47 protein-coding genes, 1 pseudogene and 1 other annotated feature (1 of these 49 running past the window's edge) are annotated in these 57,671 nt (G+C 62.7%); of the genes and pseudogenes, 28 read left to right on the top strand and 20 right to left on the bottom strand.

Annotation, left to right across the window (positions count from 1 at the left end; translation table 11 throughout):
- Positions 1-779, top strand: partial view of an IS481 family transposase gene (locus L8G49_RS17860; protein WP_242187088.1) — the 3' portion only. 187 nt of this gene lie to the left of the window's left edge; 779 of the gene's 966 nt are visible here — the last part of the coding sequence; its start codon lies off the left edge, out of view; its stop codon occupies positions 777-779.
- Between the two features lie 304 nt (positions 780-1,083).
- A complete protein-coding gene (locus tag L8G49_RS17855) occupies positions 1,084-2,043 on the top strand; it encodes a class I fructose-bisphosphate aldolase (protein ID WP_242187087.1) in 960 nt (319 codons plus the stop codon).
- Positions 2,044-2,105: 62 nt separating this feature from the next.
- On the opposite strand, the gene L8G49_RS17850 is transcribed toward L8G49_RS17855, so the two are convergent.
- The 3 genes from L8G49_RS17850 to msrA (L8G49_RS17840) form a co-directional block, all read right to left on the bottom strand.
- Positions 2,106-3,038 carry an AraC family transcriptional regulator gene (locus L8G49_RS17850; RefSeq protein WP_242187086.1) on the bottom strand — a complete coding sequence of 311 codons (933 nt, stop codon included), beginning with the start codon at positions 3,036-3,038 and terminating at the stop codon, positions 2,106-2,108.
- 146 nt (positions 3,039-3,184) lie between these two features.
- Positions 3,185-4,858 carry a cation:proton antiporter gene (locus L8G49_RS17845; RefSeq protein WP_242187085.1) on the bottom strand — a complete coding sequence of 558 codons (1,674 nt, stop codon included), beginning with the start codon at positions 4,856-4,858 and terminating at the stop codon, positions 3,185-3,187.
- Positions 4,859-4,924: 66 nt separating this feature from the next.
- Positions 4,925-5,446, bottom strand: a complete 522-nt coding sequence (gene msrA, locus L8G49_RS17840) for a peptide-methionine (S)-S-oxide reductase MsrA (protein ID WP_242187243.1) — start codon at positions 5,444-5,446, stop codon at positions 4,925-4,927.
- Between the two features lie 521 nt (positions 5,447-5,967).
- Between msrA (L8G49_RS17840) and gnd the strand changes: the two genes are divergently transcribed.
- The 13 genes from gnd to L8G49_RS21125 all read left to right on the top strand — a co-directional run bounded on the left by gnd (position 5,968) and on the right by L8G49_RS21125 (position 25,838).
- Positions 5,968-6,945, top strand: a complete 978-nt coding sequence (gene gnd / locus L8G49_RS17835; RefSeq protein ID WP_242187084.1) for a phosphogluconate dehydrogenase (NAD(+)-dependent, decarboxylating) — start codon at positions 5,968-5,970, stop codon at positions 6,943-6,945.
- A 148-nt stretch (positions 6,946-7,093) separates the two neighbouring features.
- The gene (locus L8G49_RS17830; RefSeq protein WP_242187082.1) at positions 7,094-7,777 is read left to right on the top strand and encodes a DUF1223 domain-containing protein; all 684 of its coding nucleotides are present in this window, start codon (positions 7,094-7,096) and stop codon (positions 7,775-7,777) included.
- 114 nt (positions 7,778-7,891) lie between these two features.
- On the top strand, positions 7,892-8,821 hold the full coding sequence (locus L8G49_RS17825) for an AraC family transcriptional regulator (protein ID WP_242187242.1): 930 nt from the start codon (positions 7,892-7,894) through the stop codon (positions 8,819-8,821).
- The gene (locus L8G49_RS17820; protein ID WP_242187081.1) at positions 8,811-9,620 is read left to right on the top strand and encodes a cytochrome b/b6 domain-containing protein; all 810 of its coding nucleotides are present in this window, start codon (positions 8,811-8,813) and stop codon (positions 9,618-9,620) included. The genes L8G49_RS17825 and L8G49_RS17820 overlap by 11 nt, the downstream gene beginning before the upstream one ends.
- Positions 9,617-10,396, top strand: a complete 780-nt coding sequence (locus L8G49_RS17815; protein ID WP_242187078.1) for a molybdopterin-dependent oxidoreductase — start codon at positions 9,617-9,619, stop codon at positions 10,394-10,396. The genes L8G49_RS17820 and L8G49_RS17815 overlap by 4 nt, the downstream gene beginning before the upstream one ends.
- Positions 10,397-10,667: 271 nt before the next feature.
- A complete protein-coding gene (locus L8G49_RS17810) occupies positions 10,668-13,718 on the top strand; it encodes a sensor histidine kinase (RefSeq protein ID WP_242187077.1) in 3,051 nt (1,016 codons plus the stop codon).
- Positions 13,719-14,218: 500 nt separating this feature from the next.
- On the top strand, positions 14,219-14,854 hold the full coding sequence (locus tag L8G49_RS17805; RefSeq protein ID WP_242187075.1) for a response regulator transcription factor: 636 nt from the start codon (positions 14,219-14,221) through the stop codon (positions 14,852-14,854).
- A gap of 455 nt (positions 14,855-15,309) precedes the next feature.
- Positions 15,310-16,071, top strand: a complete 762-nt coding sequence (locus L8G49_RS17800) for an ATP-binding protein (protein WP_242187073.1) — start codon at positions 15,310-15,312, stop codon at positions 16,069-16,071.
- Positions 16,072-16,181: 110 nt separating this feature from the next.
- Positions 16,182-16,553 (top strand): hypothetical protein, encoded by a 372-nt coding sequence (locus L8G49_RS17795; protein WP_242187072.1) that lies wholly within the window; start codon positions 16,182-16,184, stop codon positions 16,551-16,553.
- Positions 16,528-17,319, top strand: a complete 792-nt coding sequence (locus L8G49_RS17790; protein ID WP_242187071.1) for a histidine kinase dimerization/phosphoacceptor domain -containing protein — start codon at positions 16,528-16,530, stop codon at positions 17,317-17,319. Before L8G49_RS17795 ends, L8G49_RS17790 begins: the two co-directional genes overlap by 26 nt.
- Before the next feature lie 217 nt (positions 17,320-17,536).
- Entirely contained in the window at positions 17,537-18,202 is a 666-nt protein-coding gene (locus L8G49_RS17785) for a sigma-70 family RNA polymerase sigma factor (protein ID WP_242187070.1), read from the top strand.
- A 754-nt stretch (positions 18,203-18,956) separates the two neighbouring features.
- Positions 18,957-22,007, top strand: a complete 3,051-nt coding sequence (locus L8G49_RS17780; protein WP_242187069.1) for a sensor histidine kinase — start codon at positions 18,957-18,959, stop codon at positions 22,005-22,007.
- Positions 22,008-23,678: 1,671 nt separating this feature from the next.
- Positions 23,679-25,838 carry a sensor histidine kinase gene (locus tag L8G49_RS21125; RefSeq protein WP_242187068.1) on the top strand — a complete coding sequence of 720 codons (2,160 nt, stop codon included), beginning with the start codon at positions 23,679-23,681 and terminating at the stop codon, positions 25,836-25,838.
- A gap of 210 nt (positions 25,839-26,048) precedes the next feature.
- Here L8G49_RS21125 and L8G49_RS17770 read toward each other — a convergent pair whose 3' ends face one another.
- Positions 26,049-26,990 (bottom strand): YeeE/YedE thiosulfate transporter family protein, encoded by a 942-nt coding sequence (locus L8G49_RS17770; protein WP_242187241.1) that lies wholly within the window; start codon positions 26,988-26,990, stop codon positions 26,049-26,051.
- 685 nt (positions 26,991-27,675) lie between these two features.
- Here L8G49_RS17770 and msrB (L8G49_RS17765) point away from each other — a divergent pair.
- Together msrB (L8G49_RS17765) and L8G49_RS17760 are read left to right on the top strand one after the other, a co-directional pair.
- Positions 27,676-28,125 carry a peptide-methionine (R)-S-oxide reductase MsrB gene (msrB, locus tag L8G49_RS17765; RefSeq protein ID WP_242187067.1) on the top strand — a complete coding sequence of 150 codons (450 nt, stop codon included), beginning with the start codon at positions 27,676-27,678 and terminating at the stop codon, positions 28,123-28,125.
- Positions 28,126-28,611: 486 nt separating this feature from the next.
- Complete coding sequence (locus L8G49_RS17760; protein ID WP_242187066.1) at positions 28,612-29,412, top strand: Type 1 glutamine amidotransferase-like domain-containing protein; 801 nt, start codon at positions 28,612-28,614, stop codon at positions 29,410-29,412.
- Positions 29,413-29,882: 470 nt separating this feature from the next.
- Here the strand turns inward: L8G49_RS17760 and L8G49_RS17755 are convergent, their stop codons facing one another.
- The 3 genes and pseudogenes from L8G49_RS17755 to L8G49_RS17745 all read right to left on the bottom strand — a co-directional run bounded on the left by L8G49_RS17755 (position 29,883) and on the right by L8G49_RS17745 (position 32,969).
- The gene (locus tag L8G49_RS17755) at positions 29,883-30,356 is read right to left on the bottom strand and encodes a DUF417 family protein (RefSeq protein ID WP_242187065.1); all 474 of its coding nucleotides are present in this window, start codon (positions 30,354-30,356) and stop codon (positions 29,883-29,885) included.
- Positions 30,322-31,555 (bottom strand): annotated as a pseudogene (locus L8G49_RS17750) (IS3 family transposase). Before L8G49_RS17750 ends, L8G49_RS17755 begins: the two are co-directional and overlap by 35 nt.
- Positions 31,153-31,269: a sequence feature (AL1L pseudoknot), on the bottom strand. Its footprint overlaps the pseudogene before it by 117 nt.
- 205 nt (positions 31,556-31,760) lie before the next feature.
- On the bottom strand, positions 31,761-32,969 hold the full coding sequence (locus L8G49_RS17745; RefSeq protein ID WP_242187064.1) for a hypothetical protein: 1,209 nt from the start codon (positions 32,967-32,969) through the stop codon (positions 31,761-31,763).
- A 351-nt stretch (positions 32,970-33,320) separates the two neighbouring features.
- Between L8G49_RS17745 and L8G49_RS17740 the strand changes: the two genes are divergently transcribed.
- Both L8G49_RS17740 and L8G49_RS17735 read left to right on the top strand, forming a co-directional pair.
- Entirely contained in the window at positions 33,321-34,124 is an 804-nt protein-coding gene (locus L8G49_RS17740; RefSeq protein WP_242187063.1) for an SDR family oxidoreductase, read from the top strand.
- Between the two features lie 31 nt (positions 34,125-34,155).
- Complete coding sequence (locus L8G49_RS17735) at positions 34,156-34,653, top strand: DNA starvation/stationary phase protection protein (RefSeq protein WP_242187062.1); 498 nt, start codon at positions 34,156-34,158, stop codon at positions 34,651-34,653.
- A gap of 44 nt (positions 34,654-34,697) precedes the next feature.
- Here L8G49_RS17735 and L8G49_RS17730 read toward each other — a convergent pair whose 3' ends face one another.
- From L8G49_RS17730 to L8G49_RS17705, 6 genes are all read right to left on the bottom strand, one after another.
- Positions 34,698-35,906: a bifunctional alpha/beta hydrolase/OsmC family protein gene (locus L8G49_RS17730; protein ID WP_242187061.1), complete on the bottom strand. Its 1,209-nt coding sequence runs from the start codon at positions 35,904-35,906 to the stop codon at positions 34,698-34,700.
- On the bottom strand, positions 35,903-36,223 hold the full coding sequence (locus L8G49_RS17725) for a DUF2218 domain-containing protein (protein WP_242187060.1): 321 nt from the start codon (positions 36,221-36,223) through the stop codon (positions 35,903-35,905). The genes L8G49_RS17730 and L8G49_RS17725 overlap by 4 nt, the downstream gene beginning before the upstream one ends.
- Positions 36,224-36,410: 187 nt before the next feature.
- Entirely contained in the window at positions 36,411-37,712 is a 1,302-nt protein-coding gene (locus L8G49_RS17720; RefSeq protein WP_242187059.1) for a glycoside hydrolase family 130 protein, read from the bottom strand.
- Between the two features lie 129 nt (positions 37,713-37,841).
- Complete coding sequence (locus L8G49_RS17715) at positions 37,842-38,732, bottom strand: fructose bisphosphate aldolase (protein WP_242187058.1); 891 nt, start codon at positions 38,730-38,732, stop codon at positions 37,842-37,844.
- Positions 38,733-38,778: 46 nt separating this feature from the next.
- The gene (gene egtD / locus L8G49_RS17710; RefSeq protein ID WP_242187056.1) at positions 38,779-39,771 is read right to left on the bottom strand and encodes an L-histidine N(alpha)-methyltransferase; all 993 of its coding nucleotides are present in this window, start codon (positions 39,769-39,771) and stop codon (positions 38,779-38,781) included.
- A 178-nt stretch (positions 39,772-39,949) separates the two neighbouring features.
- Positions 39,950-40,474, bottom strand: coding sequence for a DUF4439 domain-containing protein (locus L8G49_RS17705; RefSeq protein ID WP_242187054.1), 525 nt, complete (start codon positions 40,472-40,474; stop codon positions 39,950-39,952).
- 147 nt (positions 40,475-40,621) lie between these two features.
- On the opposite strand from L8G49_RS17705, the gene L8G49_RS17700 reads away from it, so the two are divergent.
- Positions 40,622-40,954 (top strand): DUF427 domain-containing protein, encoded by a 333-nt coding sequence (locus L8G49_RS17700; protein ID WP_347272080.1) that lies wholly within the window; start codon positions 40,622-40,624, stop codon positions 40,952-40,954.
- A gap of 637 nt (positions 40,955-41,591) precedes the next feature.
- Here L8G49_RS17700 and L8G49_RS17695 read toward each other — a convergent pair.
- The 3 genes from L8G49_RS17695 to L8G49_RS17685 form a co-directional block, all read right to left on the bottom strand.
- Positions 41,592-42,965, bottom strand: a complete 1,374-nt coding sequence (locus L8G49_RS17695; RefSeq protein WP_242187052.1) for a lactonase family protein — start codon at positions 42,963-42,965, stop codon at positions 41,592-41,594.
- Positions 42,966-43,379: 414 nt separating this feature from the next.
- A complete protein-coding gene (msrB, locus tag L8G49_RS17690; protein WP_242187051.1) occupies positions 43,380-43,835 on the bottom strand; it encodes a peptide-methionine (R)-S-oxide reductase MsrB in 456 nt (151 codons plus the stop codon).
- A gap of 30 nt (positions 43,836-43,865) precedes the next feature.
- Positions 43,866-44,354, bottom strand: a complete 489-nt coding sequence (locus L8G49_RS17685) for a DUF417 family protein (RefSeq protein ID WP_242187050.1) — start codon at positions 44,352-44,354, stop codon at positions 43,866-43,868.
- A 445-nt stretch (positions 44,355-44,799) separates the two neighbouring features.
- Here L8G49_RS17685 and tkt point away from each other — a divergent pair, with 445 nt between their 5' ends.
- From tkt to L8G49_RS17670, 3 genes are all read left to right on the top strand, one after another.
- A complete protein-coding gene (gene tkt / locus L8G49_RS17680) occupies positions 44,800-46,887 on the top strand; it encodes a transketolase (protein ID WP_242187049.1) in 2,088 nt (695 codons plus the stop codon).
- Positions 46,884-48,071 carry a transaldolase gene (tal, locus tag L8G49_RS17675; RefSeq protein WP_242187048.1) on the top strand — a complete coding sequence of 396 codons (1,188 nt, stop codon included), beginning with the start codon at positions 46,884-46,886 and terminating at the stop codon, positions 48,069-48,071. Before tkt ends, tal begins: the two co-directional genes overlap by 4 nt.
- Positions 48,072-48,240: 169 nt before the next feature.
- A complete protein-coding gene (locus L8G49_RS17670) occupies positions 48,241-48,405 on the top strand; it encodes a hypothetical protein (protein WP_242187047.1) in 165 nt (54 codons plus the stop codon).
- Between the two features lie 13 nt (positions 48,406-48,418).
- Here the strand turns inward: L8G49_RS17670 and msrB (L8G49_RS17665) are convergent, their stop codons facing one another.
- A complete protein-coding gene (msrB, locus tag L8G49_RS17665) occupies positions 48,419-48,871 on the bottom strand; it encodes a peptide-methionine (R)-S-oxide reductase MsrB (protein WP_242187240.1) in 453 nt (150 codons plus the stop codon).
- A 157-nt stretch (positions 48,872-49,028) separates the two neighbouring features.
- Here msrB (L8G49_RS17665) and msrA (L8G49_RS17660) point away from each other — a divergent pair, with 157 nt between their 5' ends.
- From msrA (L8G49_RS17660) to L8G49_RS17650, 3 genes are all read left to right on the top strand, one after another.
- Positions 49,029-49,700, top strand: coding sequence for a peptide-methionine (S)-S-oxide reductase MsrA (gene msrA / locus L8G49_RS17660; RefSeq protein ID WP_242187046.1), 672 nt, complete (start codon positions 49,029-49,031; stop codon positions 49,698-49,700).
- Between the two features lie 115 nt (positions 49,701-49,815).
- On the top strand, positions 49,816-50,352 hold the full coding sequence (locus L8G49_RS17655) for a sigma-70 family RNA polymerase sigma factor (RefSeq protein ID WP_242187045.1): 537 nt from the start codon (positions 49,816-49,818) through the stop codon (positions 50,350-50,352).
- Entirely contained in the window at positions 50,349-50,990 is a 642-nt protein-coding gene (locus tag L8G49_RS17650; RefSeq protein ID WP_242187043.1) for a DUF1109 domain-containing protein, read from the top strand. The genes L8G49_RS17655 and L8G49_RS17650 overlap by 4 nt, the downstream gene beginning before the upstream one ends.
- Positions 50,991-51,481: 491 nt before the next feature.
- Here the strand turns inward: L8G49_RS17650 and gorA are convergent, their stop codons facing one another.
- Complete coding sequence (gene gorA / locus L8G49_RS17645; RefSeq protein ID WP_242187041.1) at positions 51,482-52,828, bottom strand: glutathione-disulfide reductase; 1,347 nt, start codon at positions 52,826-52,828, stop codon at positions 51,482-51,484.
- Between the two features lie 204 nt (positions 52,829-53,032).
- On the bottom strand, positions 53,033-53,968 hold the full coding sequence (locus L8G49_RS17640; protein WP_242187040.1) for a VPGUxxT family thioredoxin-like (seleno)protein, type 2: 936 nt from the start codon (positions 53,966-53,968) through the stop codon (positions 53,033-53,035).
- Positions 53,969-54,324: 356 nt separating this feature from the next.
- Here L8G49_RS17640 and L8G49_RS17635 point away from each other — a divergent pair, with 356 nt between their 5' ends.
- Both L8G49_RS17635 and L8G49_RS21120 read left to right on the top strand, forming a co-directional pair.
- Complete coding sequence (locus L8G49_RS17635) at positions 54,325-54,684, top strand: hypothetical protein (RefSeq protein WP_242187039.1); 360 nt, start codon at positions 54,325-54,327, stop codon at positions 54,682-54,684.
- A gap of 310 nt (positions 54,685-54,994) precedes the next feature.
- Positions 54,995-56,395 carry a Fic family protein gene (locus L8G49_RS21120; RefSeq protein ID WP_242187038.1) on the top strand — a complete coding sequence of 467 codons (1,401 nt, stop codon included), beginning with the start codon at positions 54,995-54,997 and terminating at the stop codon, positions 56,393-56,395.
- Positions 56,396-56,536: 141 nt separating this feature from the next.
- On the opposite strand, the gene L8G49_RS17625 is transcribed toward L8G49_RS21120, so the two are convergent.
- Positions 56,537-57,637 (bottom strand): hypothetical protein, encoded by a 1,101-nt coding sequence (locus L8G49_RS17625; RefSeq protein WP_242187037.1) that lies wholly within the window; start codon positions 57,635-57,637, stop codon positions 56,537-56,539.
- Positions 57,638-57,671: the final 34 nt, after the last annotated feature.

Genomic DNA, 57,671 nt, shown 5'->3' with positions numbered 1-57,671 from the left:
TCCTGACGATCGAGGAGGAGGCGATCATCGTTGCCTTTCGACGGCACACGCTGCTCCCACTCGACGACTGCCTTTATGCGCTACAGGCGACGATCCCGCATCTAACACGATCCTCGCTCCACCGATGCCTGCAGCGCCACGGCATCAGTCGGCTGCCCGAAGTCACCAGCGACAAAGAGCCCAAGCGCAAGTTCAAGACCTACCCGATCGGCTATTTTCATATCGATATCGCCGAGGTCCGGACTGCCGAAGGCAAGCTCTACCTCTACGTCGCGATTGATCGCACCAGCAAATTCACCTTCGTCCAGCTCGTCACCAAGACCGGCAGAACGTCCGCCTCGGCCTTCCTCGTCGCGCTGATCGCGGCTGTCCCGTACAAGATCCACACCGTCCTGACCGACAACGGCATCCAGTTCACATTCCCGCCGCGATATGCCGATGGGCCGACTGCCCGCTATATCACCCACATGTTCGACATGCGCTGCCGAGAGAACGGCATCGAACATCGCCTCACCAAGATCAGGCATCCCTGGACCAACGGCCAGGTCGAACGGATGAACCGCACGATCAAGGAGGCAACCGTCAAACGCTATCACTACGACAGCCACCGGCAGCTCGAAACACATCTCCACGACTTCATCGACGCCTACAATTACGGCCGCCGTCTCAAAACGCTCAAGGGCCTCACCCCCTTCGAATACATCTGCAAAATCTGGACAATCGAGCCAGAGCGATTCACACTCGATCCGATCCACCAAATGCCGGGACTAAACACCTAGGAGGTGATGCTCTCCGGCACTGTTGGCGGGGACATCAAAATTTCCGACACTACCTCCGCAACTGTGAGAGCCGGCCGCGACTTTCCCCTGTAACCGAGAAAGACACTCGGTCGACTTACAGGCGTGCCGCCATGCCCGTTCTCCTCCTTGCGCCAGCAGTTTTGAGCACGGCGCGACACAGGCGTCGTGTGGGACCGCCCTGCCCCATGGGATTGATCTGGGGGGTTGAGTGCAGCAACGCGCTTGGCGACCGAGCGATGGTCGGAACGAACGGGTGAGCGGCGAACGACGGGAGGTCGGCAGGATGTCACGTACCGAGCAGGTCCTTCAAACATTCCGTCAAAGCCGGCGCGGGCTGCTCGCCTTCGACGAGCAGCTTGTCACTCTGCGGCGACCCGGTTCGCTTCCGTCCATCATCACTTCGGCGGAGCTGCGCCGGACTTTTCACGAAACCTGCATCGCTGCAACCGGGCTGTCGCCATGGATTGGCGGCATCTGCGTCTTCGAGGAAACGCTGCGGCAGCACACAGCATCCGGCAACACTTTACCGGCGCTGATCACGGAGCGGCACATGACCGTGGGCGTTCGCATGGACACCGGGTCCGTCCCCTTCGCCGCCGGATACCTGGTCACCGACGGGATCGATGATCTGGCAATACGTCTAAATCGCACCGCCGCGTATGGCGCGCAGTTCGCCACATGGCACATGGCGCTACGTTCCAATGCGCAGATCAGCGGATGCGAACCAGCGTTTGCGGAGGATTGCGACCGCGCAGCGACGTTCGTCACTGCAGCGCAGCAGGCCGACCTCTTGCCGCTGCTCGCCGTCGACGCAGGGCCACACGGGGAGGCGAGCGCGCGTGCCGCGGATTGCCACCAGCACTTCTTCCGGCGGCTGATATCCGTGCTGAAACGCCGCTTTGCGCGGCTTCCGCCGATCGCCATTCAGGTTAGGCTTCGCCCGGCGGTGGGCGGAAACGGGGGCGCCAGACGCGTCGCGCTGCTCCAGACCATTCGCGCAGAGTTGCCGGAATCGATCGCTATTCTATTCCTGGGTGTCGATGATGCCGATCAATTCGTGCAGGCCATGTCAGCGTTCGGCGAGGCCGCCGACCTGCCATGGCCAGTCCGGTATGCACTGGGTCCCAGCACGCAGACTCGGCTGCTCGCTAGCTGGCAAGACACGAGCGCGGATCAAAAGACGCTCGAGCGTCTCCTCTTGGAGCAGGTGCGCGCCTCGTCCGGCGCGCTTACCAAGTCTTAGCCGCAGGCTCTGCGACGCTCGATGTTTCTGCAATCGTCACAGGTACCGGCCCGCCGCTAGTTTCAAGCGATCTCGCGCGCATCGGTGGTGCGCCGGAACGTGGTCGGATCGGTCCCGTACAAGGCACGAAACGATCGGCTGAGATGGCTGCGGCTCGCGAAGCCGACGATGGAAGCAATCGTAGCGACGCTATGTCCGGTCGACATTAGGAGGCGATGCGCGTGCGCCAAGCGCGCCCTCGCCACGAATTCCATCGGCGTGGCATCCAGAGCGGCCTTGAAATCACGCGCAAAGGCGGAACGGCTCATGCCCGCCTCGATCGCAAGCGAGACCACGCTGTGATCGGCTGCGGGCCGTTCAAGTATGGCGGCGACCGCCCGCCCGACCCGGGCATGGCGCAGCAAGGCGGGAGGAACGCCAGCGTCCCGGCTGGTTTGCATGTGCCGGCGAAGGAGCACGATCAGGCAAGCCTTCATGAGCGCGCTGGTCAGCGCCATCGTCCCTTCACCGGGATCCGTCGCCTCCATGAGCATGGAATCGAACGCCGTCGTAACTAGGCGGACATCCGACACGTCCTCGGCCACGTAGCGGGCTAGCCCGTCCAGCGGTCCGTAGGAACCGTGGGGATCGGGCAGTACGATGCCGCACGCAACCCGAACGGCTGCGGGAGCTCCGTCCGTCGCATCGACGATCACCATTCCCTCGCGAACGGGCACGCAGACCTCCGACGACGAATACTCGCGCGTCGCACCCGCCGATGCCGCCATGCGCTGCACCTTGCCCGGCGGCACGACCAGCATCCAACCCTGCGGCACCTCAATCGGCATTCCATCGTCGATCCTGAGATGCAGCGTCCCTTCCAGGACATGGTGCACTTCGATCCCCGCCATGGGGGGGAAGACAAGGCGGTGGTCCTCAGCGATGCGGACGATCGCGAAAGCTTCGATCTCAACCGACAGGGATCCAAGCAGCGCGTCCAGCGTCGATGATGCCATTGAAATCTCTCCCACAGTTTTCGCGAAGGCTCGCTTTCAATCGCTTTGCGCCGTTTCTGCACGGCGCGGCCGACGGCCGTCAAACGCTCGCCCGACACGACCGCTACGTGCGCATGCGCGTGATCATGGAGCGCGGCGACCGCCGTTCAAGCCAGTAGCCGTTGCCGGACGGACCAGCGTTCGATCTCTTCGGCGGCAACGCTGAGCTCTTTCAGGAGGTAGCGAGCGGCGCTCAGACCAAGTGGGCGGTCCCGTTCGACCACAACTTCCAAGCCGAGTTCCCGCAACTCTCCGGCGGCATCCTCGTCGCAGACGACCGAAAGCTGGCGGACGCCCGGATAGAAGGCTTCCGCCGCCGGCTGGGCGTCGCGCATGCCTTCCGTGGTTGCGTCGGTGGAGACGCTGAAGCGTCGGCTGTGCAGGTCGATGGCCCGCCAGAAGCGCGGCTCGGTGGCGTTGCCGAAGACGAGGTGGTAGCCATCGGCCAGCCCCCTGGTCAGCCGCCTCTCGTCCCGCTCGACCGCGTCGTAGCCGATCCCGAATTCGGTCAGCCCGTCCGCAATTGTGCGGCCGATCTCGCCCATGCCAATAATGAGCACTGGCCCAGCCTCGCCTTTTGCGTGCAGTTCCAGAAACTCGTTTCTGGTCGCCCGCGCCCGCAAACGGCCTGCCAGTTGCCGCCCTGCCGCCGACAACATGGGCGTTATTGCCAAGCTTAATGCCACCGCGGCGATTAGTTCGGATGCCAGCGCCGGTCCGATTAGTTGCCGCGTAGGCTCCAGGCCGAAGATAACGAAGGCGAACTCGGAACCTTGCGCGATAAGGAAGCCGAGCTGGAACGACCCGGGCACCGACCATCGGAAGACCAGGGCGGACAGCGTATTGGTCGCAATCTTCAGTGCGACGAGCCCGGTGGTGATGGCGACCACCACCGCCCACGACGATGCGAGCGCGCGTAAATCCAGCGACGCGCCCACGGAGATGAAGAAGAAGCTGAGCAGCAGGACGCGGAAGGGTCCGATCTCCGAGCGGACTATGGTCCGAAAGGGCGACTCCGCGACCACCATGCCGCCGAGGAAGGCGCCCAATGTCAAAGAAAGCCCGCTTTCAGCGGCAGTCCATGCAGCCGCCATCGCGATCACGAGGGCCACGGCGGAGAACACCTCGTCCCCGCCCCTCCGCGCGATCCACGCGAACAGTGGTCGCGCGACCACCCGCCCGGCGAACACGGTCAGCGCGAATGCACCGACGGCCTTGAGCAGCGCGGTGCCGAGCGCCGCCAACGCACCGCCGCTCTGATCCGCGGTGGCGAGGATCAGCAGGAAGATTGCGATGAGATCCTGGAAGACGAGGATCGCGGTCGCAGTAATGCCCACCGGGCAGGTCCGCTGGTGCCGCTCCGCGATGATGTTGGCTACAATCGCGGTCGAGGAGAGCGCGAGGGTTGCCCCGACCAGGCCAGCCGCGAGCGGCGGAAGCCCGAACAGCCACGCCGCGCCCGCCAGCGCGGCTGTACCGGCAATTACCTGCGCCGGGCCGAAGCCGAAGATGTCAACGGCCTGCTCGCGCACGTGAGTGAGCGAAAAATGCAGCCCGACGTCGAACAGGAGGAAGACGACGCCAAGCTGCGCGAGCAGGCGCACCATGCTACCTGCCGACAGCAGGTCGTGATCCCACGTCCCGATAAGCACGCCGAGGAGCAGGAAACCGATAATGGGGCTGAACCGCATCGCTCGCGACGCGATGGTGGCCGCGATGCCGAAGACCAGCACCATAATAACCGGCACGAGCATGTTTGCGACGTCGTCGATATTCGTCATCGCACACCCCCGTTGCCGCCGGTTACGCGGCCCCGCCCGGCAACAGCCGGGCGGGGCGCGAAACCGCTAATTGGGCTGAGCCTCGGACGCCCTGGCGCGCACCGGCAAGGTCCAACCGGGGCGGACGAAGTGGCAGGTGTAGCCGTGCGGGATCCGCTCAAGATAGTCCTGATGTTCGGGCTCCGCTTCCCAGAAGGGGCCTGCAGGTGCGAGCTCGGTAACGACCTTGCCGGGCCACAGGCCGGATGCGTCCACGTCGGCGATCGTGTCGTCGGCGATCCGGCGCTGCTGGTCGTCGGTGTAGAAGATGGCCGAGCGATAGCTACCACCTCGATCATTTCCCTGTCGATCGCGCGTCGTCGGATCGTGGATCTGGAAGAAGAACTCGAGGATCCGGCGATAATTGGTCAGCTCGGGATCGAAGACGATCTCGATCGCTTCGGCATGCGTACCGTGGTTGCGGTATGTCGCATTCGCGACATCCCCGCCGGAGTAGCCGACGCGGGTTGAGACGATGCCCGACTGCCGGCGGATGAGCTGTTGCATCCCCCAAAAACAACCTCCGGCCAGGACGGCGCGTTCGGTAATGGCGTTCATGTAAGGCTCCCTACATTGCGTGTTTAATAGCGTAATCGGACGAAGGGGCACCTCGGTTACATGGATGCGCCAGAGACGCCGGTATTGGTCGGATCGAGAAGGGCTCGCCGTCCTCCAACGCAGACGCGCCAGCTACGCAGCCGGCTCTCAGCGGCCGGGTGCTCAACCGAATGCCACCACTGGGAACCAACCAACGTTTGAACAGGATGACCGGGGCGTCGAGCAAATCGAAAGTGTGTAACCGCAACCGCCGGTACTGCGAATACGAGGGGTTACGGCCGTCGAGCGAGCGACGACCAATAGACCTAGGATGTTCCTGTGCACGAAGCCGATATGAATCTCCCAGTTCCTTATGTACCCGGTAGCCCCCAAAAGCGGCCAAGGTTCGCGATGATCCGCAAGCTCGCCCTCGACTTGTTGGATAAGTCTGACAGCGGCATCCGAGCACCCGCTCAGCATGGCTCCACGTCATTGCCTGATCCTGCAACAGTCTTCGCGACAGGAGTGACATCATGCGGATTGCTATGATCGGCCTTGGCCGGATGGGAGGCAATATCGTCAGGCGCCTTCTGCGAGCCGGTCATGAAGCTGTCGTCTTCGACCGTGACCCGGCTGCGATCGAGGCTCTGGTAAGCGAGGGAGCGACAGGTGCGAGCTCGCTTACCGACATCGGCGGCAAGCTCAACGGGCCGGCCATCTATTGGGTGATGCTGCCCGCCGGCAGTCCGACCGAGAGCACGATCGCTGAACTCGTCCAGCTGGCTCATCCCGGTGACATTATCATCGATGGCGGCAACAGCTTCTACAAGGATGACATTCGGCGTGCGCAGATGCTTCGCGATAAGGCTATGCATTATGTCGATGTCGGCGTGTCGGGCGGCGTTTGGGGTCTTGAGCGCGGCTACTGCATGATGATCGGCGGCCCCGCTGAGGTCATCAATCAGCTCGATCCCATTTTCGATGCGCTGGCGCCGGGGCTCGGCACCATTTCCCGCACTCCGGGCCGGACAGCGGAGATGGCGCGCGCAGAAAGGGGCTATATCCATGCCGGTCCAGCCGGTGCCGGGCATTTTGTTAAGATGGTCCACAATGGCATCGAATATGGTCTTATGCAGGCCTATGCTGAGGGTTTCGACATCCTCAAGACCAAGAAGTCGGATCGCTTGCCCGAACAGGAGCGGTTCGATCTCGATCTCGCAGGCATCGCCGAGGTATGGCGCCGCGGATCGGTCATATCGTCATGGCTGCTGGATCTCACCGCCTCGGCACTCGCCCAGAATCCTAACCTCGACAACTTCTCGGGCAACGTTGCCGATTCCGGCGAAGGCCGTTGGACCATCGAGGCGGCGATGGAGGAAGCGGTTCCTGCTCACGTGCTGACCAGCGCTCTTTATGCGCGCTACCGAAGCCGGGTCGAGCATACCTTCGCAGATCAGGTTTTGAGCGCCATGCGGTTCGGCTTCGGTGGCCATGTGGAAATGCCACAATAAACAGCGCGCCGCGCGTCAGCAGCCGGGGCGAAGCGGCATCAGGACGGCAAGGTTCGAGCTTCCGCTTGATGCCGCATCCGACGAGCTGTTGCATCGCATTTGACCAGCAAGAAAACGAGTTGAGGTTCACGTGAAGACGAAATTGGCTATGCTTGCGATCGCGGGAAGTGCCGTTCTCGGCGCGGCGGCCCTGCCGCGCGAGGCGCCGAAGCATCGGATTGTGGTGGTCGAACTGTTTCAGAGCCAAGGCTGCTCGAGCTGCCCGCCCGCGCTCGCAAATGTCAACGCGATCGCCGACCGGCCGGACGTGCTGGCGCTGTCTTACGGCGTCACCTACTGGGATCAGCTCGGCTGGAAGGATAGCTTCGCTTCGCCGCAATTTACCGCGCGCCAGTGGGACTATGCGCACCACTATGGCCGCGGTCAGGTGGCGACGCCGCAGGTGTGGATCGATGGCCGCGGCTCAATCGTCGGCAGTAACACAGCCCAGCTCCGTCAGAGCCTCGCGTCGGCTCCGACGCTCGAGGGCCCAGACCTACGATTCGTAAATGATCGCGTCGCCGTAGCGCAGGGTCGTGCGCCCAGCGGTGGTGCGGAGGTCTGGCTGGTCCGCTATGATCCGCGCACCATCCAGGTGGCGATTCGTGCCGGCGAGAATGGCGGCCGCACCCTGGCGCACAGGGACATCGTGCGACAGCTGGTCGATCTTGGGCATTGGACCGGCCATGCAGCGAGCTTTCCGATCCCAGTTGCGCCTCGCGACAGTTTCAAGACGGCGGTCTTCGTGCAGCTTGGGCGTGGTGGCCCGATCGTGAGTGCCGCCAAACTATGATGCGGACGCGCGCCCTTGCGTCCACCGCGGGTGCGCAAACGTCCAAAAGAGCGGACCGCACTTAGAAAGGACTGGCTCGCCACCTGTGGCGGTGGAAGCACTGGAAGTGCCGTGATGATCATAACAACAGACCGCCTGCTCGCAGCCACGGACGTGGACGTCGACGCCTTCGCACTGTGCGAGATTGCGCGCGACGTCTGCCTGGTGACGCCGCCGGTCTCAGCGATTGAGGTGCATTTTGTCGTGGCCGGCACGCTGCACTTTAGTGTGCCAGGCAGTGCACCGCTCACGCTGCATCAAGGTGCAGTCGTCGTCACGCCTGCAGGCATCCCGCAGCAACTGGCCGCTACACTTACATCTAGCCACAAGGTGGACGCGATCGCGGTTTGCGCGCCGCACCCCAGCGGCATGATGTTGTTTGATGCGACGGACACCGGAAATGGCGATCTGCGCATTCTTTGCGGCAAGGTCCGCGCCGAGATCGCGGGTTCCGTCGGTCCGCTTGACAGCCTGACGGCTCCGATCGCCGCCGACCTCGGCGACAGTCCGTTTGTCCGTGGGGCCTTCGAGGCGATGGTAGCGGAGACAAGCGCGGGCGGTGTGGGTGCACGGGTAATCGTTTCCGCGCTGATGAAAGCGGTTCTGGCCGTGCTGCTGCGCCAGCACCTTGCCGATACAGCGCCCGCTCCGAGCCTGCTCGCCCAACCGCAGCTGGCGCGTGCCGTCGCCGAGGTGGTGGCAAACCCGGCCGCGCCGCACAGCGTAGCGTCGCTCGCGTGCGTGGCCGGGATGAGTCGGTCGGCTTTCGCCAAATCCTTCGCCGCCGCGCTCGACATGTCGCCGATGCATTTCGTGTCCCGCACCCGAATGATGCACGCGCGAGACCTGCTGGCCGGCTCCGGGCTGCCGATCGCGGCGATTGCTGCACGCGTGGGCATCACCAGCCGAAGCCACTTCAGCCGCCTGTTTCGCAGCAGCTATGGCTGCGACCCCACCACCTTCCGCCGTCGCACCCAATCCGGGGAGAGTTGCCTTGCAGACTGACACGCCTTCGGCAAAGGGTGGCGATATCGTCTATCGTCACCGCTCGGCTACCCGCGCCTGGCACTGGATCAACGCCTTCGCGGTGATCGTGATGCTGATGAGCGGTCTGATGATCTTCAACGCGCACCCCATGCTTTACTGGGGGCGCTATGGCGCCAACCAGGATTATGCGTGGTTCGCGATCACATCCGGACATGTCCGCTTCCTCAATCTCACCCTGCCCACCTTCGGGCTGCTAGGCGGGCACACGCCATCGGGTTTCCTGATCGCCTTCCCGCCGCTGGTGACAATCCCCGACCACTATGACTTGGCGAGCGCGCGCGAGTGGCACTTCGCGGTGGCGTGGCTGCTGGTGGTGCCGGGGCTATTCTACTTAGCGTGGGGCTTCGCGCGCCGGCATTTCCAGCGCGACCTCGCACCGACCGCCGAAGAATTGCGGCCGTCGCATCTGCTTCACGACGTGAAGCAGCACGCCACGCTCAACTTCCCCACCGGCGAAGCCGCGCGAAAGTACAACATCTTGCAGAAGCTCGCTTATATTGGCGTGCTGTTCGTGGCGTTGCCCCTCGTGGTGCTGACCGGGCTCACCATGTCACCTAATATCAATGCAGCCTGGCCATGGTTGCTGGAGCTGTTCGGCGGGCGGCAGTCGGCGCGCTCCGTCCATTTCATATGCGCGATGGCGCTGGCGCTGTTCATCCTCGTCCATGTGACGATGGTGGTGCTGGCAGGGCCGATCAACGAGATACGTTCGATGATTACCGGCCGCTACTGCCTGCCGAAGGAGAAAGGAAAATGAGCGACGATCTTACCTCGGCCGGGCTTGACCGCCGCCGCCTGCTGAGCGCGATCGCCGTGGGAGGTGGGGGGCTGCTGCTTACCGCGTGCGACCGCATCAATGCGTCTCCGTCGGTGCAAAAATTACTCGGCGCAGGCAACGACCTCACCTTCGGCGCGCAGCGGCTGGTAACGGCGCGCGACGCGCTGGCGCCCGAGTTCTCCGCGGCCGAGATGTCTCCGGTTTTCCGCACCAACGGGAACACGCTGCCCGCCTCGCCCGAATACCAGGCACATGCCGCTGCCCACTTCGCCGACTGGAGGCTGGTGGTGGACGGCGCGGTCAACCGGCCAATGAAACTGTCGATGGCGCAGATCCGTGCCGCGCCGCGCCGCACCCAGATCACACGGCACGACTGCGTAGAAGGATGGAGCGCGATCGGCCAGTGGACCGGGCTGCCGCTGGGGCTGCTACTGAAACAGGCGCAGCTGCGCCATGACGCGCGTTACATCGTGTTCCATTGCGCCGACACGTTTGGCAGCACGCCTTATTATGAGAGCATCGACCTGATCGATGCTTTTCATCCGCAGACGATCCTCGCCTGGGGCATGAACGGCCAGACGCTATCCGTCGGCCACGGCGCGCCGTTGCGCCTGCGTGCGGAACGTAAGCTTGGCTATAAGCTGGCCAAATTCGTGATGCGCGTGGAGGCGGTGCCTGATCTCCGCGCCGTTCAAGGGGGTAAGGGCGGCTATTGGGAGGACGCGATCGGCTACCAGTGGTTCGCCGGCATCTGATGGAGTGGCGAGCACGAGAGCTAAGGCAAGGATCGCGATCGGCGACTGAACGAGCGGCACCGGGAGTCACATGCTGTAGCCAGAGCGCGGTCTCCGGCAAGCGAGACTTCGCCTGTCCGATGAACTGCGGCGAGTGCGTCATAACCGGCATTAACGCCGTCACCTGCACCAAGCCAGGCAGAGCCACTCGTATTGTGAGGACTTCCGCTCATCGGGCGACGGTGTGGGTGTCGTTGGCAAGCCCGACGTGATTGTCCGCCTTCTCGCGTTGATGATGACCGCGATGTGGGCGACTCTGCCCGGTCGCGCCATGGCGGTCGATCCGGTACATACCATCAGCCAGTATGGCCATCGAGTCTGGCGAATAGGCGATGCCGGACTTGAGACTTCGCCGAAGGGCATCGCACAAACGCCCGATGGTCAAATCTGGGTCGGGACCACCGACGGCCTCTATAGATTCGACGGCAAGCAGTTCACCCGTTGGACGCCGACACCGAGCTCGCAGGTCGTCTTGCACGATGTGGTGAACTTGTTTGCAGCCCGCAACGGTGATCTTTACATCGGGTCGCAACACGGTCTTTATAGGATTCACGCGGGAAATATCTTCAAATATCCAAATGTTGTGACCGAGCCCGGTCCGTTCACGGAGGACCGGAACGGGACGGTCTGGCTAGGAAAGATTGGGCATCACAGCGACTCGAGTGCGTTCTGCTCGATCGGGCGCACGACCCTGCAGTGTCACGGCACGCGAGATGGCGTTCCTTGCTGGAGTGACTACGGAATCGCGGTTGGCGAGGCATCCGAGATATGGGCGGGCGGCTACTCGGGCATCTGCCGCTGGAGACCCGGTAAGCCGACGCGGGTCTATCCTCTTGGGGGCGTCGGGGCGCCAGTCACGGCCATCACTTACGATGCGCGACGCGCGCTCTTCGCTGCAGTCGCATCTGGGAGCACAACGACCGGTCTCTGGTCGTTTGCGGGGAATGCTTGGAAGCACGTTGGAGGTCCCCTCCTGAACAGCGGGCATCTAAACATCTGGAAGCTGCTGACCGATCAACACGGCGCTCTCTGGGTCGGCACGCACGGGCAGGGCCTATACCGGCTCGCCGGCGAGCGCGTGGATCATTTCAACCGTCTAGATGGGCTGAGCGGCGACTCGTTGTCCGATCTCATGCAAGATCGGGAAGGATCGATCTGGGTTGTGACGCCGCGCGGCGTCGACCAGTTCTTCGACCTGCCGATCACCCGCTTTACCGCTCGCGAGGGTTTGTCGGGCGATGCGGTACGCTGGCTGACGCCGGCGCCCGACGGGTCGATCTTGGCCAGCAACGGCGCCGTCATCAACCGAATCTCCTCGACAGGCATGGTGTCGCGTTTCGTCGATACGCCGGGGGGTGATCGCGGAGGAACGGTCCTGGCCGATACGGCGGGGCGGGTCTGGTTCGGCGCCGATGCGAAGCTGATAATGTTCGATCGCAAACGGGGGCGTCGGGCCATCGACCAGGCGGACAAGATGGTGCGCGCCGTCTTCGACATGGCGGAAGATGCGCACCACAGTGTCTGGGCCGTCGTCCAAGACTGGAAGAACCCGCCTTGGGGGTGGCTCTGGCGCTTCGATCACGGCCGCCGCGTTCAGCGTGTCGTGTCGCCGGCGGAGACAGGTCACTACAGCATCTTTCGGGTTTCGTCAGACCTTGCGGGCGGGTTGTGGGTTCCGGTCTACCAGCGCGGTTTCTACAATGTGCACGATGGGATCTTCACCCGAATATCGAGCCTGGACGCCGTGGCTAGCAGGCCAGTTCTGCAGATTTTACCGGTGGCGCCGGGAGAGGCCTGGCTCGCGACGGAGAAAGGTCTGGCGTGGCTGAAGGATGGCCGTACCCGCGTCCTGACCGTCTCGAGCGGCCTGCCCTGCGACAGCCTCTATGGCGTTGCTTTCGACAAGGCCGGTGGTCTGTGGCTGACCACGCAATGCGACCTTGTAGAGATCCCGGCGGCGGAACTCGACCGCTGGCGACGGCAGCCGGGCTATCGGGTCCATGCCGCCCTGTTCGGCCCGGGCGCCGGCTATGTAGGCGACGAGACGTCCCGTCTAGTGCGGTCGGACGACGGGCAATTGTGGTTTGCCGGGGGCTTAGAAGCCTACAGGGTCGATCCGGAGCGCATGCCGGTGAACGATCTGCCTCCGCCGGTGCAGGTGCAAAGAGTTGCAGCGGATCAACGACCTTACGCCATCGCGGTTCGTACGGTCCTGCCGAAGCTGACGCACAACCTTGAGATCGACTATGCCGGACTCAGCTATCTCCAGCCGGACCTGCTGAACTTCCGTTATCGGTTGTTCGGCCACGACCGGGATTGGAACGATGTCGGCAACCGTCGTGCAGCCTTCTATAACGACTTGGCGCCTGGCTCATACCGCTTCCAGGTCACCGCCTGTAACAAGGACGGCGTTTGCAACAAGCGAGGTGCCTCCATCATCTTGGTCATACCGCCGGCTTGGTGGCAGACCTGGTGGTTCACGATGCTTTGGATCCTGGCGGCTATTGCTCTTGTCGTTGCGGCTGTGCGCTGGAGGCTGACCGCCTATGCCGAGCTTACACGAATTCGGTTTGACGATCGTCTGGAGGAGCGGACTCGCGTCGCGCGCGATCTTCACGACACCCTGATGCAGTCCGTGTTGGCCAGCAGACTGCTAGCTGAGGGCGGCAAGATGATCGACACCGTTCCCGAGGGGCGGGCGGCGTTTACCCGCCTGTCCGAGTGGCTGGGGCATGCCGCCGACGAAGGACGCGCAGCCGTAGATTCTCTGCGATCGTCGACGGTGGAGACCAACCGTCTGGCGGATGCCTTCGAGTTGGCCGCGCTTGAAGGGCAGATCGGCGGAACCCCGGCGTTTCACATCGACGTGACAGGCGAGTTACGCGCTCTTCACCCGATCGCCCGCGACGAGATACACCGGATCGGAGTCGAGGCGATCCGAAACGCGCGTGTCCACTCAGCCGCCAGCCATCTTCGTCTCACGCTCGATTACGCACACAATTTCACTATGCGCATCCGTGACGACGGGCACGGCGTTGACGAGGATGTGCTAAAGCGAGGCAAGGCGGGGCACTTCGGCCTGGTCGGAATGCGCGAGCGGGCCGAGCACATCAGAGGTAAACTTGTCATATCGAGCACGGCGAGTGGGACCGAAATCGCGCTCGTCGTCCCCGGCAACGTGGCGTATGCCGGTAAGCCGACGTTCTTTGAATCTTTCGGCCGACTTTGGCGCCAAGGCTTCAGGATGCCCACTCGAGCATTCGCGGCCGCCCGCGATAGCTAGCGAGAGGCAATTTCCTGCGCCATGCCCATGGATCGGTCCACAAACCGTGAGCACAGCACAATTGAATTGGTGAAGGTGGGGATCGGAACGGCACCGGAGCCACACGGCTCGGGTGCCGGCATCGCTGGTGATCCGATGGGGCGGCCTGCCCCGCTGCACCGACGCATTGCTGTATCGTGATGTTCCCGAGACGCCAAGTCTGGAACACCCGTTGCGCCCGCCTCGATCTGGCGACAAGCATTGCCAGGTCTATGCGCTGGCAAGGTGCTCGTCCGTCGCTCGCCGGTGCGCGCGACAGAGGTGGCCGTGCCGCCGCCATGCCGCGCGCTCGCCCTTTGGCCCTAGTGCAACACGTCGCCCGGCTAATGTCGGGGCGCGTGTCTGTCATCGTCGCAGAGATATGGCTCTAGCGGCTGGACCACATACCCTTTTGGGTGATTACGTAGCGTAGCTGAGCTTCTACCAGTATACTCGGCTTGGTTCCGAGCAGGAGGAAAGACGTGTCAGTTTCGGGCAGATCTGTCATCCGGGTGCTGGCCGTCGACGATCACCCGATGCTGCGCGAAGGCATTTCTGCGATCATTGATCATCAACCCGACATGCAGGTAATCGGCACAGCTGAGAACGGCAGGCAAGCGGTCGAGTTGTACAGTGCATTGCGCCCTGACGTGACATTGATGGACCTGCAGATGCCCGGCATGGACGGAGTCGAGGCAATTAGGACTATCAAAGCAAGTCATCCCAACGCGCGGATCATAGTTCTGACTACCTACGCAGGAGACCACCGTGCCGTCACTGCGCTTAAGGCAGGTGCCGCAGGCTATCTCCTCAAGAGCGCTCTACGCACGGAGTTGCTGGACACGATCCGGGAGATCCACGCCGGGCGTCGGCGTGTGCTGGCCGAGGTTGCCACCGAAATCGCTTTGTACTCCGATCACGAGCAGCTCAGCACGCGCGAGCTTGAGGTGCTGCGCCACGTTTCGCGGGGCCGCGCGAACAAGCGTATCGCAGTGGAGATGAACATTGTGGAAGACACGGTGAAGGCACATCTCAAGAACATTTTTGCCAAATTGGACGTAGTGGACCGGACGCAAGCGGTGACCGTGGCCGCGCGGCGCGGCATTATCGATCTCTGATCGTAGTGCGGTCTGGGTGCGTAAAATAGTACGTGATAGAACGCTCTTACGAGAGTTGGAACGGACGCCTTTGCGCGCTCGAGTCCTCGCCCTGAGGCTTGTTGCGGCGGCAGTGGTTCTGGGCCTATGGCCAGACCCGACGTCAGCTTCAGCTTTGCAAGCCCGACAGCATAATCTTGAGGCGCGGCCGGCCAACAGATTCAGTCCGACCGTGTTGTCTTTGCGCTGCTCACGCCCGGAAATCGACCAGGCCGCGCGGATCTTGATCCGGCCTGACACTCAGGGTTGCCCCGATCTCCGTAAACTAGGCGTTACGCAACAGAGCGCTTCGACGTCGCACCATCGGACTTACCTCATTAACTCACCAGCTGAACAACCCGCCGTTAACCTTGCGTCTTTGATGCAATCAGAGGGCTGCACCCGCGCGCGCCTTCGTCGGTCGGACTAGGTGTAATATGGTCAACATCAAGCCAGTTATAATAGTCCTGTTTCTCTTGTCTGTATTGATGATCGGGCAACTACTTTATGCCTTTCGTCTTAAGAGGGTTGCAGAACTGATTAAACAGCAGTTCGAACTGCGTTTTGATGAAAGGGAGCGTACCGCGCGCGAGCTTCAGGATAATCTCTTGCAGGGATTGCATGGTCTCGTGCTGCGCTTTCAGATCATAAAGGATCAGACGTCTTCGACACATAGGACTTCTGCGCTTATCGATGACGCCCTCGCGCGTGCCGACGCCATGCTGATCGAGGGACGGGAGCGGGTTCGCAATCTACGGCTCGGCGATGGTGACCTGCCGAGAATGTTGGAGCGGTTGGCCGACGATAGCTGCCTAGACGGAAAGATGAGGATCAAGCTTCTTGTGCCGAGCGTGCCGCGCGAACTCCGCGCCGGGATTGCCCACGAGCTTACCGAAATCGCTCGAGAAGCGATTTCAAATGCCTGCCGCCATGCTGATGCAAGTCGGATGCAGGTGTCGCTGATCTACGCGGCCAGCTACCTTCGTCTAGTAATTGAGGACAACGGCCGCGGCATCGACCCCGAAGCCCTCCGGCAAGAGCATCATGGGGTAGCCGGGATGCATGAACGCGCAACAAAACTCCAAGGAGACCTTACGATTCAGTCTCGGATCGGTTTGGGCACGATCCTGAGTATTGCTGTGCCGGCGCGAGACGCCTTTGCCAATGGGGCAGCATCATCTGACTGCGCCTCCCTGTAGCGCACACTACCCCTCGCCTGATCTAAACCGGGGGCATTGCCTAAAAGGGTAACCGATAGACCCCTCACCCGTGGCTGCCCGCTTTCGAACCGTGCGCCCATCATTACTGCATGAAGATCATTCTCCTCGACTATCCCTCAGGCGCATCGGGCGTGGCGCTCATGCTGATGCGCCTCTCTTTATCCGGGCTGCTTGCCTTCATCTCCGCTTACTGCGGCGCTCTTTCCCCCGGAGGTTCCATCCTGGTCGCCGTCTTGGCGTGCCTACTTGCCGGAGGGTTTTTCACCCGCCTCGCGGCATCGCTGTTCGCCATCGCGGGCCTGCTTTCGATCGCTCTCCGGGTCGTTTCGCCTTTCTATGCTCCACTCGCGGTCGAGGGCATCGCTCTCGCGCTTCTCGGCCCCGGAGCGTGGTCGATCGATGCTTGGACACTGCAGAGCGGCCTTGTGACGCTCCGTGATCGGTCGCCCCATGGCCGGTGACTCCACCCTTTCTCACATCGGGCCGGTCACTGCGGTGATGCCGACGAACAAGGACGCGAACGCAATGTTTGAGGAAAATGGCACAGCTCTCCTCGTGACGGAGATCCACCACCGGGTGATGAACAGTTTTCAAGTCATTTCCGCACTTGCGCACCGTTGCAGCCGCGTCCGTGAGATCAACGATCTACCGCCCATCCTGGACGATCTCGCCGACAGGCTGGCGGCGTTTGCGGCCGTCCATCGTCAACTCGCAATGCCGCCATCCGGCTGCTTCGCCGACCATTGCTCGACCCTGGGGATGAATCTCGTCGCTGCATTCGGTCGATCCGACACGATCCATGTGGGTATGGACGCCATCGACCTGCCGGAAAGGTGGCTCTCCCAAGTAGCACTTATCGTCGCCGAGCTGCTGACGAACTGCTTGAAGCACAGCCTAAGATCGACTGCATCCGGATCGATCCGTCTGGATCTGCACGTCTCTCATGGTCAGCTCGTCATCGAGGCACAGGACAGTGCGGCCGGCCCTATCTCAAAGCGTCCCCCCGAACCATCGCGGGTCGTTTCCGCCCTCTCTGCGAGCCTGGGAGGAGATGCGTGCATCGTCGACCGTCAGGGCTACTGCGCGCAAGTCACTCTTCCTCTCACAGGGCACGAAGGGCGCGCCATCGGTCGGCCACACGACGCCGATCCCGCACAACTTTCTTCAATAATGGACCGGACCGTCTCCAAAGCATTGGCAATGGAGGCACTCGATGTGCGCCATTGAAACAGGCAGTGGTCAGATCAGGCGGCATCCGCCGAGCTCGCCGAGTACGGATAACGCCGGCGCTGCATCGGCCCATTATGAAGGCCTCGGCCATCCTTTCCGCGCGCGCCAGCATGCCTGTTCGCACCGGCAGATCGCTGCCGCGCAGGTCGGCTGCACTTCACAAGCCTTGTACCCCCCCTGCGGTCCTTCTCTCGCATCAAAGGAGCCTGAAATCATGATTGCCACCAACGTCGCGAGCAGGTCGTCCGAGCGGAGCCGGGAGCATCAGCCTCCAACAGCCGATCCCGCAGTCGCGGGCCGCCGAAGGTCAACGGGATCCGCTTCCTTCACGTCGTCAAATGGGACGGAGGACCGGTGGGGCGTGATGATGGTGGCGTCGCGCGACGGCGACGATCAAGCATATGATATGCTGCTGCGCGAACTGACGTCATGGCTCCAGCGATATTTCCGGCGCCGCCTGACGCCAAGCGCATCCGACGACGCCACGCAGGAGGTCCTGCTGGCGGTCCACAATCGCCGGTACACCTATGAGGTGAAGGCAGCGTTTCTCCCGTGGGTCGCGACGATCGCTCGGCACAAATGGATGGATTGCCTTCGCCGGCAGTATCGCGAAACGGAACTCGACCCTGACGCCGTCTTTCTAGTTGAGGATCATGGCGCCGCAATCCGCAGCCGGATCGTTCTGGGAGATCTGATCGAGCGTTTGCGTCCGGCGCAAGCTGAGGTGGTTCGGCTCGTCAAAATTGAAGGGGCGTCGATACTGGAAGCGGCAGCGGTGACGGGACAGTCACCGTCGCTCGTGAAGGTCAATATTCACCGCGCCCTGAAGAAGCTGTCCGGGATCGTCGCCGGTCCGGACATGTTGGTTGAGTGTCGGTAGCGGCTCGAAGGCCCTCGTGCAGTCCCAAGGTTTGCAGGCTGAGCGCATCGCGGGTCGTCCCAAGGCGGCAGCAACGCAGGACCGCAGCGCGGATGCGTGCCGTTTCGTCCAGCGCGCGTGCGAATGCGTCCAAATGCGCGGTTTTTCCCAACAAAGGCTGGCGTGCGGTCAGCCGAACGGAATACTCGGTCTCCTACGCTGGGGTTGTACGATGAACTACTCGCCCGCTGCCTTACAGGTCGATGCGGCTGCCGCTCCTATCTTTGGGATGGACGGGCACGCTTGCCCGACGGACGCGCGACGCTACGTAACTGAGGTTCGAGCGAGAACCGCCGAGATCAGGCTGGACGGCTCCACCAGTAGCGGCGCCAGCGGCCCGTGTATCTTCACGGGCGGTGGTCGCACCAACATAGCCGAAGGGGCATCAGCACCCAACGGCTTGGGTGCCTTGACCGTTGCGGCGCCCTACGGGCCGTTCGTTCGAGATGCGGCAAGGGCGACACACGGAAAAGGTCTCGTGGTATTAAATTCCCGAGCGATTGCTCCCGTGCAGGCAAGGCTACGGATCCCGTGACGCCAGGCCAAAGTGTCGTCTGCATACTGTTTAACGGCCGCCACATGCCGCGTCGATCGACGACCCGTGGTTTGGCTCCTGCGCTCCAGATATGGACAAGAGTCAGCGGTTTAGATGGGTGTGAATAACGGGGGAGGATTAGCATCCGCGCTTCGTGTCGCGTTGCCCCTGCTCGCTCTGATGCGTCGTCTCGTCTTAGTGATGGTCGCGGCGGCCGCCCTGCCCGGTGCCGCGTCGGCGGTCGATCCTGCGCGAGCCATCACGCAATATGGGCATCGGGTGTGGCGGGTTGGCGACGCGGGCCTCGACCATGAGCCGCTGAGCCTGGCGCAAACGACTGACGGGGTCCTCTGGGTCGGAACAACGAACGGCCTGTCTCGCTTTGACGGCAAACAATTCCTGCGATGGCAAAGGGTCAGTTGGGCACCGGTCGCCGCTGGCTTTGTCGGCCATCTTCTTGCAGCCCGAAACGGAGACTTGTTTGCGGGATCGCTTGTCGGTCTCTCGAGAGTCTCCCACAACGAGTACTACACCTATCGAGGGTCTCTGAACGAAGCGGGCCCGTTCACCGAGGACAGCGCCGGCAGGGTGTGGCTCGCGCATTTGGGAGATCGGCGCGAGGCCCGCATATGCTCGATCGGGCGCACAAGGTTGCACTGTTACTCTCCGAACGCTGGCTATCACTGCTCCGGGGGCGAAAGCATCGCTGCCGGAGGAGGTGAACTTTGGGTGGGTGGACCTTTCGGCATCTGCCGCTGGAGTCCGGGGCGGCAGAGCCGCATTTACTCACTTGGCGGTGCGGGAGCGTCGGTCACGCAGATCATCTACGGTGCTGACCATTCGCTATGGGCGAGCGTGCGATCCGGCAGTCCAGAAACCGGCCTCTGGCACTTCGAGGCCGGCACGTGGAAGCGGTTCCGCGTACCCGGTTTCGACAGCACACGCCTGGATATATGGAGCCTTCTAGAGGATCGGCGCGGTTCACTCTGGATCGGCACCCTTGCTCACGGCGTGTATCGGCTGAGCGGCGGTCGCGTCGAGCATTTCGACCACCTCGACGGCCTGAGCAGTGACTCCGTCAGCTACATCTTCGAGGACAAGGAAGGATCAATTTGGATTTCCACGGCGCGTGGACTCGATCAGCTATTCGACCTGCCAATCACCCGCTTCACGGCCCGCGAGGGATTACGTGATGGGCTTCATGTAATTAGTCCAGCACCCGATGGGTCCGTTTTCGTTGCTGGCATGAAGTCCATTGAGCGGGTCGCTAGAAATGGGCAGACATCTTTGGTCACCACTTACGCCGAAGCAGGTACGCCGAATAACCTCCTTGCCGACAGTCGTGGGCGGATTTGGGTCGGCACGACGACGAAGCTTCTGCTGTTTGATCGCAGAAGGCCCCGTCGGGTCACCGATGTGACCGGCAGTTCATCAAAGACGATCTGGGCTCTCGCAGAGGATAAACTGCATCATGTTTGGACAGTCGGTACTGACATAGCTGCGCCATATACGAGCCGCCTCTGGCGCAACGATCCGGGCGGACGAGATCAAAAGATTAAATCGCCAGCGAAGACGGGGCCTGGCTTCTATCGGATCGCGTCCGATCTGGCGGGTGGTCTTTGGGTTCTCGTCTGGAAACAAGGCTTCTTTCATTATGACGGGAGCAGCTTCAAACGCATTCCGAGCCTTGATGCCGAGACGCGTAAAATAGGCGAGCAGATTGTGCCGGTCGCACCCGGAGAGGCATGGGTTACATCGCTGCGGGGGGCGGCATGGCTCAAGGATGGCCGAACGCGCGTCTTGAACGCCGATGGCGGACTGCCATGTGACGAAGCCGTCGGCGCGGCGCTCGATGCTTCGGGTGATCTCTGGCTCACGATGCAATGCGATCTGGTTGAAGTACCGGCGTCGGAGCTTGCCAGATGGCAACGGCAGCCAGGCTACCGCGTCCAGGTCGTAGCGTTCGGTCCCGCCCAAGGGTATTCCGGCGACGAGGGGTCTGATCTGGTGCGATCGGCGAACGGGGCACTGTGGTTCACCGGGGGCTCTGAGGTTTACGAGATTGATCCGGGGCACATTCCGGTTAACAGCTTGCCGCCGTTAGTACAGATACAAGGTCTGACAGCGGACCAGCGGGACTTCACCGCGATCCACCAAGCTGTGTTGCCAGAACTGACGCGTAATGTAGAAATCGACTATGTTGCTCTCAGTTATATTCAACCGGACCTGCTGAAATTCCGTTATCGACTGTTCGGGCACGAACGGGAATGGACCGATGCTGGTAATCGGCGGCAAGCCTTCTACAATGATCTGCCGCCTGGCTCCTACCGCTTCCAGGTTACCGCTTGCAACAAGGATGGCGTCTGCAACCAGCGGGGCGCCTCGATCACTCTGGTGATCCCGCCGGCCTGGTGGCAGACGTGGTGGTTCAGAACATTGTGTGTCGCGATCATGCTGGGCCTGATCGCAGCAGCGGCTCGCTGGAGACTGAACGCCTACGCGAAATCCATGCGCATTCGCTTCGACGATCGGCTGGAAGAGCGCACCCGCGTGGCGCGAGACCTGCACGATACGCTCATGCAAACCGTGCTGGCCAGCAAGCTCCTCGCGGAGGGCGGGCAGATGATCAACACTGTGCCCGAAGGGCGTGCTGTGCTCACCCGTCTTTCACAGTGGCTTGGAAGCGCTGCCGACGAGGGCCGCGCTGCGGTAAAATCCCTTCGCTCCTCCGTCGTCGAAACCAACCATCTTGCCGGTGCTTTTGAAGTGGCTGCCCTCGAGGGTTGGACCGACCGCGAGCCGAAAACGCACATCAGTGTCACAGGCGAGTTGCGCGAACTTCACCCGATCGTGCGGGACGAGATTCACCGGATCGGCGTCGAGGCGATTCGTAACGCCCGCGCTCACTCTGGCGCGAGCCATATCCGTGTTGCAATCGATTATGATCATAGCTTGACCCTGCGCATTCGCGACGACGGCCATGGCATGGATGACGATGTCCTAAGAGTTGGAAAGGCCGGCCATTTCGGCTTACCAGGCATGCGAGAGCGCGCCGAGCACATCGGGGCAAAGCTGACAGTCTCGAGCTCGGCAACTGGGACCGAGCTCTCGCTTGTCGTCCCTGGCAAGGCAGTGTTCGTCGGTCGGCCGGGGCCAGTCAGGTCGTTTGTTCAGTTCTGGTTGCGACGTTTCGAACGGCCCGCTCAAGCTTCTGCGGAAGTCGGGTCCTAGCTGTAGCCCCCTGCCCCGCCGATGCCTTCGCCCGCTTGTCTCGATATCGCGAGCGGCGGGTATCGCTCACGGACCTGATCTTCTTTGAAGCCCCTGAACCCGCATAGGACAGTGCCGCAATGGTTGGTCGGCAACGCGTGTTTGCCGACTGACGGCTGATTGATGGCTTCCGATGCAAGGGCAAGTTTGCAGCGATGCCGCAGCTTCAGCGCAGCTTCTCGATCCCGGCCGCCCCGTGAGGCGGCCTTTGGGGCGGCGTTTCTCGTCCGGTCGGGCGTGGGAGCCTAAGCGCCGTCGAGTCTTAACGCGAAAGTGGGCTGTTCCGTCTCTCTGCGGTGCACATGCGTCCAAAGGTGCGTCTTGGCCTGGGAAAACGCTGGCGCCCAGCCGAGGCGAGTGAAAAGCTAAAGATCGCTATGATGACCACAACATCGAATTACCTGCTTGCCGTTATGGAGTTGAATGTTGGGGCGTTTGCGCACCGCTGGGTCGCTTCCGACACCTGCCTGATAACCTTGCTGATGTTCGCGAGGCGGAGCAGGCGCGGGCACCGTGGCAGCTTCGATGTAGGCTCGCCTCGTCCCGCTCCCTCGTCCCCGTTTTGCCCAGACGGCGATCGCACATTGGCCGGACGCCGCGCCGCACCGCGATCAGCGATCGATGGTCATCGCTCCTGCAGCACGACGAGCATCGGCAGTCGGCCATGGCGTGACCGTTAAAGGAGGATCGAGAGCTTCGCTGCGAAGTACATTTCTACCAGGTGTTCTGCTGCGTCTGTGCGCCCTCTTCATGATCGCGGCGCTGGCCGCTCGGCCCAGCATCGCCTGGGCGGTCGATCCAGCGCACACCATTACACAATATGGCCATCGCACGTGGCGCGTTGGCGAAGCAGGCCTAGAACGTGAACCTTCGAGCATCGCACAAACGACCGATGGTCAAATCTGGGTCGGGACCGCAGACGGTCTGTATAGGTTCGACGGCAAGCAATTCCGACGCTGGGAGCCCGAACAAGGGACTGCTGCCAAATTCGGTTTGATAGAGGAACTGTTCGGCGCGAGCGACGGCAACCTTTATGTCGGTTCGAGGAACGGGCTCTTCCGAATCTCGCATGGCGCATACTTCAAGTATGCAATGCCGATGAACCTTCCCGGTCCTTTCGCGGAAGATGCAGAAGGCCGGGTCTGGGTCGGGAAGTTGGGGAGTAGCCGCGACTTAACCATATGCTCTATCGGGCATGCGAACCTCCGATGTTACGGTCCGCGCGACGGGATTCCCTGTTCCGAGAATTGGGGAATAGCCGTTGGCGATGGCCCAGACATATGGGCCGGAGGACATCTGGGCATCTGTCGCTGGACGCCCGGTCGCAAAAGTCGTGTCTATCCCATAGGCAGCGCCAACGCACCAGTTACAGGTCTCTCTTATGATGCGCACCACACGCTTTGGGCCAGCGTTGCAGCTGGGAGTACGTCATCAGGTCTCTGGAACTTCCGGGGCGAGACTTGGAAGCGGTTCAGCGCTCCGGGTTTTGATGCCCGCCGTCTGAATATCTGGAGCCTTAGCGTAGATCGACATGGGTCTGTGTGGCTTGGAACATATGATCGCGGTCTCTATCGGATAGTCAACGGTCATGTGGATCGATTCAGCCATCTTGAGGGCCTCAGTAGCGACACCGTGAACTACATCGCCGAGGATCGAGAAGGATCGGTCTGGGTGGTAACGGCCCGCGGAATCGATCAGTTCTTCGACTTGCCGATCACCCCCTTCACCGTCCGGGAAGGCTTGTCGAGTGACGGAGTTACCTGGGTCACGCCGGCCCCGGACGGCGGCATCTTCACGAACGGCGGGTCGTCGATCGACAAGATCTCGGGAAACGGAACGGTTTCCCTGTTCGCCAGGGTGGCGGGAGATGGAAGTCGCGGGACGATCTTTACTGACAGCACCGGGCGCATCTGGTTCACGACCTCCGCAAAGCTGCTGACGTTCAGCGGCAAGCAGGGTCGCCTTCCTGTTGCCCGATCCGATCCGGCACCCCATGGCGTTTCGGAGATTGCCGAAGATACCTTGCACCGTGTCTGGATTGCCGGCCAGGACGAACAAAGCCCCCCCCGTAGCTGGCTCTGGCGTTTCGACCCTGATGGGGAAGTGCGGCGTATAATGTCGCCGGCCGGCAAGGGGCGCGGGATGATCGTTCGGACCGCCTCCGATCTGACGGGCGGATTGTGGGTCGCGATTCCCAAATACGGCTTCTACCGTCTGCGCGACGGCGTTTTCAAACGGATCGCCAGCTTGGACAGGGAAGCGCGCGGACCAATCCTGCAAATCCTGCCGGTTGCGCCAGGGGAGGCGTGGCTCGCGACGGCGCAGGGCGCGGCATGGCTGAACGACGGCCGGACACGTGTCCTCGATGTGGGGAACGGGCTACCGTGCGACGACCTTTATGGCGTAGCAGCCGACAGGCCCGGTGACCTCTGGCTTACGACGCAGTGCGGTCTTGTCGAGGTGCCGGCGGGTGAGCTGATCCGCTGGCAGCACCAACCCGGTTACCGCGTCCGGGTAAGGACCTACGGTCCCGCCTCAGGCTATTTCGGTAACGAGGCGTCGTATTTAGTACGATCGAACGACGGCAAGCTATGGTTTGCCGATGGCGGCGCCGCTTACGAGGTCGATCCAGGCGGTATACCAGTCAACCAGATCGCACCACCGGTGCAGATACAGCGCATCGGTGCGGACCAGCGTATGTTCGCCATCGCGGCGCAGATCACGTTGCCCAAACTGACACGCAACCTCGAGATCGACTATGCCGGCCTAAGCTACCTACAGCCAGACCTACTGGACTACCGCTACCGCCTATTCGGCCACGAATTGGAGTGGACTGACGTCGGCAACCGACGTCAAGCCTTCTACAACGACCTGCCGCCGGGCACCTACCGCTTCCAGGTCACCGCCTGCAACAAGGACGGCGTGTGCAACCAACGAGGCGCCTCCGTCACCCTAGTGGTCCCACCGGCCTGGTGGCAGACGTGGTGGTTCAGAACGCTCGGTGTCGTAATAATGCTGGGGCTGATCGCGGCAGCGGTGCGATGGAGGCTGAACGCCTACGCGAAATTGATGCGCCTCCGTTTCGACGACCGGCTGGAGGAGCGTACGCGCGTTGCCCGAGACCTGCACGATACGCTGATGCAAACCGTGCTGGCCAGCAAGCTCCTAGCAGAGGGCGGGCAGACGTTCAGCACAATTCCCGAAGGGCGTGCTGTGCTCACGCGCCTGTCCGAGTGGCTTGGGAGCGCTGCCGACGAGGGCCGCGCTGCGGTGCGATCCCTTCGCTCCTCCACCGTCGAGGCCAATCATCTGGCGGACGCCTTCGAATTGGCCGCCCTCGAGGGTCGGACCGATCGGGAGCCGGAAACGCACGTCGATGTCACCGGCGCAGTGCGCGAACTTCATCCGATCGTGCGCGACGAGATCCACCGGATCGGCGTCGAGGCGATCCGCAACGCCCGCGCCCACTCCGGGGCCAGTCACATCCACGTCGCAGTCGATTATGCCGGTAGCTTGACCCTGCGCATTCGCGACGATGGGCATGGCATGAACGACGAAGTGCTAAGAGCCGGCAAAGCTGACCATTTCGGTTTGATAGGCATGCGCGAGCGCGCCGAGCACATCGAGGCGAAGCTGACGATTTCGAGCTCGGCAATGGGAACCGAGATTATCCTGGTCGTCCCTGGCAAAGCCGCATTCGTCGGCCGGTCTGGACCAGTCAGGTCGTTTATTCGGCTCTGGTTGCGGCGTTCCGAAGGACCTGCTCAAGCTTCTGCGGAGGTCGGTTCCTAGCTGTTGGACCTGACATTACCCCCTGCCCACCAATGCTTTGCCCGCTTGTCTCGAATGCGCGATCGGCGGGTATCACTCACATACCGGACGAGCATCGCGGTGGCTCAAGGCGGGTGTGCTGGCGACGATCCTTGCCGTCTCGCCCGCGACAGCTCGTCCGTCAGCGCTCGAGCCCGCAGGCTGATCGACTTTCTGCTTACGCTCTTTGTTCTAGGCTATGCGCGGACCTGTGAGCGTGCGCATAGCCATGATGGCCGCCGCCGCGCCAGCAAGGACCGCCAGATAAGCAGGAACGGCGTGGGGAGAGAGCGCGGGAATGGCCTCCAGCAGCAGAACGCCGTTCCCACCGGGGATGAGAGTGCCGCCGAAACCCATGATCGTACCACCAACCAATCGCCGCGGGAGCGAACTCGAAGCAATACGTGGTCTAAACTCCCGCGAGCTCACGGCCGCCGCGATCGCGCCTGCCAGCGCTGCGCTTGAGATCAGAAACGAAATCGGCAGGCTTAGTGCCGCTGTGCTTTCAGGGACAGAAGCCCGCTGCAGCAACAGCGTGAAAGACCAATTGCCGGTAAGAGCGTAAAGGGCACCTCCGGTGGTGCCGATTAGAATTGCGGAATATTCGGGCGGCCAATGGCCGGCGTCCGGGCAGGTCCAGCGGGTCAGTGCCTCACGCGCGCAGAAGAGCACCGACACGAGCAGCACGGCTATACCGATCGGACTTGGACTGGCGAGTAATGTCGGTCCCAGTTGCCGCCCAGGGTCATCCGGTAAGATCCAGTGGCCGGCACCGATACCGATCGCGATGCCGACGAGCGTCAAAGCGAAGCTGAAATCGCCCGCTCCGAGGCGCGTCAGTGTGCCGAAGGCGCAGCCCCCGTTTATCGCAGCCCCGGCCCCAAAAAGGATCCCGCCGAACAGGGTCGCGCTGGCGATCGCGTAGGTCGCGCTGAAATGAGCAGACGGCACCAGCCAAAAAATCGCGACCGTCACGACGATCGACCAGATACTCGTTCGCGAAGAGGCCAGAAGCAGCCGCGCCGAGCGCCGGTCGAGCAGCTGCTCAATCCCGGTGACAAGGCACAGACCACCGCGCTGTGCCCCGTAACCTATGGCAAAGGCCAGTCCCATCGCAAGCGCCACCGGCACCATCACGCCAAGACGGGCGAGGTGGGAGCTGCGGCAGCCATGCGGGACATGCTGACACGCGAAGGGGCGCGATCGCTCGTAAACCTTTGATCCGCCACCGTCGCACGCAACGCTTCGGACCGACAGGGCCGGCGAACCGTCAATCTGTAGCGGGAAACCGTAGTGCGTATGGCAGCCAATCCGGCATTTCGCATGGTCCGGCTCCCAACCTATCCCCTTCTCACTCGCTCAGCGGCGGAGATGGGTTACGGCGCCGTGCAGCGGCCGTTGTCGGAAAATGGGACGGCCTCGCTCGGTCGCGCTTCGCCCCGCCGACAACCTCGCCGGGCGCTGTTCTTTGGCCTTTGAACCACTTCGTTGTGACGAAGTTTGTGCCTCTTGAGCAGGGCAAGGCAGTTTAACGACAGACGGAGTGTAACCTCGTTCTCGGCTCCCCCGAATAGATCGATGTGCCGCGCGCGACGGGTGTTCGATCCCGGGTACTGTCGGGCCGACAAAAACGAGGAGCCGATGGAGCGGGGCAGGATAGCGTCAGCGAACCAGCAGCCCGCTGACGGGCTCCATGCCGTGCAAAACGTACGCACCACGCAAACGGCACCGCCAGACAGTGCTCGACAGCCTCAGCCCCAAATCTGTTTAATTACCGGAGGGGGCAAGCAGTTCGCACATCAAGAATGGAGAAAGAGTAATGGTCGCCTACACCAAGTCGGATGAAGCCGTCGCGTCGCTGACGCCCGAACAGTTTCGTGTCACGCAGAAGAGCGGCACCGAGCGCCCCGGAACCGGTGCTCTCCTACACAACAAAAAAGCTGGCATTTACGTCGACGTCGTGTCGGGTGAGCCGCTCTTCGCGTCCTCGGACAAGTATGAGTCCAATAGTGGATGGCCAAGCTTCACCAAGCCCATTGAGTCCGCAAACGTCGCGGAATTGCGCGACTCGACTCACGGGATGACCCGCACGGAGGTGCGCTCTAAGCATGGCGACAGTCATTTGGGCCACGTGTTCCCTGACGGTCCTCGCGATCGTGGCGGTCTGCGTTACTGCATCAATTCGGCCTCGCTGCGCTTCGTATCTCGCGAAGACATGGAGGAGCAGGGTTATGGTGACTATCTGCCGCAGGTCCAAGACGTGCCTTGATGCCTAGATACGCGACGCGAACTGCAGACCGCTCTGGCACCAACCCGGCAGGGCGTGACTTCGCAACCGAGCAATCCGGGAGTGCGTGCCGACTCAGCGGATCACCCGGGCCGCGAGGCCGGGGCCGCTGCACAATGATGCAGCGGCCCCGGCACGGGCTAGCGCCTCCATTCATGGCGGCAGCCTGTCGGGAATCGGCGTATGGCGCCGTCTGATAGGGTGACACCAACCTCGCGGCCCGGCGGGGTCGAGGCCTGAAAGACCGCAACCAGTGTGTACCGTCTGCCATGTTATTCCGGCGTACTGCCGCACCTCGTGCGCACAGCCTGAACGCGCGACGATGTGCAAATATGACAGCATCGCGCTGTGGTTCTGGGGCCTAGACCGCGGAGGCGTCGCCATGCGTGAGATCGATGACGGGCTTTCACTCTCCGACGCTAGGACGCCCTTGAGGTGTCAGAACGGACATCAAGGTGATGAGGTATAATGTTTAGTCGCCGCGACGTACTCGCCGCGTCAGGCGCTCTCGTTTTCGAGTCCCAGGCGGGTCTGACCGCCCGCCTCCCCGGGATGGTCACACCCAAGAGCGTTACGCCCACGGTCCTCGCCACGGGAGGCGACTTCCCCGGAACGCCAGGTCGCCCTTATTTCGGCCGGATGCTGCTTTCCCTGTTAGCTAAACCTGATCCGACGATCTGCTATATAGGAGACGCTGGCGGTGACTGGCCAGAAGACCTGGCGTCCTTCAAGCAGGACATGTCGTCGTTACCGTTCAGGATCGTATCTTTCGACATATTCAAGCCGGCGACCTTGAACTTCTTAGACTTTCTGATGGGAGTCGACGCGGTCTTCGTCGGCGGCGGATCGACACGTAATCTTATGGCGCTCTGGAAGGAATGGGGTTTCGACAAGGCGCTCGTCGAAGCCTGGAAGGCGGGCGTGGTCATGTCGGGGGCGAGTGCGGGTGCCCTGTGCTGGTACGAGACGGGTCTGACGGACAGCTACCGGCCGACGCTCAGCTCAGTGGGCGGTCTGGGCATCCTATCTGGATCGGCCGACGTTCATCACGAAGTCAGGCCCGACCGCGCCGTTAAGTTCCGTGAAATGATCGCCGACGGCTCACTCAAGAGCCCAGGTCTCGCCCTCGACGAGACGGTGGCTGCCGTCTATCGCGGCACAAGGTTGACCGAGCTGGTTTCCGTCACGAAAGAGGGGAAGGCCTCACTGGTCGTCAAAACCCCTTCAGGCTATAACGAACGGCAGCTTCCCGTCCGGTATCTTGGCTGAACGGCGCAGATCCTGGTTTCGCTGGCGCCTCCCACTCAGGAAGGTGATCTTCAGCTCGAATTGGAGCATTCTCGTGGAGGCAGTTGATTAGCTGGTCGATCGATCTGTGCGGCAGCTAGATTCGCCGCAAAGTCCGATATCCTCGACGCTGGCGATCATTGGGCCGAAGGCGAGCCAGCGCCAGAAGCTTGGTAAGCGATCGATATCTGAGATATGCGACCGCAGGCCGCCTGGCACTTAACTCTCGCGGTAGCGAGAACCATAAAGCGGAGCCGCTCGCTCTTTTCTGAGTGCGCGGAGATCGTTGCATATGAGCTCGGTCAATCCGGCCTAGCCCAGGCCGCGCCCACGTTCATGACGGAAGGGTGCCGCGCGCCCTGCAAACCGCTGACGCCCAAGCGGCGGCGGCGACGCCGTGACGCGTCGCCGCCTCTGCCTTTCTTTCGCGGTTTACAGCTCGCTGCCGCCGGTCAGGCGAAGACCGAAGATGGCTTGGCCGCGACGAGAGCTTCCCCTGCGGTCCAGAGCGCTGCGCCGAGCAACGTCAGATCTTTGAGCAGGAAGCCGGCATTGACCGAGGTCGGTTGCAGGCCCGGCGTCGTGAACAGGAAGCTTAGGGTGTTCAGGAGCGCGAACGCAGCAAGCATGCTGCCGGCTGCCGACAGCCACGGAAAGGGCCGGCGCAGGGCAATGAGCACGGCTGTGACCACCTCCACAGAACCGACAAGCGCAGAGCCTGTTCTCGGTCCCAGCGCGGGATTGAGCCAGAAGAAGGCCAGGCTGTGCTGGGTCAGAGGCGCAATGGCAGCGGCCTCTTCGGCTGTGAACTTAAAGAGGCCGTAGCCCAAAAAAATTAGCACCAGGCTGTACTGAACCGCCCCGGGTCTGCCGGAGGCCTTTGGTTGTGAGTCATGCTGCCATATCGATGTTGTCCGCGGCAGCATAATATTGATCTTCGGCTTCGGCAGGCGGGATGTTGCCGATGGGCTCCAGCAGCCGACGATGGTTGAACCAGTCGACCCATTCGAGGGTGGCGTACTCGACAGCTTCGAAGCTGCGCCAGGGTCCGCGCCGGTGGATCACCTCGGCTTTGTACAGGCCGTTGATCGTCTCGGCCAAAGCGTTGTCGTAGCTGTCGCCGACACTGCCGACCGACGGCTCGATGCCGGCCTCGGCGAGGCGCTCGGTGTACTTGATAGACAGGTATTGCGATCCGCGGTCGCTATGATGGACTAGGCCGCCCCGATGGGTCGGACGGCGATCATGGAGCGCCTGTTCGAGCGCATCCAGGACGAAGCTGGCGTGCGCCGTCCTGCTGGCGCGCCAGCCTACAATCCGTCTGGCGTAGGTATCGATGACGAAGGCGACGTAGACGAACCCCGCCCACGTCGCGACATAGGTGAAGTCCGACACCCAAAGCCTATTCGGCGCTGGCGCGAAGAACTGGCGATTGACGTGATCGCGCGGGCACGGCGCCGCCTTGTCGCTGATGGTCGTACGCACCGGCTTGCCGCGGATCACGCCTGCCAAGCCCATCTCATGCATCAGTCGTTCGACGGTGCAACGGGCGATTGCAAAGCCCTCCCGCATCATCTGCCGCCATACTTTCCGCACGCCATAGACCGCGAAGTTCTCCGCGAACACGCGAGCGATCTCGGGCTTGAGGATCAGATCCTCACGCGCCCGTGCCGACAGACGCGATGGATCCTGTCGCTGCGCGACGTGCTCGTAATAGGTGGATGGGGCGATCGGCAGGACACGGCAGATCGGCTCGACCCCATAGGCATCGCGGTGATCGTCAATGAAAGCGATCATCGCCGGAACGGGCGGTCGAGCTCCGCCTGCGCAAAATATGCCGATGCCTTGCGCAATATCTCGTTGGCTTGCCGCAGTTCACGGACCTCGCGCTCCAGCGCCTTCACCTTGTCGGCCACCTCGGTCGGGACACCGCCACGCTTGCCGCTGTCGACTTCGGCCTTCTTCACCCACTCATGCAGCGTCTGCGGAACGCAGCCGATCTTCTCGGCAATCGATACCACGGTCGCCCATCTGGACGGGTGATCACGCTCGTGATCGAAAACCATCCGTACCGCGCCCGCTCGCGGATTTCGGGCGCAAACTTGTTCGTCGTCTTGCTCGTCATCGCTCCACCTTCTCAGGAGTTGGAGCCTCCGACAAACCCGGGGCGGTTCAGTACCGCAGGATCACGGCGCCTGTTTGCGACAACCGCCGCCGCCAGGTCTCGACATCGACCATGACACGTCTCCTCGCTGCAATTATGTGCGGCGTCGCCGGCCGGCGACGCCCGAGCGGTGGCGGCGACGCCGTGACGCGTCGCCGCCTCTGCTTCAGTTCACCCGGTAGACCACCGGGCAGTTGATGATGATGCCGACCGGCTTCGGCGGCCCGCCTGCGATGCTCTCGATGAGGCCCCGCGCCCCGGCGTCTTCGATCTGGATGGCGTCGGTCATTTTTGTGCGATAGCCCTTCGCGATCGAGGCGTCCGTCCACTTGACCGGGAACAGGCGCCACATCGGGCTGTAATCCAGGTTGATGGTCGGGATGCCTCCCAGCACATTCAGCGGGCCGTGGCTGCCGGCGTCCGACAGCGCGCTGTTCACACCCTGTCGGAACGGATTGTCGATCCCGGTGGGCCCGTTGGCGAAGGCGTAGATCCGCTCGGCGGCTTCGCCGACCGAGGCGTCCTCGAGGGCGAACGGCAGGCTCTTGAGCGCGGGCGTGTAGGTCGCGCCCTCGAGCGCCGCGATGGTCATGTCGTTTGCCTCGGTCGACAGATAGAATATCGGCTTGCCGAAGGTGTAGCCGAGCGTGAGCTTGAGCGTGACGGTGCCATCGCGCGGGCAGATCTTGACCACCTTGTCCTCGACCAGCTTATTGTCGACGTCGCCGTCGCACATCTGATTGAGCGTCGCTTCCGAAGTGTTGAACGAGACCATCGGCATGTTGAAGATCGCGTTTCCGTCATCGAGGCGGACCATCGGCGAATAGTTCGCGTCGCCGACCGACCCCGCCTGCGCCGCCTTCGGCGGGAAGGCATTGGGAGCCGCACCGGGCGTGACCGAGTGCTCGGGCGAGAAGTCGACTTTGCCGGACTCGAACACGATCGAGCCATCCTGCTCGATGTGCCCCTTGCGGAGGGCCTTGCCGGTTGGACCGTAGGCCATCTTGGGAGCGTAGTTCACGCCATAGAGCTTCGCCAGGCCCTCGTCGGTGACGTCCGTCAGAACCGACCAGACGGTCTGTCCCGACGCGAGGCGACCGCGTCGCAGGGGCAGCGTAACCGTGCCGTTCTCGAGATCGACGATGCCCGACTTCATCAGCAGCACGGGGCCCAGAAAAGCGGGATCGACCTCGGATGGCGACGGCTGCGCCGTGACCGTTGTCTGATCGGGGTAAATGGACTTCGGCGCCGGCCGGATTTCGGAGAGCGGCGGTCCTTCTTTGCCACGGTTCACGACAGTAGCCTGAGCGATGCCTGGCAAGCCGACCATGCCGGCGAGTGCAAGACAAAGAGACGAGCGGATATAGGGTGTCACAGGTCGCATAGCTAACTTCCTCTGGTGAAAAGGCTCTTGGGAAAGAGCGCGTTCGAACAACTGCGCTTCCCTGGCCCGATCACGTTCCGGAACCGTCGCAGAGGCGCTTCCATTGCTCGGTGGGCCCGGCGGATCGGTTACGAGATGAGCGACGAGGCACTCTCTTTTCTTTCACCCTGGAGAGTATCGTCGCAGGACGCGAAGACATTATCAGTAGGAGCCCACCTATCGGAGTCTGGTCAGTTAGATGGAAAGTAGATGTAACCGCTGCCGGTCACATCGCGAGACTGGAGATGAACGCTGACAGCGCATGGGGCGCGTCCTCATTGAGATTAACTGACGGAGACGACGATGCATCTGCGCGGCAAAAGGGTTTTGATCACCGGCGGGTCTAGCGGAATCGGTTTCGGAGTTGCGCGCGCACTGTTGCGCGCTGGCGCCCGCGTCGTCGTGACCGGGCGGCGCGCGGACCGGCTCGATGCTGCAGTCGATGCGCTGCGGCCGGACGGTGACGTCACCGCAGTGGTTGCCGATGTCGGAACGGACGACGGCCGCAAGCGGACGCTTGCGAACGCGATTGATGCTCTTGGCGGGCTCGACATCCTCGTGAACAATGCCGGCGGGGTTCGTGCCGGCCGTCTGGAACAGGTCGAGGCGGATGATCTTCGGGCGATGCTCGAGATCGATCTGGTTGCCCCGATCCTGCTGACGCGCGATGCGATGCCGGCGCTACGCGCGAGCGGCGAGGCGATGATCGTCAACATCTCGTCGGTCATCGCGCTGGTCGGCATCCCCTTCTACGCAACCTATGCCGCCGCCAAGGCGGGTCTGGCGCAGTTCAGCGAGGCGCTCCGCCGCGAACTCAACGGCGAAGGCATCCACGTCCTGACCGTCTATCCGGCTGGCACGGACACGCCGATGATGCAGACCAATGAGGCCGGTGCCGACCTAGGGTTCGGGCGGGAGCCGGTGGAGGATGTAGCAGCCGCCATCGTCGCCGGCATTGCGGAGGACGCGCTGAGCGTCGTGCGCGGACAGGAAAGCCGCGCCGAGATGCTGCGGCTGAACCGCGACGACCCTGCGGCGGTCGACGCGCGCTTCTTTGGCATCAAACATGAGTTGGAAACCGCAGTGCGCGGCCACCGCGCACTGTGATCCGTGAACCCACAAACCAATTGAGGACACCATGACCGATCTCGTCCAGTGCACACATCTTCCCGCGATCACATCCAATAGCCGGGCAACAACCGTCGCCGATGCGCTGAACCGCGTCTTGGCGAATAGCTTCGCGCTCTACATAAAGACGAAGAACTTCCACTGGCACGTGTCTGGCCCGCATTTCCGGGATTATCACCTGATGCTGGATCAGCAGGCGGCACAGATCCTCGACGCAACCGACGCGATCGCGGAGCGGGTCCGGAAAACCGGAAACGCCACCCTGACCTCAGTCGGCGATATCGCCCGCCGGCAGACGATCGAGGACAACGACGCCGCCTTCCCGGCAGCGGCGGCGATGCTGGAGGAGCTACGCCACGACAACCTGCTGCTCGTCGCGGAGCTGCGCCAAGCGAAGGCGCTCGCGGACGAAGCCGGCGACAATGGCAGCAGCGGGCTGATCGATGGCTGGACCGATCTGGCCGAGGAGCGCGCCTGGTTCTTGCACGAGACCAGCCGCCGCCCCTAATTTTTGTGCCCGCGCCCGCGTACGGCGGGCGCGGGCAACCAGTTCTATTGGCTTGTTTCAGGCGCGAGGTCGGTCAGCACCGATGAGCCCCTTACCAGCATGAGATCGACCGGGCAGCGGTCGGCGATTGCGGCAATCTTCGCCCGCTGATCGTCGTCGAGCGTGCCGAAAAGCGAGATCGTGCGCTTGAAGATATCCGGCGGCATCGCCTCGCGGTCGCGCTCATGCGTGACGACGACGCGAGCGCGCTCCAGCGGGTACCCCTTGCGGCGGGCATAAAGCAGCATCGTCATCACCGAACAGGCGGCGAGGCCGGCGGAGACGAGCTCGAAAGGGCCGAGGCCCGTGCCGGATCCTCCCATTGCCTCCGGCTCGTCGCTAACGAGCGAGTGCGCGCCGCTATGCACGGAGAGCTGGAGCGGCCCCCGCCCTGTATTCTCGGCGACTACGCCTACGGTCGGCTCGGTCGGGCGAGCAGGCTCCTCGGTTGCGGGAAAGTAGCGTTGCGCCCAGGCAGCGATCATCGCGGCTGCATAGTCCGCGTCCCGACTCCTGGTCAGCAGGTGATCGGCACCATCAAGGGAGACGAAGCTCTTGGGGTGCTTCGCAGCCTGATAAATGCCCGCTGCGTTCTCAATGCCGACCGATGGGTCGAGCGGGGCGTGCAGGACAAGTAGCGGACGGCGCAGGTGCGACACCGCTTCCTCGAGCCTTTCTGCTTTCACGCTTTCGACGAAGCTTCGTCGGACGACGAACGGGCGGCCACCGATCAGCACCTCCGCCTCGCCCTTCTCCAGTATCGCCTCAAGGCCGGCGGGATCGAACTGATGCAAAACGTGGTCGACGCTCGCCGGCGCCGCAATCGTCGCCACCGCCCGGATCTGGGGTAGCTGACTTGCGGCCATCAGCACGGCTGCGCCGCCGAGGCTGTGGCCGACTAATAACGACGGCTCCATGCCCGTTGCCGCCATCGCGGCGGCAGCCGCAGCGATGTCCATAACATCGGCGGCAAAGCCACCCTCGGCGAACGCCCCACCGCTTCGCCCCAGGCCCGCGAAGTCGAAGCGGAGGGTCCCGATGCCCGCACGGGCGAGCGCCCGGCTGATCCGCGCCGCGGCCAGGCTACTCTTGGTGCAGGTAAAACAGTGTGCGAAGATGGCCCAGCCGTGCGCGACGCCTTCGGGTTGCTCGACCAAGCCAGCGAGCATGGTGCCAGAGGCGCCCGCGAAGCGGAACTCCCCGCGCGTCGTCACGACGCGGCCCTGGCGAAAGATGGCAACGCTACCTCGTGCCAATCGATCGACAAGCCGGCCTCCGCCTGCTGTGCGCGGACACGGATCAGATGACGCTCGACGACCGCGCGTGCGGCGCAGATATCCCCCGGCGCCTTGCCGACGAGCCGCAGACTGAGGCTTTGCTCGTCCGCCGTCATGGCGAGCTTTAGATGCCAAAGATTGACTTCGGCCCGCAGAGCGTCGCTGCGAGCCGGATAGGTATGCTTCCATAGGCTGACGAGACCAGCCAAGTAGTCGCCGGCATGCGGGGTGAATACGCGCGCTTCCAATTCCATGTAATGCTCCCTTTCCTATGAGGTTGCTCGCTCGAAGGTTGGCGGAGGTTACGCGACTGCCGCCGAGTACGGTTGTTCGCCGCGTGCCGCCATCCGGTCGCGTCCCGGCGCCAGGACGCTTTTGGACTCGGTCGACCGGCAACGGTGCGCCTGCGCCGCGTCGTTCCCCGCGTTGCCGTTCCTCGAACTACACAGACTCCATGCTGTCGAGCAGGCGATCAACGTCCACGGTCGCGAAGGTCGCGAAGGTGTCGGCAACGCCGTAGGGCAGCAGCAGCGTCCGCCCGCAGATCATGCCTCCGCAGCTGTAGACGACGTTGGGTACATAGCCGTCTCGGTCCTCGGGACTGGGCTCGAGCACCGGCAGAACGGCCCTGCGAAGGACGCGGGACGGGTCGTCGCGATCGAGCAGACACGCGCCAATGGCATAATTCCTGAGCGCGCCGACGCCGTGGGTCAGCACCAGCCAGCCCTCCTCGATCTCCAACGGCGACCCGCAATTGCCCAGCTGTACAAACTCCCATTCGTGCTCCGGCCGCAGAAGCCGCTCGCCCTCGGACCACTCGTAGAGACTGTCGGACGCCATCAACCAGACATTCTCATTGTCGTGGCGCGAGAGCGCGTAATAGCGGCCGCCGATTCGCCTCGGGAAGATCGCTAACCCCTTCGCCCCCGCGACGACGCCGCTAATCCGCCGCATCGTGAAGGTGACGAAGTCCGGGGTCTCGAGCAGCTCCTGGCGCACATCGGTGCCATTGAAGGCGCTGTAGGTGCCCAGATAGCGGGTCGATCCATCTTCTTCCGTAAACCGGACGAGCCGCATGTCCTCAATGCCGCGGGCCTGGCTGGGCAGAATTGGGAAGAGCACGGTTTCCGACAGCAGCTCACTGCCACCGCAATGCAGCGTGGCGATCACATCGCCGTCGCCTCTACCCATCATCTCGATCACCGGCGCGACCGAGACCGTGCCCGGCGGGTCGATCGTGAAACCGTCGGCAGCGGACCAGCGGCCGGTGCGAAAGGTTACGGACGAGACATGCCCTTCACCGATCCCCCGCAGCGACATGACGAACGGCGTCGATCCCGGCGCGGCACGCGACTGATCCCAGTGGGGTACCATGCTGGGGTTGAAGAGCGCGGCCGCCTCGAACGAATATTCCTCAAGCATATAGGCTGCAATCAGACGGGCCTGCACGTGGCTGACCTCGCGTCCGGCAAAGATGTCCCGGAGCTCGCCGTACCGACGATCAAGGACCGCTGGCACGTCCCGATGTCGCTCGGACAGCGATTGCATGAAGTCGGCGAGCCGCGCGTCGATCGTCGCGGTGGTAAGGGCGAGCACGCGGTCAGCGATCCGCAGCGCACGAGGAAGATCGGACATCGCGAAAGGAGCGGGATCACCGGGTGAAAAGGGACGAACCACAGTCCGCGTCGGATCGGGTTTGATGATGATGGGCGAGCGGTCGATGATAGCGGCGCGGGGCAGCATCGGATACCTCCGGAAATTAGGGCGTCTTTGGGGCGGGTCGCGGGTAGGATCACGGTTGTTATATGGGGAAGCGCTTTGAGAAGAGTTGTGCCCAGCCCGATTCCCTCGACGACCAGACACCCCTCCGCGCTACACGATGGATGCCTGGTAGATTTGCCGCACGGCCGCGGCGAAGACGCTGTCGAACTCCTCGTCCGCCATCGCCTCTCGCAGGTCGCCGATCAATGCACGCGAGAAGCTCGCGATCATGCCATGGTTCAGCGCGAGGCGATCGCACGCTGTGCTGCGGTCATAGCCGCCCGATAATGCGAGAACCCGGACGACCCGGTCATGCGCCATCAAATCCCGGTAAAGATCGGGCGTGACGGGTATCGTCAGCTTCAGCATTATCCGCGTGTCGGCATCAAGCTGATCCAGACGACGCAGAAGCGCGTCGCGAAGGCATGTCTCGGCATCGGCCTTGACGGGGCTGGCAATCAGAACTTCGGGCTCGACGATCGGGACTAGCCCGGCACGTGCAATCAGAAGGGCAAGGTCGAATTGCTGGTCAACGACCGCATCGATACCCTCCTGATCGGCGAGACGGATCACCGACCGCATCTTGGTCCCGAAGACGTTCAGCGACCACGCGTGGCGCAGGAGGTCTTCAAGTCCGGGCGTTGGCTTCATGAGCTGGACGCCCGCCCGTTCCGCCTCGAGCCCCTGATCGACCTTCACGAACGGCACGACGCCACGTTGCTCCCAGAGGAAGCTAGGCGCGGGCACGCCGGCTATGGCCCTGTCCATCGTCCCTTCGAAAAGGATCGCGCCGATAATCCGATCGCCCCGGAAAGCAGGTGTGAGGATGATCCGCTCGCGCATCGCATGGATAAGATCGAACATCGCCGCCTCGCTGCCGAAGGTGCTCCGATCTACGCCATAGGCTTCGAGCGCGCCCGGCGTGGAACCCCCGCTCTGATCCAGGGCCGCGACAAAGCCGGGTGCGTTCTCGACTTTGTGCATCATTTCGGACGTCAGCATGGGCTCGTTCCTGTCAGTTGACGGGACGCGTACGCGATGGTCCACATCAGGCGGCAATCAGCCCGACGACCGCGAACAGGCTCGCATCATCCGTCCAAATCTCGCCGACCTTCCAGCCGCTGTCGTCCGCAAGCCGTTGGATGCCGGCGGCATCGTATTTTCGCGAACTCTCGGTGTGGATCGTCTCGCCCGCCGCAAAGCGGAAGCCGCGACCATCAATCGATACCGTCTGCGCGTCCGTGCTGACGAGATGCATCTCGACCGCCTGCTCGCGGACATTCCACTGCGCCCGGTGCCGGAACCGCTCGGGCTGGAAGTCGGCGCCCAGCTCGCGATTGATCCGCCAGAGGTAGTTCAGGTTGAACGCCTCAGTCACGCCTGCAGCATCGTCATAGGCGGGAATGAGGATGTCGACGTCCTTGATGAGATCGACGCCGATCACGGCTCCCCCACCAATGCCGACCTGTCGATGCATTCGCTGCAGGAGAAGGCGAGCTTCGATGCGATCCAGATTGCCGATGGTTGAGCCAGGGAAGAAGGCCACGCGACGGGCCTTGTGCGGCAGATCAGGCAAACGGAAGTCTTGCGTGAAATCGGCGACGACCGGGAGGACGGGATAGGGAAGCCGTAAAGCAGCAACAGTTGACTCGAGGAAGCCGCCCGCAATGTCGACGGGCACATAGGCTGAAGGGCGGTCGAGGCTGGCAAGCAGGGGTTCCGTTTTGCGCGCGGAGCCCGCGCCATATTCGATGATGGCGGCTCCGGAGCCGATAAAATCGGCGATGCGCGCTCGGTTGTCGGACAGGATCATCATCTCGGTGCGGGTCGGGTAATATTCCTCAAGGACGGTGATCGCCTCGAACAGGTCCGACCCGACGTCGTCGTAGAGCCACCGGCTCGGCAGGGCCTTTGGGCGTTGCGACAGGCCGGAGACGACGTCCTGGCGAAGCGACTCGCGCTGCGCGGCACCGACTCCGACCTCGTCGGCCGAAAAGGTTGATCGGTTGGGGGCGGCTTGGACGGCGATGGCGGCGGTCATTGCTTCCTCGAACAAAAGGTCTCGCACTCTGCTCGGGTGCATCCTGCATTTGGTTACACCGATGGTTGCCTAGATGAGCGTTTCGCAGCCCGCGATGGTCCAGACGACGCCCCCTTGGCCAAGCGCCGCGCCGCTCGACGCTTGCAGCGGCCATTTGGCGCCGCGGCGCGCGCCAGTGTCAGCCGAACTGGAAGGCCATCGCCGGCAACGCAACGCCCGCCGCGTTGTTGAGCGTCGTCCAGTGCGTCATCTCGTCGGCCGACATCTGCGCGAACAGATGGGCGAGCCGCCGGTCCCGCAAACCCTTGATCTGGCCGATATAGCCGGTCGCGGCGCCGCGTTCGAGCTCGGTCGCGAGCCTCACGATGTCGGCCTCGGTCCTGAGCGTGGCGAGCTTGAGTTCGGCAACATATTGCTCGTCGCTCTTCGGCTCGACTGGCGAGCCGCCGGTCTCGATGACCAGGCTGGCTAGTTGGTCGCGATGCGCTTCATGATGCCCCCTGAACAGACCCGCCGCCTTCAGCGTGTCAGGAGTCAGCAAACCGCTGGCACCGGCAAGCCGGTAAGCGGCGATCCCTTCATGCTCGTAAACCAACGCGGACTGAATGATGTCCAGATCAGAGGTGTGCCGATCCGTCGCCGTGTCTTCCGTATGCATTGCCGTCATCTCCTTTATTCGCGTCGATGAACGCGCGTCCATCATCACTGTGGAACTCGGCGCAGGGCTTTAGGAGGTTACGCCGGGATCGTGCGCGCCGGCCGATGCCGGCGGCTACGTCACGGATCGGAACGACGTCCGCCGCCACGGGCTCCGCCGCCGACGAGTAACAAGCGCGCGGCCTGGACCGAATTGAAAGAGTCGACCCTCGTCGGCATTGGCCTCAAACGGAGAAAAGACATGGTGCAGGCACGGTGGCACGGGATGGTGATCGCGGACAGCGACAGCACCATCATGATCGAAGGCAATCATTATTTCCCGCCTGGCTCCGTCCGACGCGGTCTGCTCGTTCCGACCGAGACGACATCGACTTGCCCATGGAAAGGGAGCGCACACTACTATTCCATCCGCGTCGACGCGGATGAGAATGTCGACGCGGGTTGGTACTATCCCGATCCCAAACCCGCCGCCGCGGAGATCAAGGATCACGTCGCTTCTGGAAGGGGGTCGAGATCGGCTAGGTAGCATACCTGCCGACATTCCCGGTGATCGGGTGCGGACGGGTGCGGGGACTGCGTCGGGTCGCCCGCACCCGGCCAACGGGACATGCAAGACCTGACGGCCCCAGATGGACATCGCTTCCGCTTTCAGGCCCGCCATTCGGGCACGCCGTCGTTGAAACGCCCCTCGCCCAGCGCCCAAAATGAATATCGGTGGCACAGAAACACGCCGCTCGAACTTCGGCATCGCTGGGTGCTGCTGGCTTGGCAAAGCTCAGCCTATTGCCGGGATCCGTGCTGGCGGCGTCGAAACCGAGCACAATCCCGGCCGGCTCAGATTCGTAGTAGATTTCGGGGACTGCATCGATATCGCCCTATTCCGCGAGCATCGCCGCCAAGCGGGGGACCGGCGAGGTGAGCTGGTGCATTTCCAAGAAGTACAGGACGCCCGGAAGAGGACCTCGATCGCGGGCCGGGACAGGTGCATGCGCGTCACTCCATCGCCCGGGCAGGCGGGTCCTGTATCTGCCGCAACGCACGACCGTGCCGTTCTCTCAATTAAAGGAACTCGGCGACATCGTCTCCGGCTCCGTTCAAGCCCAGTGAACGGCACACGCCGCGAGCCTGCGCTATGCGCGTGCCCGCGGCGCAAGCTTGCGACCTCAGGGCAGGTCGTATTGGGCAATGCCGGCCAAATCGTAGACGCCGGGCTTGCCCACCGCCGCCTTGGTCGCGTTCAGGGTATATTGCCCCGCATAGGTCGCCCGGCCGTCGGCACCGAGATTGTACCAGTTGACCGAATAGGACTGGAGTGAACCCAGCCAATAGAGGTGCTTGCCGTCGCGCGTGATCACCGCGTCCTTGGAGTCGTTGGCCGGTGAATAGCCGCTCCTTGTGACCAGCGGCAGACGCGCCAGCACCTTGCCGGTCGCGGGATCGAGCCGGAACGGGGTGATGACGTTGCTCACGAAGCTGACGGCGTACAGCATCGTCTTCGACGGGTTCATGACGCTCCAGCACGCCTCGTCGACGTCCTTGGGATTGGTCCGGCCGGTCGCGAAGTTCGCCACCTTGACCAATCGGTCGTGGTTGTCCTGCAGCACGGTCAGCCCGTTCGACGATTTGGCGTCGGTCAGCGAGAAGTTCGTAACGTACAACTTGTCGGCATTCCGGCTCCATTCGAAGCCCACGCTGCCTGCGATGCCCGGCTCCTCGAAATGGCGGCGGTGGCTAACCATGCCGTTTGCGAAGTCGTACATGTAGACCCGGCTCGGGTGCATTTCCTTCAGCAGGGGATGCTCCGTCAGGAAGTGCGGGATGCCCCAGGTGGTCACGGCGAGCTTGTTGCCGTCCGGGCTGAACGAGATCTCCGCCGTGCCGCCGTTCGCGCGCGGATAGTGGTCCAGCGTGCGCACGTAGCCGAGCGATCCCTTCGCGTCGTCGAGCTGGTAGAGGACGATCGTGCGGTTCGCGTCGGATGCGTCCGGCTTGCTGAGGTCGCCCTGCAGGAACTTGTCGCTCGGCAGCCGGTTAAGCTTGGCGCCGTCATAGATCACCGTCGGCTGGTCCCACTGATTGCCGACTGCGACCCAATATTTGCCGGGCTGGCCCCGCACGGGCGTCGACGTGATCGAGACCGGCTTGTTTCCGTGCGAGGGAACATTGGCGACGAAGGTCAGCGCGCCGGTCGGGCGATCGATGCGGAACACCGACACCATGTTCGCGCCGATGTCGGCGGTCAGCAGGTAGTGGCCGATGATACGCGTCTGCCCCTGCGCGTCATAGTCGCCGACTGCGGGAGCGTTGTGGTTGGCGCCGCCGCGCACGCCGGTCGAATAGGTCTTCTCGTCGCCGAGACTGCCGTCGGCGTAGCGCGCGAGCCGTACCACCGAGTTGGCCTCTTGCCCATTGGTAGTCGTGTAGAGGTAGCCGACGACGCGCTTACTGGCCTGGGCATGAAGCGGCGGCGCTGACAACAAGGCGGCGCCGACCATTGGCGCTGCGATCATCATGAGGTGGCGTGCTGACGTGTGCATTTCTAATACTCCGTTTAGAACCGTCGACTTCGCGCACCCGCGCACTGTTCGACCCTGCCGTTCTGTCGGAGCAGCCACTGTTGAGGTTACAGCTGTTCTCGGCGAGACTACGCAGCCGTTCAGCGGAGACCGGCTCGACACCCACATTTCTCCGATACTGGCGACGGCGTGTGCCCCGTGTCGGGTTTCTTGGAGGCTGATCGCTTGAGACGGGGCTAGGACAAGCGAGACGCTTCGCCCGAGCCCTCGCCGCGTGTTTAGACGACCGAACCTCGAGCAGGTTCATATCACCATGTTCAGGATGGCGGTCGATGAGGCATGCTGCTTCGCGCAAAGTGCCGCACCCGACGGACAACGGCGCCAATCAGGCGCCAATCATTTCAATGACGTAGGGTGGCCGCCAAGTTCGGACGCCTACTCGTCCTTTGGATTGCGAAAGAGACGGCTATACTCGCCATAGCCCTCCGCCTCCAACCGATCGGCGGGGACGAAGCGCAAAGCGGCGGAGTTGATGCAGTAGCGCAGGCCTCCCAAATTCGCTGGTCCATCGTCGAACACGTGGCCGAGATGGCTGTCGCCGTGCGCCGAGCGAACCTCGTTGGTAGGATCGGAATAGGCCGGATCCTGTCGCTCGACGATATTCGCGAGGTCCGCCGGCTTGGAGAAACTGGGCCAGCCCGAGTTGCTCGAAAACTTGTCGAGCGACGTGAAGAGCGGCTCGCCGGAGACGACATCAACATAGATGCCGCCTTCCTTATGGCGCCAGAATTCGTTGATGAAGCGACTCTCGGTCGCGGATTCCTGCGTTACACGGTATTGTTCGGGCGTGAGGCGCGCAATCGCGTCCGGCGATCTCTCATATCGTGACATGTAACTGTTCCTCAGCCTCGAGGTGCAATCTCACTGCGGAGTCGATTGGCCGCGCAAGCGGAGCGAGGCGCGGAGTAGCGTAATCGATGCCGCGAGCAGGACGAGGTCCTTCAAGAGGAACTGGCCCGGAAGCGCGGAGATCGCGGGGAAGCCGCCCGCCGTCGGCTCGGCTACGCCTGGAGTGCTCGCGAAGAACGTGAGCGTGATCACGAACGTCGTGGCCGACATAGCGGCACCAATGGCGGATGCGACGGGAACGAAGGATCCCAGCACGAGCATCGCAAAGGTCGAAAGCTCGATGACGCCGATCACGTGGCTAGCCCCTTGGATCCCAAACGCCGTGTTCATCCACCCGAGAACCGGACTGTGGCCGATCAGGCCGGCGTTGCCGTTCGCCTCATAGGCGGTGAATTTCATGCAGCCAAACCAAAGGAACACGACTGCCAACGCCCATCGCAGGAACGCCAGATCGCGAAAGGAGCCCGCGCCGCGTTCGGCGATGATGAAACTGGGCTTCATAGTTCGACTTCCTTTTCTGGTTTGCGCCCAGGACGGGGCTTGCAAGCGTGCGGCCGGCAGTCATCGCTCGAACCGCTACCGCGCTTAATCGTCGGGTCGGGGCCACTGGTTACATGTGCCCGCTAGACCGGCACCGCAGCTTGGTGAGAAGCCCGCGCAAGCCGGTTCGCGTTGAGCTTTTGAATAAGCTTGGTTGAGGGCGGCTGCCACGGAACACTTCTTCCAAACGTGCTGTCCTTGAATGTCGCTGCTGTGCCCCGGCTGCCCCCATCTCAGGCCCGGCGACGCGAGCGAGCGCTATTCGCGAGCGGTTGCCTGCCCCACCAGCGCAAACGGCTCGTCCAGTGGGCAGAGCAGCTTATGTAACCAAGGCTCCTTCTGCGGCGACTACATCGGAAACCGCCACCGAACACCGCTTGAGGGTCGATACCGGCCAGGAGGCCCCATGCACGACGCCGTTACGACACCCTTGTCTCCGTATGCCTCGGACGGTTCGCCCGATCGCTGCGAGATCGATACGATCCGGGCGCTCGCGATCGACGCGGTTGAGAAGGCGGACAGCGGGCACCCAGGTACGCCACTCTCGATGGCACCGGTTGCCCACACCGTCTGGAGCCGGCATCTAAGGTTCGATCCGGCCACACCCGACTGGCCCAATCGTGACCGCTTCGTACTTTCCATCGGTCACGCGTCCATGCTGCTGTACTCGCTTCTTCATCTCGCTCGAGTCGAGGAAGTGGATCGCAGCAGCTGCAAGACCGGAAAACTGGCAGTTAGCCTCGAAGACATAATGCGATTTCGTCAGCTGGGATCCAAGACGCCGGGACATCCGGAGTACCGGCTGACGACGGGGGTCGAGACCACGACCGGACCTCTCGGCCAAGGCTGCGGCAACTCCGTCGGCATGGCGGCGGCCGAACGCTGGCTCGCAGCACACTACAACCGTCCCGGCTTCACCCTGTTCGATCACGACGTTTATGTCCTTTGCGGCGACGGCGACATGATGGAGGGTGTCTCAAGCGAAGCCGCATCGCTCGCAGGCCATCTCAAGCTCTCCAACCTGTGCTGGATCTACGACAGCAATCGGATCAGCATTGAGGGTCACACGAGCCTCGCCTTCTCCGAGGATACCGCGCAGCGCTTCCGGGGCTATGGGTGGAACGTCCTTGAGGTCGACGATGCGAACGACACGGTCGCCATCAACGAGGCGATCGAGGATTTCCGCCGCACCGATGATCGACCGACCTTCATCCTGGTCCGATCGACAATCGCGTGGGGAAGTCCGAAAGCAAATAGCGAGAAGGCGCACGGTTCGCCGCTGGGTGCCGACGCCGTGGCGGCTACCAAGCAGGCTTATGGCTGGCCTGCCGACAAATTCTTCTACGTTCCGGAGGGTGTCTCCGAGCGCTTTTCCGGCGCGCTTCACGACCGTACCGCGCCGCTTGTCTCCGCCTGGACCAACCTCGTCGGGCGTTACGCGAAAGAGCATCCCGATCTCGGGCAAGAGCTGAAGTCGATGCTGGCAGGCGAACTGCCGGACGGCTGGGCCGCCAATCTCCCTGTGTTCGAAGTTGATGCGAAGGGCATCGCCAGTCGGGATTCCGCCAACAAGGCGCAGAATGCCATAGGAGCGAAAGTTCCGTGGCTCGTCGGCGGGTCGGCCGATCTCGCCCCTTCGACCAAGACGCTGTTCAAGGACGGGGGCTCGTTTCAGGCGGACAGCTATGGCGATCGCAACATGCACTTCGGCATTCGCGAGCACGGCATGGGATCGGTCATGAACGGCATGACGTTGAGCGGGATCAGAGGCTTCGGCGCCACCTTCCTTGTCTTTACCGACTACATGCGACCACCGATCCGGCTTGCCGCGATCATGGAGATCCCGTCGATCTTCGTCCTGACCCACGATTCGATCGGTGTCGGCGAAGATGGGCCGACGCACCAACCCGTCGAGCACATGGCAGCGTTGCGCGCGATCCCGGGAGTTGACGTGATCCGGCCCGGAGACGCCAACGAAGTGTCGGAAGCATGGCGGATGGCACTTGAGGCGAAGGACCACCCGACCTGTCTTATCCTCTCTCGGCAGGCACTTCCGACCCTCGACCGCTCGATCTACATGCCCGCGGAGGGCTTGCGGCGCGGCGGCTATGTTCTGACCCGCGACACCGCAGAACCGGACGTGATCCTGATCGCAACGGGCTCCGAGCTCAGCCTGGCGGCCGCAGCTGCCGAGGAACTGTTGAAGGAAGGGGTCGCCGCCCGCGTCGTATCGCTCCCGAGCTGGTATCGGTTCGAGAAGCAGGAAAGGGAGTATCGCGACGACGTGCTGCCCCGCCGAGTGCGTGCCCGCGTGGCGATCGAGCAAGCCGGCGACATGGGCTGGGAACGCTATGTCGGTACGGACGGCGCCACGATCACGATGTCGACCTTCGGCGAATCTGCCCCGATCGAGAAGCTTCAGGAGAAGTTCGGTTTCACGGTCGAGAATGTCGTCGGCGTCGCAAGGCGCGTGTTAAAGGAGATTCGGTCATGAGCGAGCAGCGTGGTGAAGCGGGCCCGTCTCTAGTGGGAGGGTCTGGTGGAAGTCGGCTGAAGCAGCTCGCTCAGGAGGGTCAGTCGGTTTGGCTCGACTTCATCGACCGCGGCTTCCTTGAAGCCGGCAAGCTCAAGCTGCTGATCGACGAAGACGGCCTGACTGGCGTGACGTCGAACCCATCCATCTTCGAGAAGGCGATCGGCCACACCGACGCTTATGACGAGCAGCTGGCGACGGATTTGAAGCGCGAAGACAAGGGCGTGGTGGAATCCTACGAAGCACTCGCGATCACGGACATCAAGACCACGGCGGATCTGCTCATGCCGATCTACCAGGAAAGCGGCACCGATGGTTTCGTGTCGATCGAGGTCTCGCCGGAGCATGCAGCCGACACCCAGGCGACCATCGCCGAGGCTCGCCGGCTCTGGCAGCGGATCGATCGTCCCAACCTGATGGTGAAGGTTCCCGGCACCGAAGCGGGCCTGCCGGCGATCCGGCAGCTCATCGAAGAGGGCATCAACGTTAACGTGACACTGCTGTTTGCGGTCGAGCGCTACAAGGAGGTTCTGGAAGCCTATATATCCGGCCTTGAGGACCGAGCCAATCGCGGGCATTCCGTCGATCAGGTCGCCGGCGTCGCGAGCTTCTTTGTCAGTCGTATCGACGCGATGATCGACGATGAGATCGACACGCGCGTAGCCAAGGGGGACCCGGCGGCCGATGCCCTGCAGGGCCTCAAAGGCAAGGTCGCGATCGCCAACGCCAAAATAGCCTACCAGCACTATCTCAAAGTCGTTCACTCGGGACGGTGGCGCATTCTCGCGGACAAGGGCGCCCTGCCCCAGCGCCTTCTCTGGGCCTCCACCGGCACCAAGAACACTGCCTATTCGGACGTGCTCTACGTCGAGAGCCTAATTGGGCGCGACACGGTCAACACAATCCCTCCCAAGACGATCGACGCGTTCCGCGACCACGGAACCGTTCGGCCAACGCTGACCGAGAATGTTGAGGGTGCCAAGCATACGCTGGCAGAGGCCAAGCGCCTCGGCGTAAATCTGGACAAGGTAACCTCGCGCTTGGTTGACGCCGGCGTTCGCCAGTTTTCGGATGCGGGCCGCGCGCTTCTTCAGGCAGTCGAGGGCAAGCGCTCGGAGCTGCTCGGCACGCAGATCGGATCCTGAGAGCAGGGCATCCGTCAGACGGCTTCGGCTATCCAGGACGTCTCGCGACAGCGCGTGCTGACCCCGATCGCAATGCTGTCGGGTCGCAGCGTATCGGTGGGGTGACGCAGCTTGCACCAGTAACCTCATGGTTGTTGGGTACTCCCCCGCCTCTCAATATGCGACGCCGATGAACGTGATGAGGCGCGACCGCACCGAAACGAGCGCGGTGCATGATGCGATCAGTCTCACATGCACCTGGATCGAGGCGGCCCGCGCGCGGCCACTCGGCTTGTGGACGCGCGGCGACCGGCGTGCAGCCGCTCGGCTGAGCATCCGCTCCCGACCGGCGTGATGACAGATTGGGATCAGCCGGCGGCTTCATGTGAGGTGGGGCCGGCAGGCGCGAACCGCATTGCATCGCCGTTCATGCAGTAGCGAAGCCCAGTCGGCTTTGGACCGTCGTCGAAGACATGGCCGAGATGCCCGTCGCAGCGAGCACAGCGCACCTCGGTTCGCGCAAAGAAAAGGCTGGTATCGCGCCTCTCCGTGATCCCATCGGGCAAGTGCGCCCAGAAGCTCGGCCAGCCGGTGCCGCTGTCAAACTTCGTTCGGGCGGCAAACAGCGGCAGATTGCAGCCCGCGCAAACGAAGATACCATTACGGTGCTCCGAGTTGAGCGGGCTTGAAAACGGGCGCTCAGTCGCGGCTTGCCGGAGCACGGCGTAGGCTCGCGGCGAAAGGCGCCGGCGCCACTCGGCGTCGGTCAAGCGCAGCGGTCGCGGCGCGGCTGCAAGCGCTGGCATGCCTGCGCCCGTCATCACGGCACCGGCGAGCGCGAGAGCGCTGGCGGTAAGAACGGATCGGCGATCAAATGTCTGGTTCATGGTCGGTCATACGCACGCTCGCGGAGGACGGTTACATGTAACTCCCAGGCTCTGCGCTGCGTATGTCCAGGCAGAAAAGGAGTTTTCGGCTATGCAATCAGCTTCATACATCGGCTTCGGTGGCATCCTGGCTTTGGCGATGGTGGCTGCTTCCTCGGCTCTCAGTGCGTCAACCGAGACATTCGTCAACGCGCCACAGCCCCGCGTTACGGCGCCTGTGGGGAGCAAGACGGAAACCGCGATTTTCGCCGGCGGCTGCTTCTGGGGCGTCGAGGGCGTGTTCGACCATGTGAAGGGCGTCGTCTCGGCAACGTCCGGCTACGCTGGCGGCACCACGACCTCCCCCTCCTACGAGGAGGTATCGACCGGGACCACCGGGCATGCGGAGGCGGTTCGAGTCGTCTTCGATCCCGCTAAGGTCAGCTACGCCGAACTGCTACGCGTCTATTTCTCGGTCGTCGCCGATCCGACCACGTTGAACGCACAGGGGCCCGATCATGGCTCCCAGTACCGCACCGCGCTTTTCCCGCAATCGGACGGGCAGGAACGGGTCGCGCGTGCCTATCTCCAGCAGCTCACGGCGTCGCACACCTTCACGCGCCCGATTGTGACCCGGATCGAGCATACCACCCGCTTCTACCCGGCAGAAGGCTATCACCAGGGCTTCTTGGAGAAAAATCCGACCTATCCGTACATCGTCATCAACGACGCGCCGAAGGTGGACGCGCTGCGCCGCATCATGCCGAACATCTACCGCTCGTGACGACCTGCTCGTACGCCGCTCGCGGATCGTCTTCGCGGGCGGCGTGCTGCGCCTTATGTTGAAACTGGCAGTGTTGTAACCGATTGGCGGCAAGCGACGTTAATTCGGAATGAGGATGGCAACGAGCGAAGCCGAGCTCAAAACGCTGATGATCGGCAGCCTTGACGGCGATGCACTGGCGCATGGCTTGTTGCTACGCGCGATCGTGCCGCTTCTCCAAGCTTTCTACCGTCGCCGCCTACCTCATGCCGAAGACGTCGACGATCTCGTACAGGATACCTTGATCGCCGTGCATACCCGCCGCGAGACGTTCGACAGGAATCGCCCGTTCACCGCGTGGCTGTATGCAATCGCTCGCTATCGGGCGATTGACCACTACCGGCGCCATCGCCAAACGGTGGCAATCGAGGACGTGGAAGCGATCCTCGCGACCGAGGGGTTCGAGGATGCCGCCAACGCTCGCATGGACGTCGACAACCTCCTCCTGACGCTCTCCCCCAAGCAGGCGCGCGCGATCCGCGACACCCATGTCGATGGCAAGAGCGTTGCGGAAGCCGCTGCCGGCGCCGGAATCGGAGAGTCGGACGTGAAGGTCTCGGTCCACCGCGGCCTGAAGGCGCTCAGCGCCAGGATCAGAGGCACGTCACGATGAACACCGAACAGCTCATCCAGTCGCTTAGCCGGGACGTTCGCCGCGTGCCCCCCCAGGCCGTCGCAAAGCGGATCGGCCTGGGTATCGCTGCCGGCTGCGTAGTGGCGATGCTTCTGGTCACGGCCATGCTTGGGGTCCGCCCCGACCTGCGGGTCGCCATGCACGGCTTCTCCTTCTGGATGAAGTGGACTTATACGATTTCGCTTGGGCTCGGCGCGGTATATGGGATCTCGCGCCTGGCGCGGCCCGCGCCGGGGTCGCTTGCCGGGCTGTGGTTTCTCGCGGCACCGGTGTTGATTTTGGCGGGGATCGGGGTTGACGAACTGGCCCGGACGCCCTCGACGCAGTGGCTTGCAATGTGGCTCGGCGATAGCTGGATCTCCTGTCCCTGGTTCGTGCTGGCGTTGTCGGCGCCGATCTTCGCCGGGCTCCTCTGGTCTTTTCGAAGCCTCGCGCCGACGCACCTGCGGGCGGCGGGGGCTGTGGCCGGCCTGGGCGCTGGCGCCTGGGCCGCGACGATCTACTGCCTACACTGTCCCGAGGCGTCCGCGATCTTCGTGCTCACCTGGTACAGCCTGGGCATCCTACTGGCAGCAGGAATTGGTGCGCTGGTCGGCCCTCGACTGCTACGCTGGTAGCCTCGGCCGTGTAGCTCGATCGACGCTTGATCAGCTTCGCCTGGCAACAACGACAAGGAGCAGCTCATACGCGGTCAATGATCGTCGTGATGCCATCCTTCAGGCGTATGTCGATCCGCCTGTTATAGATCGCCCGAAAGGGCGTGAGCGATCGTGATGGCGAGCGTCCGCTCCGATGCGTAGAAAGGCTCACCCCCCGTTCGATGGAGCTATACGGCGAGCTATCTTCGTCCCGGCGCCACTGAACGCATCGGAACCCGTGGGAAAGTCGGTTCGAATCGATCGTCAGGTGGTCAGCCGTCTCCATATAATCGTCGTCGAGGATCATATCGCGTGATGCCAACAGTCGACCTCACGAATGGTCCATAGGTTTGATCTTTGCTGGCAGCCGTTTGGCCGCGGACGATCGGTCGAGCATTTCGCACCCGTCGTGATAATCCCGCACAAGCTCGTTATCCGGGTCGGACTCTCGCTAAATTCGATCATGTCATTCAGGCGAGTTCGATGAGCTCTTCAGCCATTGTCGGAAAGATCGACATCGTATCTTCGAATTGCGTCTTGGTGATCCCGGCCTTTACGGCGATGGCCGCAGCCTGAAGGATTTCCGGCGCCTCGGGCCCGATCATGTGCAATCCGAGTATGCGGCCACTCACATCATCGCAGACCATCTTATAGAATGCATTCTCCCGTCTGTTGGCGAGCACATTCTTCAGAGGCCTGAAGTCCGACGAGTAGACCTTCACATTGCCGTAAAGCGCGCGCGCGGCCTCTTCGGTCAACCCGACGGCCGCGATCGGGGGGTGGCTGAAGACCGCGGACGAGACGCAGTCATAGCTCATGCGGGTGGGCTTGCCGCCGAATTGCGTATCGGCAAACGCTTGGCCTTCCCGGATCGCGACCGGCGTCAATTGAATCCGATTGGTCACGTCGCCAATCGCAAAGATAGAAGGTACCGAGGTTTGGCTGTCTTCATCCACCAGGATTGCACCGATCGGATCGATGCGAACGTCGAGCGGCTTGAGGCCGAGGTTGGCGCTGTTCGGACGCCGGCCGACTGCGAAGAGCACGAGGTCGGCCTTGAGGGGGTCGTTGTCCTTCGTATATACTGAGAGACCGCCGCCTTCCTCTTTGTCGATGTGCTCCAACACAGCGTTGAAGCAGAAAACGATGCCCTTTTGCATCGAGATTTTCAGCAGGCGGTCCCGAACGCTCGGGTCATAGGGCTGCAGGATCGTGTGACTCCGGCAGATCAGGGTAACATGGGAGCCAAGCTCGTTGAAAATTCCGGCGAACTCGTTAGCGATATAGCCTCCGCCAACAACGACGATCCGCTTCGGGAGTGCCTCCAGGCCGAAGGCCTCGTTCGACGTGATTCCGTGTTCTGCCCCGGGGCAAATCGGCCGGGCGGGCTGAGCGCCGGTCGCGATAAGGATACGTCCGGCGCGCACGCGCCGGCCGCTCGACAGGGTGATCTCCTGAGGTCCGGAGAGGGTAGCGCGCTCATGGAACAGACTGACGCCAGCGTGTTCGAGGCCGTCAGTATAGAGGCGCTCCAATCGGCGGACATCATCGAGCACATTGTCGCGCAGCGTAATCCAGTCAAAAGCACAATCCGGTACATCCCATCCGAAGCGCCGCGCGTCTTTGAGGTCTTCAGCGAAGTGCGAACCGTAGAATAGCATCTTCTTGGGCACACATCCCCGGATGACGCAGGTTCCGCCAATTCGGAATTCCTCCGCGAGTCCGACGCGAGCCCCGTGAGCGGCGGCCACTTTAGCCGCACGCACCCCGCCTGACCCTGCACCGATCACGAAGAGGTCGAACTCTGCTTCTTCCACACATCACCTCGAGGATCACCGTTCGCATTGGGGTGCTCGCTCAAACACAGCATTTGGTTACCAGAGGCGAACCTTTGGATTGGCGTGGAACAGAGATCCCGTTAGCGGGGTGATCAGCGTCGAACAGGGCCCCTTATTTCAGTGGTCTAGGCACGCCCGCTCGGCATTAGCCAAGCGGCAAGATCGGGATGTTGGCATGCATGATCACGTCTTCTTCTCAATCCGACCAAGCTGCGCCGCTAGCGCCGGCCAGCTATGGCGAATGTCTTGGCGATAAGTTTCATCTGCGCTCGACTGCTGCAACTGCGGATCAGCAAGCCAAGCAGATTGCTGCGGGCTGAGCAGATCGGCGAGCGAACTGCGGTAGGGTACCGCCAGATTGATCCGCGTCCGCTGGGCGGGCGTTAAAGGCAGATGACGGGCTGAATTCTTGCGCAGGTAGAACTGCGGTTCGCGGTCCATCTCGAAGCCGCCGCTTTCGGTTGGGCTAAACCCTTCAGCGCGGGCATAAGCATCCAGATCGGGGCGCGAGGCCTCGCGCGGATCGAAATGCACCTGAACCACTTCCTCGCCAGCCACCCAGCCGGCCTCTGTCGTGATTACCGCGGGATGCTGGGCGAGACTTGTTTCGCCTGACCAGAAGCAGGGGGTCGTGTAGGTTACGCAATCGCTTTGGCCATAGTTGACCAGCAGATCTCGCCCCAGCAAGCGGAAGTAACCGGGTACATTTTCGCCGCCCATTTCGAGCACGGAGGTGATTTTTTCGTGCATTCCCAGCGCGTCGTACCGATCCGCCAGCTTGGGAGAGAGCTCGGTTCCATCAGACCCGAGGAACCGCACCACAGGATTGTTCCACGATGGCTCGTTGTAACGGCGCAGGATCTCGGCATCCGCACCAGGATAGTTATTGAAGATCGCCACCGGCACGAACCGATCCGCAATCAATTCCACCATCAACGGATGCGCGAGAACATCCTGGCCGAAGCGCACGCAGGTGGAGCACCCGGGCACCTCCTGGAACAGCAGCAGAACTGGTTTGCCCTGTCGGGACGCCAGCGCCAGGCCGCGATCGTGGTCCCGCAGCCAAGCGACTTCGCCGAGCTCACGATGCTCTCGAAAAGAAACGGAATTTTGTTGCATTGACGGAATCTAGTGAGGCCATTTTGCAATACAATATCGGGGCCTCTCCCAGCTGCTTGCATCCGCGCGGTCACCAATAGCGCGGCGCATAACCCTACGCCGTTATTGGTCAGTCACCGGCGCAGATCGAGCACAATAGCTTTCGGATCTCCCATTTTTCGGACTGCTTCGTCATCTCAGTGCTCCCTGACGAGCGCGTCAGGTGTGCGACCGCGGCATGTAACCGGCAGCCCGTTCGCAACGAGTCTTGGAGGAGGCGAGTTCGCTGGAGGGCGCGGCGCCAGGCCACATTGGCATGTCGCCGCGGACAATGCGTGCAGGCGCCTTGCAGACACACCATTCAGACGGAGCATAATATGTCCATATTCAAGGAATCCAGGGTTAAGGATGGCGGCCTCATCGATGCAACGGACATCTCCAGCGCACTGACACACGCGCCATTCACCTATGCTGACGGCGCGACACAGGTCTTCACGGCGGATGGGCGCACCGTTTACACTGAGGGAGAGAATTCTTCCTCGGGAGGGTGGAAAGTAGACGAAGACGGACGTTTCCAGTCATTCTGGCCGCCGTCTGAATACACCAGCTACGACCTAGCCTGGATCGCCGGTTCGAACGGCGAGGCCGCCGGGATTAGGTTCAGCGATCCGAACCGAGGAGCAAGTTTCGAAGGCCGATACAGCCGCCCTAAGCTGGGTGCGTCTCGTCTCGAGTAATTTAGGCTTCTCAGATCCTGGTGTCGGTTGCCTCGAACCATGTGGGCGCGATCATCGCCGGTCGCGCCCACGTCTTGTTTGCCGTCGGCGGCTCGGTGGAGGTTCCCACTGCCGTCCAGCAGCATTTCTGAAGGGCACCGGAATGGCGTTGGCGCCGTTAGCCAATCGTTGAACCCCAGTTATGCGCAACCATGATTGCGCAAAGTGCGCTTAGTTGCGCGCAGAAATATGTTGCGCATAACGCACTTTAGTTGCGCATTGACAGGCTTAGTTGCGTAAACCATATTGTCCGCGCAACCTAGGAGCTCCCGTGGCCCGTCCGCTTCCCGACGACTCGCTCGCCGCGATCGAGGCGGTACTCGCCGAATATCCTGAGGGTGCGTCTTATGCGCAGATCGAAGCGGCACTCGATGCGCCAGGTGCGCGCCGGACTCTCCAGTACCACTTACGCGCACTGGTCAAAGCCGGCCGTTTGCGAACGAGCGGCGAGCGTCGCGGCGTGCGCTACTATCCGGACGGAAATGCCCTGGCCCCTGTTGCGGGTGACGCCGACGCCAGAGCCGCCGCCGTAGCCGAGGCAATCATTCCGCTCTCACCCGAAGGTGAGGCGGTGATCGCCTATGTCCATCAACCGGTCGGGCTGCGCCAGCCGGTCGGCTATGACCGCAGCTTTCTCGATGGCTATCGACCCAATGAGAGCTTCTATCTTGGCGACGCCGCGCGCGCGCGCCTGGCCGAGATCGGCCGGCCGCAGATCCAGGCGGCACCGGCCGGAACCTATGCAAAACAGATCCTTAACCGGCTGCTGATCGATCTCGCCTGGAATTCGAGCCGCCTCGAAGGCAATACCTATTCGCTTCTCGACACCCGTCGTCTGCTCGACTTTGGAGAGGTGGCCCAGGGTCATGAGCAACGCGAAGCGCAGATGATCCTCAACCACAAGGATGCCATCGAATTTCTCGTCGCCAATGCCGATGAGATCGGTTTCAATCGCTACACGGCTCTGAATCTCCACGCGCTGCTCGCCAACAATCTGCTCGCCGACCCGACCGCCGTAGGGCGATTGCGCCATATCGCGGTCGGGATCGAGGGTTGTGCCTTCCATCCACTCGAAGTACCGGGTCAGATCGAGGAGAATTTCGACCAGCTGCTCGCCACTGCTGCCGCCATTCTGGACCCGTTCGAGCAAGCCTTCTTCATGATGGTTCAGCTGCCTTACCTTCAGCCCTTTGACGACGTGAACAAGCGCGTCTCGCGCCTTGCCGCCAACATCCCCATGATTAAGGCCAATCTCGCGCCCTTGTCTTTCATTGACGTGCCGAACGATCTTTATGCGCGCGCGACGTTCGGCGTGTACGAGCGGAACGATGTCGCGGCGCTGCGCGACGTCTTCCTGTGGGCCTATGAGCGCTCGGCCGCCCGCTATGCCGCGGTTCGGCAATCGCTGGGCGAACCCGACCCCTTCCGTCTGCGCTATCGCGACCGCCTGCGCACCACTGTGCGCGACATCGTGCGTGCGCCGATGGACCGACAGGCCGCACGCACGCATCTCACCGCTGTCGCGCGTGACGAGGTGCAGCCTGAGGATCAGGAGCAATTCATCGAGATCGCCGAAACCGAACTGCTCGGACTCCACGAGGGCAATTTCGCGCGATACCAGGTCCGGCCGTCTGAATTTTTGGCTTGGTCGAAGGAATGGAAACCGGTCTGATCGGCCGCTGATCCAGCCTCCGCGCTGTATTGCCTGAAGCGGCGGATGTTGCGAACGTAGCGCGACTCGGCTTAGATTGCAGCATGCGGATAAGCTTGCGCTGCCTGTTTCGATATCGCTGCCCGCAGCGAACGAAGGTCGTTAGCGGGCGGTGCGCGCAAGCAGCCGATCAATCTGTGCCAGATTTGCATCAAGGTCCGACACGGCATCGCCGAGCGGTCCCTGATCGAGTGGTGGCGCCGACGCATCGACTGGCCGTTTCCGAGTCCAGGCGATCTGCCCACCAGCACCGAGGGTGACAAGGCCGGCGACCGCGAGTGCGCAGGCCTGGATGTCTGCGCCGGCGCGCGACAGGCCTAGCGCGCGCGCGAGCTGCGTGCGCGTGCAGGAACCCATCGGCGCGATGATAAGCCAGGCGTGGCGGGTTCGCGCGTTGCGCGAGAGGTGAGCGAGCGCGTCGCGGCCGCGCGCGAGCTCCGGCTCCAGCCATGAGAGCCGGTCGTAGGCGCCGCTCCATCCGGCGGCGGCGTCACGGACAAGACCGCCAGCAATCTCCTCCGGCTCGAAACCGCTGCGGAACGACGCGCGTGAGGCCAACCCGGGCGGCGGGGGCACGCCCGCCGCGTGCGCGCCGGCGCCCAGCAGGGCAAGGTTGAGCGCCCAACAGCCGGCGGGCGCGGCGGCGACATAGCGGGTGAGCGTGCCGCGCGGCAGCGGCAGACGCACCTCGTGGCCCGAGCCCTCGAGGAAGCCGGCATCGCCACGCAGCCGATCAACGGCGGCGGCCACGATGAGGAGGGGTTCCAGCACGGCATGGTTCGACCCGCTCGCGGCCGCGACGACTGTCCCGATCGGTCCCGGCGTTGCGGAAGAGATCGCGAGCGCATCGCGCGCAGCGTCGAGCAGGTCCTGATCCTCGGTGCCGAACCGCCGCGTCGCGCCGAGCATGCGAGCGAGCGTCGCGGCAGCCTCGGCGATCGCCGGCACGGCATGGTCCGCCAACCACAACAGCACGCCGTCGCGGCGCGGATCGTCGGTGGACAGCAGCTGCGCCGCCGCGATCGTGGTTTCGTGCGCTGGCCCTACGTCGCCGGCGCCAGCGTCGCGAAGGTAGATGTCCCAAGCCGCCGATACCGTGGCCAGTGCCGAAGCCTTGCGCAGCTCCGCGCTCGCGAACCGCCACGCCGCCTGGGCGCGCCCAAGCGCATGCGCATAGCCGGGGAGATCGAGCGCGGCGTCCATCGCGTCTAAGCTTATGCTAGTAATATCTTGATTG

Origin of the sequence: Sphingomonas sp. CARO-RG-8B-R24-01, assembly GCF_022662295.1 — a bacterium.
GTDB lineage: Bacteria > Pseudomonadota > Alphaproteobacteria > Sphingomonadales > Sphingomonadaceae > Sphingomonas.
The sequence above is the reverse complement of the archived record's forward strand: the minus strand, read 5'-3'. Positions and strand labels throughout refer to the sequence as shown.

Coding starts and splice junctions, on each gene's coding strand:
- L8G49_RS17855 (WP_242187087.1), top strand. CDS start 1,084: ATGTCACGTACCGAGCAGGTCCTTCAAACATTCCGTCAAAGCCGGCGC.
- L8G49_RS17850 (WP_242187086.1), bottom strand. CDS start 3,038: ATGGCATCATCGACGCTGGACGCGCTGCTTGGATCCCTGTCGGTTGAG.
- L8G49_RS17845 (WP_242187085.1), bottom strand. CDS start 4,858: ATGACGAATATCGACGACGTCGCAAACATGCTCGTGCCGGTTATTATG.
- gnd (WP_242187084.1), top strand. CDS start 5,968: ATGCGGATTGCTATGATCGGCCTTGGCCGGATGGGAGGCAATATCGTC.
- L8G49_RS17830 (WP_242187082.1), top strand. CDS start 7,094: ATGCTTGCGATCGCGGGAAGTGCCGTTCTCGGCGCGGCGGCCCTGCCG.
- L8G49_RS17825 (WP_242187242.1), top strand. CDS start 7,892: ATGATCATAACAACAGACCGCCTGCTCGCAGCCACGGACGTGGACGTC.
- L8G49_RS17815 (WP_242187078.1), top strand. CDS start 9,617: ATGAGCGACGATCTTACCTCGGCCGGGCTTGACCGCCGCCGCCTGCTG.
- L8G49_RS17810 (WP_242187077.1), top strand. CDS start 10,668: ATGATGACCGCGATGTGGGCGACTCTGCCCGGTCGCGCCATGGCGGTC.
- L8G49_RS17800 (WP_242187073.1), top strand. CDS start 15,310: ATGGTCAACATCAAGCCAGTTATAATAGTCCTGTTTCTCTTGTCTGTA.
- L8G49_RS17795 (WP_242187072.1), top strand. CDS start 16,182: ATGAAGATCATTCTCCTCGACTATCCCTCAGGCGCATCGGGCGTGGCG.
- L8G49_RS17785 (WP_242187070.1), top strand. CDS start 17,537: ATGATTGCCACCAACGTCGCGAGCAGGTCGTCCGAGCGGAGCCGGGAG.
- L8G49_RS17780 (WP_242187069.1), top strand. CDS start 18,957: ATGCGTCGTCTCGTCTTAGTGATGGTCGCGGCGGCCGCCCTGCCCGGT.
- L8G49_RS17770 (WP_242187241.1), bottom strand. CDS start 26,990: ATGGTGCCGGTGGCGCTTGCGATGGGACTGGCCTTTGCCATAGGTTAC.
- msrB (WP_242187067.1), top strand. CDS start 27,676: ATGGTCGCCTACACCAAGTCGGATGAAGCCGTCGCGTCGCTGACGCCC.
- L8G49_RS17760 (WP_242187066.1), top strand. CDS start 28,612: ATGTTTAGTCGCCGCGACGTACTCGCCGCGTCAGGCGCTCTCGTTTTC.
- L8G49_RS17755 (WP_242187065.1), bottom strand. CDS start 30,356: ATGCTGCCGCGGACAACATCGATATGGCAGCATGACTCACAACCAAAG.
- L8G49_RS17740 (WP_242187063.1), top strand. CDS start 33,321: ATGCATCTGCGCGGCAAAAGGGTTTTGATCACCGGCGGGTCTAGCGGA.
- L8G49_RS17735 (WP_242187062.1), top strand. CDS start 34,156: ATGACCGATCTCGTCCAGTGCACACATCTTCCCGCGATCACATCCAAT.
- L8G49_RS17725 (WP_242187060.1), bottom strand. CDS start 36,223: ATGGAATTGGAAGCGCGCGTATTCACCCCGCATGCCGGCGACTACTTG.
- L8G49_RS17720 (WP_242187059.1), bottom strand. CDS start 37,712: ATGCTGCCCCGCGCCGCTATCATCGACCGCTCGCCCATCATCATCAAA.
- L8G49_RS17715 (WP_242187058.1), bottom strand. CDS start 38,732: ATGCTGACGTCCGAAATGATGCACAAAGTCGAGAACGCACCCGGCTTT.
- egtD (WP_242187056.1), bottom strand. CDS start 39,771: ATGACCGCCGCCATCGCCGTCCAAGCCGCCCCCAACCGATCAACCTTT.
- L8G49_RS17705 (WP_242187054.1), bottom strand. CDS start 40,474: ATGATGGACGCGCGTTCATCGACGCGAATAAAGGAGATGACGGCAATG.
- L8G49_RS17695 (WP_242187052.1), bottom strand. CDS start 42,965: ATGCACACGTCAGCACGCCACCTCATGATGATCGCAGCGCCAATGGTC.
- msrB (WP_242187051.1), bottom strand. CDS start 43,835: ATGTCACGATATGAGAGATCGCCGGACGCGATTGCGCGCCTCACGCCC.
- L8G49_RS17685 (WP_242187050.1), bottom strand. CDS start 44,354: ATGAAGCCCAGTTTCATCATCGCCGAACGCGGCGCGGGCTCCTTTCGC.
- tkt (WP_242187049.1), top strand. CDS start 44,800: ATGCACGACGCCGTTACGACACCCTTGTCTCCGTATGCCTCGGACGGT.
- tal (WP_242187048.1), top strand. CDS start 46,884: ATGAGCGAGCAGCGTGGTGAAGCGGGCCCGTCTCTAGTGGGAGGGTCT.
- L8G49_RS17670 (WP_242187047.1), top strand. CDS start 48,241: ATGAACGTGATGAGGCGCGACCGCACCGAAACGAGCGCGGTGCATGAT.
- msrB (WP_242187240.1), bottom strand. CDS start 48,871: ATGACGGGCGCAGGCATGCCAGCGCTTGCAGCCGCGCCGCGACCGCTG.
- msrA (WP_242187046.1), top strand. CDS start 49,029: ATGCAATCAGCTTCATACATCGGCTTCGGTGGCATCCTGGCTTTGGCG.
- L8G49_RS17655 (WP_242187045.1), top strand. CDS start 49,816: ATGGCAACGAGCGAAGCCGAGCTCAAAACGCTGATGATCGGCAGCCTT.
- L8G49_RS17650 (WP_242187043.1), top strand. CDS start 50,349: ATGAACACCGAACAGCTCATCCAGTCGCTTAGCCGGGACGTTCGCCGC.
- L8G49_RS17640 (WP_242187040.1), bottom strand. CDS start 53,968: ATGCAACAAAATTCCGTTTCTTTTCGAGAGCATCGTGAGCTCGGCGAA.
- L8G49_RS17635 (WP_242187039.1), top strand. CDS start 54,325: ATGTCCATATTCAAGGAATCCAGGGTTAAGGATGGCGGCCTCATCGAT.
- L8G49_RS17625 (WP_242187037.1), bottom strand. CDS start 57,637: ATGGACGCCGCGCTCGATCTCCCCGGCTATGCGCATGCGCTTGGGCGC.